This is a genomic window from Pseudomonas sp. B21-035, assembly GCF_024748945.1.
Classification (GTDB): domain Bacteria; phylum Pseudomonadota; class Gammaproteobacteria; order Pseudomonadales; family Pseudomonadaceae; genus Aquipseudomonas.
In genome coordinates, this window is the sequence record NZ_CP087179.1 from 972,327 (window position 1) to 1,029,056 (window position 56,730).

General features: G+C 61.8%; 54 protein-coding genes and 1 tRNA gene (1 of these 55 cut by a window edge). 37 read left to right on the forward strand and 18 right to left on the reverse strand.

All coding sequences use genetic code 11. The features are described 5' to 3' along the window. Window positions 1-33 precede the first annotated feature (33 nt). Window positions 34-279 carry an RHS repeat domain-containing protein gene (locus LOY22_RS04390; RefSeq protein ID WP_258596499.1) on the forward strand — a complete coding sequence of 82 codons (246 nt, stop codon included), beginning with the start codon at window positions 34-36 and terminating at the stop codon, window positions 277-279. Window positions 280-400: 121 nt separating this feature from the next. Here the strand turns inward: LOY22_RS04390 and LOY22_RS04395 are convergent, their stop codons facing one another. The 3 genes from LOY22_RS04395 to LOY22_RS04405 form a co-directional block, all read right to left on the reverse strand. Further along, on the reverse strand, window positions 401-898 hold the full coding sequence (locus LOY22_RS04395) for a GNAT family N-acetyltransferase (protein ID WP_258596501.1): 498 nt from the start codon (window positions 896-898) through the stop codon (window positions 401-403). 368 nt (window positions 899-1,266) lie between these two features. Continuing rightward, window positions 1,267-2,508 (reverse strand): tyrosine-type recombinase/integrase, encoded by a 1,242-nt coding sequence (locus LOY22_RS04400; RefSeq protein ID WP_258596503.1) that lies wholly within the window; start codon window positions 2,506-2,508, stop codon window positions 1,267-1,269. A 164-nt stretch (window positions 2,509-2,672) separates the two neighbouring features. Beyond that, window positions 2,673-2,757 (reverse strand) — tRNA-Leu (locus LOY22_RS04405). A 108-nt stretch (window positions 2,758-2,865) separates the two neighbouring features. Between LOY22_RS04405 and queA the strand changes: the two genes are divergently transcribed. The 6 genes from queA (at window position 2,866) to LOY22_RS04435 (ending at window position 8,947) form a co-directional block, all read left to right on the forward strand. Beyond that, window positions 2,866-3,915, forward strand: a complete 1,050-nt coding sequence (gene queA, locus LOY22_RS04410) for a tRNA preQ1(34) S-adenosylmethionine ribosyltransferase-isomerase QueA (RefSeq protein ID WP_123564392.1) — start codon at window positions 2,866-2,868, stop codon at window positions 3,913-3,915. Window positions 3,916-3,929: 14 nt separating this feature from the next. Continuing rightward, complete coding sequence (gene tgt / locus LOY22_RS04415) at window positions 3,930-5,045, forward strand: tRNA guanosine(34) transglycosylase Tgt (RefSeq protein ID WP_162195925.1); 1,116 nt, start codon at window positions 3,930-3,932, stop codon at window positions 5,043-5,045. Between the two features lie 47 nt (window positions 5,046-5,092). Continuing rightward, window positions 5,093-5,428: a preprotein translocase subunit YajC gene (yajC, locus tag LOY22_RS04420; protein WP_010223473.1), complete on the forward strand. Its 336-nt coding sequence runs from the start codon at window positions 5,093-5,095 to the stop codon at window positions 5,426-5,428. A gap of 63 nt (window positions 5,429-5,491) precedes the next feature. After that, window positions 5,492-7,357, forward strand: coding sequence for a protein translocase subunit SecD (gene secD / locus LOY22_RS04425; RefSeq protein ID WP_045196186.1), 1,866 nt, complete (start codon window positions 5,492-5,494; stop codon window positions 7,355-7,357). A gap of 9 nt (window positions 7,358-7,366) precedes the next feature. Next, window positions 7,367-8,278, forward strand: a complete 912-nt coding sequence (gene secF, locus LOY22_RS04430) for a protein translocase subunit SecF (protein WP_045196188.1) — start codon at window positions 7,367-7,369, stop codon at window positions 8,276-8,278. A gap of 120 nt (window positions 8,279-8,398) precedes the next feature. Further along, entirely contained in the window at window positions 8,399-8,947 is a 549-nt protein-coding gene (locus LOY22_RS04435) for a glycine zipper 2TM domain-containing protein (protein WP_045196190.1), read from the forward strand. Between the two features lie 125 nt (window positions 8,948-9,072). Here the strand turns inward: LOY22_RS04435 and suhB are convergent, their stop codons facing one another. Next, entirely contained in the window at window positions 9,073-9,891 is an 819-nt protein-coding gene (gene suhB, locus LOY22_RS04440) for an inositol-phosphate phosphatase (RefSeq protein WP_010223469.1), read from the reverse strand. Between the two features lie 145 nt (window positions 9,892-10,036). On the opposite strand from suhB, the gene trmJ reads away from it, so the two are divergent. The 21 genes from trmJ (at window position 10,037) to LOY22_RS04545 (ending at window position 28,659) form a co-directional block, all read left to right on the forward strand. Next, the gene (gene trmJ, locus LOY22_RS04445) at window positions 10,037-10,795 is read left to right on the forward strand and encodes a tRNA (cytosine(32)/uridine(32)-2'-O)-methyltransferase TrmJ (RefSeq protein ID WP_093388088.1); all 759 of its coding nucleotides are present in this window, start codon (window positions 10,037-10,039) and stop codon (window positions 10,793-10,795) included. Beyond that, window positions 10,796-11,578: a serine O-acetyltransferase gene (cysE, locus tag LOY22_RS04450; protein ID WP_045196194.1), complete on the forward strand. Its 783-nt coding sequence runs from the start codon at window positions 10,796-10,798 to the stop codon at window positions 11,576-11,578. A gap of 153 nt (window positions 11,579-11,731) precedes the next feature. Then, window positions 11,732-12,223, forward strand: a complete 492-nt coding sequence (iscR, locus tag LOY22_RS04455) for a Fe-S cluster assembly transcriptional regulator IscR (RefSeq protein WP_036993915.1) — start codon at window positions 11,732-11,734, stop codon at window positions 12,221-12,223. A 42-nt stretch (window positions 12,224-12,265) separates the two neighbouring features. After that, window positions 12,266-13,480, forward strand: coding sequence for an IscS subfamily cysteine desulfurase (locus tag LOY22_RS04460; RefSeq protein ID WP_045196198.1), 1,215 nt, complete (start codon window positions 12,266-12,268; stop codon window positions 13,478-13,480). Window positions 13,481-13,526: 46 nt separating this feature from the next. Further along, window positions 13,527-13,913, forward strand: coding sequence for a Fe-S cluster assembly scaffold IscU (gene iscU / locus LOY22_RS04465; RefSeq protein ID WP_002552476.1), 387 nt, complete (start codon window positions 13,527-13,529; stop codon window positions 13,911-13,913). Between the two features lie 28 nt (window positions 13,914-13,941). After that, window positions 13,942-14,265, forward strand: a complete 324-nt coding sequence (iscA, locus tag LOY22_RS04470) for an iron-sulfur cluster assembly protein IscA (protein WP_045196204.1) — start codon at window positions 13,942-13,944, stop codon at window positions 14,263-14,265. Between the two features lie 8 nt (window positions 14,266-14,273). Continuing rightward, entirely contained in the window at window positions 14,274-14,795 is a 522-nt protein-coding gene (gene hscB, locus LOY22_RS04475) for a co-chaperone HscB (RefSeq protein WP_045196206.1), read from the forward strand. 42 nt (window positions 14,796-14,837) lie between these two features. Continuing rightward, the gene (gene hscA, locus LOY22_RS04480) at window positions 14,838-16,700 is read left to right on the forward strand and encodes a Fe-S protein assembly chaperone HscA (RefSeq protein WP_195885705.1); all 1,863 of its coding nucleotides are present in this window, start codon (window positions 14,838-14,840) and stop codon (window positions 16,698-16,700) included. Window positions 16,701-16,703: 3 nt separating this feature from the next. Continuing rightward, window positions 16,704-17,045: an ISC system 2Fe-2S type ferredoxin gene (gene fdx / locus LOY22_RS04485; RefSeq protein WP_045196210.1), complete on the forward strand. Its 342-nt coding sequence runs from the start codon at window positions 16,704-16,706 to the stop codon at window positions 17,043-17,045. 13 nt (window positions 17,046-17,058) lie between these two features. Then, window positions 17,059-17,259, forward strand: a complete 201-nt coding sequence (gene iscX, locus LOY22_RS04490) for a Fe-S cluster assembly protein IscX (protein WP_045196212.1) — start codon at window positions 17,059-17,061, stop codon at window positions 17,257-17,259. 91 nt (window positions 17,260-17,350) lie between these two features. Beyond that, complete coding sequence (gene ndk, locus LOY22_RS04495; RefSeq protein ID WP_007964426.1) at window positions 17,351-17,776, forward strand: nucleoside-diphosphate kinase; 426 nt, start codon at window positions 17,351-17,353, stop codon at window positions 17,774-17,776. 28 nt (window positions 17,777-17,804) lie between these two features. Beyond that, the gene (rlmN, locus tag LOY22_RS04500; RefSeq protein ID WP_045196215.1) at window positions 17,805-18,950 is read left to right on the forward strand and encodes a 23S rRNA (adenine(2503)-C(2))-methyltransferase RlmN; all 1,146 of its coding nucleotides are present in this window, start codon (window positions 17,805-17,807) and stop codon (window positions 18,948-18,950) included. A 13-nt stretch (window positions 18,951-18,963) separates the two neighbouring features. Continuing rightward, on the forward strand, window positions 18,964-19,722 hold the full coding sequence (gene pilW / locus LOY22_RS04505; RefSeq protein ID WP_045196217.1) for a type IV pilus biogenesis/stability protein PilW: 759 nt from the start codon (window positions 18,964-18,966) through the stop codon (window positions 19,720-19,722). Continuing rightward, window positions 19,722-20,741, forward strand: coding sequence for a RodZ family helix-turn-helix domain-containing protein (locus LOY22_RS04510; RefSeq protein ID WP_258596521.1), 1,020 nt, complete (start codon window positions 19,722-19,724; stop codon window positions 20,739-20,741). The genes pilW and LOY22_RS04510 overlap by 1 nt, the downstream gene beginning before the upstream one ends. A 3-nt stretch (window positions 20,742-20,744) precedes the next feature. Further along, window positions 20,745-21,854 carry a flavodoxin-dependent (E)-4-hydroxy-3-methylbut-2-enyl-diphosphate synthase gene (gene ispG, locus LOY22_RS04515; protein WP_038997015.1) on the forward strand — a complete coding sequence of 370 codons (1,110 nt, stop codon included), beginning with the start codon at window positions 20,745-20,747 and terminating at the stop codon, window positions 21,852-21,854. 28 nt (window positions 21,855-21,882) lie between these two features. Continuing rightward, window positions 21,883-23,172, forward strand: a complete 1,290-nt coding sequence (gene hisS, locus LOY22_RS04520; RefSeq protein WP_258596523.1) for a histidine--tRNA ligase — start codon at window positions 21,883-21,885, stop codon at window positions 23,170-23,172. A gap of 72 nt (window positions 23,173-23,244) precedes the next feature. Further along, on the forward strand, window positions 23,245-23,853 hold the full coding sequence (locus tag LOY22_RS04525) for a tetratricopeptide repeat protein (protein WP_176470444.1): 609 nt from the start codon (window positions 23,245-23,247) through the stop codon (window positions 23,851-23,853). Then, complete coding sequence (gene bamB / locus LOY22_RS04530) at window positions 23,846-24,997, forward strand: outer membrane protein assembly factor BamB (RefSeq protein WP_045196225.1); 1,152 nt, start codon at window positions 23,846-23,848, stop codon at window positions 24,995-24,997. The genes LOY22_RS04525 and bamB overlap by 8 nt, the downstream gene beginning before the upstream one ends. Window positions 24,998-25,113: 116 nt before the next feature. Next, window positions 25,114-26,577 (forward strand): ribosome biogenesis GTPase Der, encoded by a 1,464-nt coding sequence (gene der, locus LOY22_RS04535; RefSeq protein WP_045196227.1) that lies wholly within the window; start codon window positions 25,114-25,116, stop codon window positions 26,575-26,577. 154 nt (window positions 26,578-26,731) lie between these two features. Further along, window positions 26,732-27,880, forward strand: coding sequence for a pyridoxal phosphate-dependent aminotransferase (locus tag LOY22_RS04540; RefSeq protein ID WP_258596526.1), 1,149 nt, complete (start codon window positions 26,732-26,734; stop codon window positions 27,878-27,880). Next, complete coding sequence (locus tag LOY22_RS04545; protein ID WP_213602364.1) at window positions 27,868-28,659, forward strand: amidohydrolase; 792 nt, start codon at window positions 27,868-27,870, stop codon at window positions 28,657-28,659. The genes LOY22_RS04540 and LOY22_RS04545 overlap by 13 nt, the downstream gene beginning before the upstream one ends. A 75-nt stretch (window positions 28,660-28,734) precedes the next feature. Here the strand turns inward: LOY22_RS04545 and LOY22_RS04550 are convergent, their stop codons facing one another. Together LOY22_RS04550 and LOY22_RS04555 are read right to left on the reverse strand one after the other, a co-directional pair. Continuing rightward, entirely contained in the window at window positions 28,735-31,290 is a 2,556-nt protein-coding gene (locus tag LOY22_RS04550) for a sulfite reductase flavoprotein subunit alpha (RefSeq protein ID WP_258596529.1), read from the reverse strand. 104 nt (window positions 31,291-31,394) lie between these two features. Further along, window positions 31,395-33,686: a TonB-dependent siderophore receptor gene (locus LOY22_RS04555; protein ID WP_045196234.1), complete on the reverse strand. Its 2,292-nt coding sequence runs from the start codon at window positions 33,684-33,686 to the stop codon at window positions 31,395-31,397. A 216-nt stretch (window positions 33,687-33,902) separates the two neighbouring features. Here LOY22_RS04555 and LOY22_RS04560 point away from each other — a divergent pair, with 216 nt between their 5' ends. Genes LOY22_RS04560 through LOY22_RS04570 form a run of 3 tightly spaced genes read left to right on the forward strand, consistent with a single transcriptional unit; the run spans window position 33,903 to window position 35,936 of the window. Then, window positions 33,903-34,583: a Fe2+-dependent dioxygenase gene (locus LOY22_RS04560; RefSeq protein WP_195885710.1), complete on the forward strand. Its 681-nt coding sequence runs from the start codon at window positions 33,903-33,905 to the stop codon at window positions 34,581-34,583. A gap of 3 nt (window positions 34,584-34,586) precedes the next feature. Then, a complete protein-coding gene (locus tag LOY22_RS04565; RefSeq protein WP_258596532.1) occupies window positions 34,587-35,345 on the forward strand; it encodes a tetratricopeptide repeat protein in 759 nt (252 codons plus the stop codon). A gap of 30 nt (window positions 35,346-35,375) precedes the next feature. Then, complete coding sequence (locus LOY22_RS04570; protein ID WP_258596534.1) at window positions 35,376-35,936, forward strand: hypothetical protein; 561 nt, start codon at window positions 35,376-35,378, stop codon at window positions 35,934-35,936. Window positions 35,937-36,019: 83 nt separating this feature from the next. Here LOY22_RS04570 and LOY22_RS04575 read toward each other — a convergent pair whose 3' ends face one another. Beyond that, window positions 36,020-37,183 carry a type III PLP-dependent enzyme gene (locus LOY22_RS04575; RefSeq protein WP_036993923.1) on the reverse strand — a complete coding sequence of 388 codons (1,164 nt, stop codon included), beginning with the start codon at window positions 37,181-37,183 and terminating at the stop codon, window positions 36,020-36,022. Between the two features lie 648 nt (window positions 37,184-37,831). Here LOY22_RS04575 and LOY22_RS04580 point away from each other — a divergent pair. From LOY22_RS04580 to LOY22_RS04590, 3 genes are all read left to right on the forward strand, one after another. After that, the gene (locus LOY22_RS04580; protein ID WP_258596536.1) at window positions 37,832-38,320 is read left to right on the forward strand and encodes an RNA polymerase sigma factor; all 489 of its coding nucleotides are present in this window, start codon (window positions 37,832-37,834) and stop codon (window positions 38,318-38,320) included. A gap of 17 nt (window positions 38,321-38,337) precedes the next feature. Beyond that, window positions 38,338-39,312 carry a FecR family protein gene (locus LOY22_RS04585; RefSeq protein ID WP_258596538.1) on the forward strand — a complete coding sequence of 325 codons (975 nt, stop codon included), beginning with the start codon at window positions 38,338-38,340 and terminating at the stop codon, window positions 39,310-39,312. 108 nt (window positions 39,313-39,420) lie between these two features. After that, on the forward strand, window positions 39,421-41,859 hold the full coding sequence (locus LOY22_RS04590; protein WP_045196248.1) for a TonB-dependent receptor: 2,439 nt from the start codon (window positions 39,421-39,423) through the stop codon (window positions 41,857-41,859). 44 nt (window positions 41,860-41,903) lie between these two features. Here the strand turns inward: LOY22_RS04590 and LOY22_RS04595 are convergent, their stop codons facing one another. Genes LOY22_RS04595 through LOY22_RS04610 form a run of 4 tightly spaced genes read right to left on the reverse strand, consistent with a single transcriptional unit; the run spans window position 41,904 to window position 45,340 of the window. Further along, window positions 41,904-43,058 (reverse strand): betaine/proline/choline family ABC transporter ATP-binding protein, encoded by a 1,155-nt coding sequence (locus LOY22_RS04595; RefSeq protein WP_195885715.1) that lies wholly within the window; start codon window positions 43,056-43,058, stop codon window positions 41,904-41,906. Next, on the reverse strand, window positions 43,055-43,702 hold the full coding sequence (locus LOY22_RS04600) for an ABC transporter permease (protein WP_045196252.1): 648 nt from the start codon (window positions 43,700-43,702) through the stop codon (window positions 43,055-43,057). Before LOY22_RS04600 ends, LOY22_RS04595 begins: the two co-directional genes overlap by 4 nt. A 1-nt stretch (window position 43,703) precedes the next feature. Continuing rightward, the gene (locus LOY22_RS04605; RefSeq protein WP_045196254.1) at window positions 43,704-44,612 is read right to left on the reverse strand and encodes a glycine betaine ABC transporter substrate-binding protein; all 909 of its coding nucleotides are present in this window, start codon (window positions 44,610-44,612) and stop codon (window positions 43,704-43,706) included. A gap of 14 nt (window positions 44,613-44,626) precedes the next feature. Further along, window positions 44,627-45,340: an ABC transporter permease gene (locus LOY22_RS04610; protein WP_045196256.1), complete on the reverse strand. Its 714-nt coding sequence runs from the start codon at window positions 45,338-45,340 to the stop codon at window positions 44,627-44,629. A gap of 380 nt (window positions 45,341-45,720) precedes the next feature. Here LOY22_RS04610 and LOY22_RS04615 point away from each other — a divergent pair, with 380 nt between their 5' ends. The 3 genes from LOY22_RS04615 to LOY22_RS04625 all read left to right on the forward strand — a co-directional run bounded on the left by LOY22_RS04615 (window position 45,721) and on the right by LOY22_RS04625 (window position 48,121). Next, window positions 45,721-46,119 (forward strand): type II toxin-antitoxin system RelE/ParE family toxin, encoded by a 399-nt coding sequence (locus LOY22_RS04615; RefSeq protein WP_256326784.1) that lies wholly within the window; start codon window positions 45,721-45,723, stop codon window positions 46,117-46,119. Then, window positions 46,103-46,432, forward strand: coding sequence for an XRE family transcriptional regulator (locus LOY22_RS04620; protein WP_093388115.1), 330 nt, complete (start codon window positions 46,103-46,105; stop codon window positions 46,430-46,432). Before LOY22_RS04615 ends, LOY22_RS04620 begins: the two co-directional genes overlap by 17 nt. A 105-nt stretch (window positions 46,433-46,537) precedes the next feature. After that, the gene (locus LOY22_RS04625; RefSeq protein WP_093388118.1) at window positions 46,538-48,121 is read left to right on the forward strand and encodes a peptide chain release factor 3; all 1,584 of its coding nucleotides are present in this window, start codon (window positions 46,538-46,540) and stop codon (window positions 48,119-48,121) included. A gap of 42 nt (window positions 48,122-48,163) precedes the next feature. Here LOY22_RS04625 and LOY22_RS04630 read toward each other — a convergent pair whose 3' ends face one another. From LOY22_RS04630 to LOY22_RS04660, 7 genes are all read right to left on the reverse strand, one after another. Next, complete coding sequence (locus tag LOY22_RS04630; RefSeq protein WP_258596543.1) at window positions 48,164-51,601, reverse strand: M35 family metallopeptidase; 3,438 nt, start codon at window positions 51,599-51,601, stop codon at window positions 48,164-48,166. 95 nt (window positions 51,602-51,696) lie between these two features. Beyond that, window positions 51,697-52,776 carry a polyamine ABC transporter substrate-binding protein gene (locus LOY22_RS04635; protein ID WP_258596545.1) on the reverse strand — a complete coding sequence of 360 codons (1,080 nt, stop codon included), beginning with the start codon at window positions 52,774-52,776 and terminating at the stop codon, window positions 51,697-51,699. Between the two features lie 55 nt (window positions 52,777-52,831). Then, window positions 52,832-53,173, reverse strand: a complete 342-nt coding sequence (locus tag LOY22_RS04640; RefSeq protein ID WP_045196265.1) for a cupin domain-containing protein — start codon at window positions 53,171-53,173, stop codon at window positions 52,832-52,834. A gap of 32 nt (window positions 53,174-53,205) precedes the next feature. Further along, window positions 53,206-54,612: an FAD-binding oxidoreductase gene (locus tag LOY22_RS04645; protein WP_258596547.1), complete on the reverse strand. Its 1,407-nt coding sequence runs from the start codon at window positions 54,610-54,612 to the stop codon at window positions 53,206-53,208. 61 nt (window positions 54,613-54,673) lie between these two features. Next, on the reverse strand, window positions 54,674-55,483 hold the full coding sequence (locus LOY22_RS04650; protein WP_093388127.1) for a nuclear transport factor 2 family protein: 810 nt from the start codon (window positions 55,481-55,483) through the stop codon (window positions 54,674-54,676). A 144-nt stretch (window positions 55,484-55,627) separates the two neighbouring features. Beyond that, complete coding sequence (locus tag LOY22_RS04655) at window positions 55,628-56,596, reverse strand: peptide ABC transporter ATP-binding protein (protein ID WP_045196272.1); 969 nt, start codon at window positions 56,594-56,596, stop codon at window positions 55,628-55,630. Next, window positions 56,596-56,730, reverse strand: the end of a protein-coding gene (locus LOY22_RS04660) for an ABC transporter ATP-binding protein (protein WP_045196592.1). It continues 834 nt past the right edge of the window; the window shows 135 of its 969 coding nt (coding positions 835-969); the start codon falls outside the window, past its right edge; the stop codon is at window positions 56,596-56,598. Before LOY22_RS04660 ends, LOY22_RS04655 begins: the two co-directional genes overlap by 1 nt.

Sequence of the window (56,730 nt, forward strand, 5' to 3'; positions counted from 1 at the left end):
ATCTCACTGGCTTTTTGCGTCGGCAATCGCCTCGTGGCCTTCAAGGACTTGCGCTTCAGCTACGACACCTGGGGCAACCTCAGCGAGAAAAGCAGTGCGGCCGGAGGCATGCAACGCTTTCACTACGACAGCGAAAACCGTCTGATCCGCGCGCAAACCTGGCAGGGTACAACCTTGAGCAGCGAGGCTCGTTACCACTACGACGCCCTGGGCCGGCGCATAGGTAAATCCCCATGCATGACGTTGAAATCGCTCCCTTGGGCCTGGAAACCTTCCTGATGACGGGGTTGACCGTGCTGTTCGTCTCGGTGCTGACCTTGCGCACCCTGGAGTTGCTGCAGCGTAAGCGTCCTGGGAAGTCACATTGCGATGGCCTAGCTGCAACCCTTTTAGGGTGAGGTCACTGCTTCGTCCACACCATAGTCTGAACAGTAATATGCGGATGACTTTCCAATGGCTCCCATTCATCCAGGAAGACAAACCCCTGTTTCAAATAGAAGCTTGAGGCTCTAACGTTTTCAGGAGAGACATCCAGAAAAACGCCGTCAAAACCTCTCTCAGTGGATCGAGCCTTTACGATATCCACCAGTTCTTTTGCGATGCCAGCCCCCCGAGCTGCGGGCTCAATCCACATCCCAATCAAATTGAAGCGCTCTGACTCACTGACTGCGGCACCGACCATCCCGACGGGCCTGCCTTCTTCGAACGCCAGCCAGAACTCGGTTCCCGTAGATGAGGCTCTTTGTTTCCACTGGTCGCAGTCATAGTCAGCAGCAGTCTTGTAACTGACGCCAAACACCTCCGAACGCCATGCCTCCGGCAACACGTAGTAGGTGATGGTTGTGTGCAGGGTGTCGCCCATGCTGGATGAGCCCAAAGCCTTCTTTGAAGTGCTCATAGAACTGACCGTAAAGCGTTAACTCACTGACAGCGAGTTCAATCTCGTCTAGATCTCGCATTAGGGAGTGCACGTCCACACCCGCTATTTCGAGTCCCAAAGCTTCAATGTTCAAGTCGTCCATTAGGCTGCCCCACGCCCCGATAGCGGAGCATCAATCCAGCGTGGTGCGCAATCTGGGGACCGGGCCAGCAGGGAGGGGGTGGTCCAATGGCCGTTACACGCCGAGGCCGCGTTACACGAGGTGTACGGACATAGGGTAGAACGTGTGACGTAAAAAAATACCAATGATTTCAAGTGGTTGAGTGTTGTCGTTACACGAGTAACACGCGTAACACGGTTTTTGAGTGGGGGTAGGGTAGTCACCTTCATTGGGCTTTGTCGAACTGACCCTGGACAACGTTCCCTCGCTCTAGGGCGTCTAGGTAGTCGGCGTACCACTGCATCATTGTTATGCGGTGCTCAAGATATTGAGCCTTGTTGTACACCCCTGAAATTCCTTCCTCTTTATGGGCTAGTTGGGCTTCAACATGTTCTTTGGGCCAGCCATGCTCTCGAAGTAATGTGCTTGCAGTATGTCGAGTACCGTGGCCTACAAGCCGGCCTTTGTATCCAATGGTGGCGAAGACTTTGTTTATCGTATTTTCACTGATGGTTGGGTTTTTGGCGCCGACTCCGGGAAACAGCCAACGACTACGGCCAGTCAGGCAATGAAGTTCTTTTAAGGCTGAAACTGCTTGATGTGGTAGTGGGCACACAAAGTCTCTGCGCATCTTCATCTTTGCGGCTGGTGTCGTCCAAGTTGCTTTGTCGAGGTCGAACTCTTTCCATTCGGCTAGGCGAACCATGCCTGGTCGTGAGGCAGTCCAGATGCAAAGCCAAGCAGCGGTTCGGGCCGTCAGCCTACTTGGGGTGTTCTTCAGTGCAGTAAGAAAGTAACCTAACTCTGGTTCTAGTAAATGCGGGTGTTGTTGAGTCTTAGGGGCCTGTGCTGCGATATCCCTAAGACGGCTTCCCGGGTCGTTTTCCGTAAGGCCTAAACCGATGGCTCTCCCGAAAATCTGATTGATCCAGGTGCGGCATTTTTCCGCTACGTTGTGTGCGTCTCGGGCTTCGATAGAGGCTTGGAGTTCGGCGCAATCGGTGCGAGTGATCTCATCGAGAGGTTTGTCTCCCAAGGCAGGGAGAATGTCTTTGTCGAGATAGGTACGGATTTTATTGAGGGTGGAAGGGGCAAGACCCTTCTCTTCTTTTGCCTTGAGCCAGGCATCAGCAGCAGCTCTGAAGGTGCGTGTCTTGGCTGCATCAATGGCTGCTTTGGCGGATCGCTTCTGTTCGAGAGGATCGGCGCCGCTACTCACTACCTTGCGCAGTTCGGCAGCTTTGTCTCGTGCCAACGCACCACTTACCTCCGGATAGCCTCCAAGTCCCATCCAGGCCCAGTTGCCCGTCGGACGTTTATAGCGAAGCTGCCAGGACTTACCGCCATCAGGTTTAACCCTGAAGTAGAGGCCGCTGCCGTCCAGCTCGCGGTACTCCTTTGATTCCGGCTCCAATCCCGCAAGTGTCGTGTCAGCGAGAGGGCGGCGCTTGATGTCTGCGCGCTTCATCCTTGTATCCCAAAGTTCGGTATTTTTCTCAGGATACAAGCAGGGATACAGGGATACAACGGATAGGGGGAGACAGGGGTAGATAGATAGGCACAAAAAAACCGGCCAAGTGGCCGGTTTCTTTGGGTCTGAGAGGCTGTTAGAGACTCTCAGATACTGCTGTTTGGTGCCCCGAGGGAGACTCGAACTCCCACTCCTTTCGAAAACGGATTTTGAATCCGCCGCGTCTACCAATTCCGCCATCAGGGCTTGTGGCGGCGAAGTATAGAGAGGCGCCTACCGTTGGTCAATCAGCTTTCATGGTCAATTTTCACGGTTTCGGCTAAACTTTCCGGCCCTGTCGAACCGAACACCATCATGCGCGTCGCCGATTTCTCCTTTGAGCTCCCTGATTCCCTGATCGCTCGCCATCCGCTGGCGCAGCGCCATAGCAGCCGGCTGTTGACCCTGGACGGGCCGAGCGGGGCACTGGCGCATCGCCAGTTCACCGACCTGCTCGAGCATCTGCGCCCGGGCGATCTGATGGTGTTCAACAATACCCGGGTGATTCCGGCGCGTCTGTTCGGCCAGAAGGCCAGCGGCGGCAAGCTGGAAATCCTCGTCGAGCGCGTGCTCGACAGCCACCGGGTACTGGCCCACGTGCGTTCAAGCAAGGCGCCCAAGCCTGGCACGCAGATTCTCATCGATGGCGGTGGCGAGGCCGAGATGTTCGCCCGTCACGATGCGCTGTTCGAGCTGCGTTTTGCCGAAGAGGTACTGCCGCTGCTTGATCGCGTTGGCCACATGCCGCTGCCGCCGTATATCGACCGTCCGGATGAAGGCGCCGACCGCGAGCGCTACCAGACGGTGTACGCCGAGCGCGCTGGCGCCGTGGCCGCGCCAACTGCCGGCCTGCACTTCGACGAAGAACTGCTGGCCAAAATCGCCGCCAAGGGTGTGGAAACCGCCTTTGTCACTTTGCATGTAGGTGCTGGTACCTTCCAGCCGGTGCGGGTCGAGCGCATCGAAGACCACCACATGCATAAAGAGTGGCTGGAGGTCGGCCAGGATGTGGTTGACGCCGTGGCTGCCTGCCGGGCCCGTGGCGGGCGCGTGGTTGCCGTGGGCACCACCAGCGTGCGTTCGCTGGAAAGCGCCGCCCGTGATGGCGAGCTCAAGGCCTTCAGTGGCGATACCGATATCTTCATCTTCCCCGGCCGGCCGTTCCATGTGGTCGATGCCCTGGTGACCAACTTCCATTTGCCTGAATCCACGCTGCTGATGCTGGTTTCGGCCTTCGCCGGTTACCCCGAGACCATGGCTGCCTATGCGGCGGCGGTCGAACACGGGTACCGCTTCTTCAGTTACGGTGATGCCATGTTCATCACCCGCAATCCGGCGCCACGCGGCCCCGAGGATCAAGCATGAGTCGCACCTGTCGTATGTCCTTCGAATTGCTCGCCACTGACGGCAAGGCCCGTCGCGGCCGCCTGACTTTCCCGCGTGGCGTGGTCGAGACCCCGGCGTTCATGCCGGTGGGCACCTATGGCACGGTCAAGGGCATGCTGCCGCGCGACATCGAGGCGATCGGCGCGCACATGATCCTCGGCAACACCTTCCACCTGTGGCTGCGCCCGGGCACCGAGGTGATCAAGGCCCACGGCGACCTGCACGACTTCATGAAGTGGCAGGGCCCGATCCTCACCGACTCCGGCGGTTTCCAGGTGTTCAGCCTGGGCGCCATGCGCAAGATCCGCGAAGAGGGCGTGACCTTCGCCTCGCCGGTCGACGGCTCCAAGGTGTTCATGGGCCCGGAAGAGTCGATGCAGGTCCAGCGTGACCTGGGCTCGGACGTGGTGATGATCTTCGACGAATGCACCCCGTACCCGGCCGATGAAGACGTCGCCCGGGTGTCCATGGAGTTGTCCCTGCGCTGGGCCCAGCGCTCGAAGAACGCCCACGGCGACAGCACTGCGGCGCTGTTCGGCATTGTTCAGGGTGGCATGCACGAGAACCTGCGCATGCGCTCGCTCGAAGGCCTGGAAAAGATCGGCTTCGACGGCCTGGCCATCGGCGGCCTGTCGGTGGGCGAGCCCAAGCACGAAATGATCAAGGTCCTGGACTACCTGCCAGGGCGGATGCCGGCTGACAAACCTCGTTACCTTATGGGGGTAGGCAAGCCGGAAGATCTCGTTGAGGGTGTGCGCCGCGGCGTCGACATGTTCGATTGCGTGATGCCCACGCGCAACGCGCGCAACGGCCATCTGTTTGTCGATACCGGCGTGCTGAAAATCCGTAACGCGTTCCATCGCCACGATGATTCGCCCCTGGACGCGACCTGCGATTGCTATACCTGCCAGAACTTCTCCCGCGCGTATCTGCATCATCTGGATAAATGCGGCGAAATGTTGGGCAGTATGTTGAATACGATCCATAACTTGCGTCATTACCAGCGCTTGATGGCTGGTTTACGCGAGGCTATTCAACAAGGTACATTGGCCGCCTTTGTCGATGCCTTTTACGCCAAGCGCGGGCTGCCTGTGCCGCCCTTGGACTGATGTTCTGTCGATCCCTAACAAGTACTGATTTGCAACTGGAGTGCTAAATGAGCTTTCTGATCCCTGCCGCATACGCGGACGCAGCTGCCCCAGCCGCCGGCCCAGCCGGTACTGGCTTCGAGTGGATTTTCCTGGTCGGTTTCCTGGTCATCTTCTACCTGATGATCTGGCGCCCGCAGGCCAAACGTGCCAAAGAGCAGAAAAACCTGCTGAGCAACCTGCAAAAAGGTGACGAAGTTGTCACCAACGGCGGTATCGCCGGCAAGATCGTCAAAGTTGCCGACGACTTCGTGGTTCTGGAAGTGTCCGACAACGTCGAGCTGAAGTTCCAGAAGGGCGCCGTAGCCGCGACCCTGCCTAAAGGCACGCTCAAAGCGATCTAAGTTTCAGTTTTTTACCAATCGACGGGGCGCGCAAGGCGCCCCGCGTCTTGAACGGGCGGCGTGATGCTGAACAAATACCCTCTGTGGAAATACGCACTGATCCTGGTGGTACTGGCGATCGGTTTTATTTATTCCGCTCCCAACCTCTACCCTGATGATCCGGCCGTTCAGGTCAGCGGTGCCAGTACTGCACTGCAGGTCACTCAGGCCGATCTGGACCGCGTGAGCAAGGCGCTCAACGAGTCCGGTATCCAGGTCAAGGCCGCGAGCCTGGGCGAGAAGGGCAAGGTTGGCCTGGTGCGCCTGAGCAAACAGGAAGACCAACTGCCAGCCAAGGATGTAGTGCGCAAGGCACTGGGCGACGACTATGTAGTAGCGCTCAACCTGGCCCCGACTACCCCGCAATGGCTGCGCAACCTGGGCGCAAGCCCGATGAAGCTGGGCCTGGACCTTTCCGGTGGTGTGCACTTCCTGCTTGAAGTGGACATGGACAAAGCCATGTCGGCGCGCCTGAAAGTCTACGAAGGCGAAGTCAAGAGCCTGCTGCGCAAAGAGCGCGTGCGCTATCGCAGCCTGCCGCAACAAGATGGCGGCATCCAGCTGGGCTTCTCCGATGACGAATCCCGCGAACAGGCCCGCAGCCTGATCCGCAAGAATTTCAACGATTTCGAGCTGACCACCACCGAGCGCAACGGTCTGTCGGTGCTGCGCCTGGCGATTACCCCGGCCAAGGTCGCGGAAATCCGTGAATACTCGATCAAGCAGAACCTGACCACGGTACGTAACCGCGTCAACGAGCTGGGTGTAGCCGAGCCACTGGTTCAGCGCCAGGGTGCCAACCGCATCGTGGTCGAGCTGCCAGGCGTGCAGGACACCGCCGAAGCCAAGCGTATTCTCGGCAAGACCGCCAACCTCGAATTCCGCCTGGGTGCTGAGCCTGGTGCCTCGAAAGCCACCACCGAAACCTTCGAGTTCCGTGAAGGCGGTCGTTCGGCTGCGGTCGAGCGTGGCCTGATCATCACCGGTGACCAGGTGACCGACGCCCAGGCCAGCTTCGACGAGCAGGGCCGTCCGCAGGTGAACATCCGTCTGGATGGTCATGGTGGCGAGCTGATGAGCCGTGCTACCCGTAGCAACGTCGGCCGCAGCATGGCGGTGATCTTCATCGAGCAGCGTCCAACCACGCGCTACGTCAAGCAGATGGTCGACGGCGTCGAGAAAGACGTTGCCGTGCAGACTTTCACCGAAGAGAAGAAGATCATCAGCCTGGCGACCATCCAGTCGCCACTGGGCAGCCAGTTCCGCATCACTGGCCTGAACGGTCAGGGCGAGTCGTCGGAACTGGCCCTGCTGCTGCGCGCTGGTGGCCTGGCGGCGCCGATGTACTTTGCTGAAGAGCGCACCATTGGCCCGAGCCTGGGTGCCGACAACATCACCAAGGGTATCGACGCATCCCTGTGGGGCATGCTGTTCGTCTCGCTGTTCATCATGGCCATCTACCGCTTCTTCGGCCTGATCGCGACCATCGCCCTGGCCGGTAACATGGTCATGCTGCTGGCGCTGATGTCGCTGCTGGGGGCAACGCTGACCCTACCGGGTATCGCCGGTATCGTCCTGACCATGGGTATGGCGGTTGACGCCAACGTGCTGATCTTCTCGCGGATCCGCGAAGAGCTGGCCAATGGCATGTCGGTGCAACGCGCCATCCACGAAGGTTTCAACCGTGCCTACACGGCGATTGTCGACGCCAACCTGACCACCTTGCTGGTCGGCGGCATCCTCTTCGCCATGGGTACCGGCCCGGTCAAGGGCTTCGCGGTTACCATGTCCCTCGGGATTTTCACCTCGATGTTCACGGCCGTCATGGTCACCCGTGCAATGGTCAACCTGACCTGCGGCGGGCGTGATATCAAGAAGCTGTGGGTATAAGGGGCTGCCATGTTACGTACAATCAACTTCATGGGTGTGCGCAACCTTGCGTTCGGCATCACCCTGCTTCTGACCGTGCTGGCGCTGTTCAGCTGGTTCTACAAAGGCCTCAACTTTGGTCTGGACTTCACCGGCGGTACGCTCATCGAGCTGACCTACGAGCGTCCAGCCAACCTTGGCGAGGTCCGTGAAGAGCTGGTCAAGGCCGGCTTCCAGGACGCCGTGGTGCAGAGTTTCGGTGCTACCACCGACCTGCTGGTGCGTATGCCGGGCGATGATCCGCAACTGGGTAACCGAGTGTCCGAGGCGCTGCAAAAGGTCAGCACCGACAACCCGGCGGTGGTCAAGCGTGTCGAGTTCGTTGGCCCGCAGGTCGGTGAAGAGCTGCGCGACCAGGGTGGCCTGGGCATGCTTCTGGCCCTGGGCGGCATCATGATCTACCTGGCCTTCCGCTTTCAGTGGAAGTTCGCCCTGGGTGCGATCCTGTCGCTGATCCACGACGTGGTCGTGACCATGGGTATCCTCTCGTTCTTCCAGATCACCTTCGACCTGACGGTGCTGGCGGCGGTGCTGGCGATCATTGGCTACTCGCTCAACGACACCATCGTCGTATTCGACCGGGTACGTGAGAACTTCCGGGTTCTGCGCAAGGCTTCGCTGATCGAGAACATCAACATTTCGACCACCCAGACCCTGCTGCGGACCGTGGCGACCTCGGTGTCGACCTTGCTGGCGATTGCCGCGCTGCTGTTCTTCGGTGGCGACAACCTGTGGGGCTTCTCCCTGGCGCTGTTCATCGGTGTCATGGCCGGTACCTACTCGTCGATCTACATCGCCAACGTGGTGCTGATCTGGCTGAACCTGAACAGTGAAGACCTGATCCCGACGGTGAAAGCCGAAGGTGTGGACGACCGTCCATAAGGGAATTTCCCGCACTGTTGGTCGTACAAAAGGGCGCGAGTGTTGAACTCGCGCCTTTTTTTATGCTCCAAGGCAGGGAGAAGGCGGGCAATGTTCCGCAGGTACGATCAGGAGGTTCAGGTGAACAAATCGATGCTGGTGGGTGCGGTTCTGGGTGCTGTCGGTGTAACAGCCGGAGGTGCTGTTGCCACCTACAGCCTGGTCAAGGGCGGGCCGGAATACGCCGAAGTTTTGGCGGTGCAGCCGGTCAAGCAGACGGTCAAGACACCCCGTGAAGTGTGCAAGGACGTCACTGTGACGCGTCAGGCGCCGGTCAAGGATCAACACCAGATTGCCGGTACCGTGGTCGGTGCGCTGGCAGGTGGCCTGCTGGGTAACCAGATCGGTGGCGGTACCGGCAAGAAGATCGCGACCGTGGCCGGTGCGGTCGGTGGCGGCTATGCCGGCAACAAGGTGCAGGAAGGCATGCAGGAGCGTGATACCTACACCACCACGCAAACCCGCTGCAACACGGTCAACGACCTGAGCGAGAAGGTGGTCGGCTATGACGTGAAATACTCGATCGGCGACAAGGTCGGTCAAGTGCGCATGGACCGTGACCCGGGTTCGCAAATTCCGCTGGACAAAGAAGGCAAGCTGGTACTGAGCCAGGCCCAGGCTGGCCAGTAATCTACTGTAGGAGCGGGCTTGCCCCGCGATGCGGTGTAACGGTTAGATCGCTATCGCGGGGCAAGCCCGCTCCTACAGGCCAAAAAAAGCACCCCGAAGGGTGCTTTTTTTGTGCTCGATCGTACTTAGCGTTTGATCGAAGCAGGCAGGTGCGGCTGGATGGCAGTCAGAACGGCCTTGAAGCACTTGGTGTTACCGGCAACGATGTGACCCTTCTCGAGGAAGTCGTGGCCACCGGTGAAGTCGCTCACCAGGCCGCCCGCTTCCTGGATCAGCAGGGCGCCTGCAGCCATGTCCCACTCCGACAGGCCCGATTCCCAGAAGGCATCGAAACGACCGGCGGCAACGTAGGCCAGGTCCAGGCTGGCAGCACCGGCGCGGCGGATGCCGGCGGTCTGGCCAACCAGGGCGCGGAACATGCCCAGGTAGTTGTCCAGGTCAGCCATCTGGTTGTCGCGGAACGGGAAGCCGGTACCCAGCAGGGCGCCTTCCAGGCTGGTGCGAGGGCTGACGCGCAGGCGGCGGCCGTTCAGCTGGGCGCCACGGCCACGGCTGGCGGTGAATTCTTCCTGGCGGACAGGGTCCAGCACCACGGCGTGCTCAAGGCGGCCACGGTATTTGCAGGCAATGCTGACAGCAAAGTGCGGAACGCCACGCAGGAAGTTGGTGGTGCCATCCAGTGGGTCGATGATCCACAGGTAGTCTTTGCCTTCTTCACCGCTACCGGCATGCAGGCCGGTCTCTTCGCCGTAGATGGAGTGGTTCGGGTAGGCCTTGCGCAGGGCATCGATGATTTTCTGCTCTGCGGCGCGATCGACTTCGGAGACGTAATCCTTGGCGTCTTTTTCATCAACCTTGATGCTATCCAGGCGCTCGATGGAGCGGAAAATCAATTCACTGGCGCTGCGGGCGGCGCGCAGCGCGATATTCAGCATGGGCTGCATGGACGTTTCACCTGGGTCGTTAAAGAAAGCCGAACATTCTAGCAGAAAACTTTGCGCGAAGAAGGGTGACATTTGCTTTCGTAGCGTAAAGTCGGTCGCTTCTGTAAGATTTGCTCCCCCTTCGCAACGTCTGTGAGCGCTCGCCTTGCTGCAAAATATTCGTGTTGTTCTGGTCAATACCAGCCACCCCGGCAATATCGGCGGCGCTGCGCGTGCCATGAAAAACATGGGCTTGTCGCGCTTGGTGCTGGTCGATCCGCAGCATTTTCCCTCGCCCGAGGCGGATGCCCGTGCGTCGGGTGCCGATGATGTGCTGGGCGGCGCACAAGTGGTCGCCACCCTTGAAGAGGCGCTGGTCGGCTGCAACCTGGTGTTCGGTACCAGTGCCCGCGAGCGCCGCATCCCCTGGCCGCTGGTCGACCCGCGCGAGTGCGCCAGCAAGGTCATCGAGCATGCCGTTCAGGGCGAAGAGATTGCCCTGGTGTTCGGCCGTGAGCACGCCGGCCTGACCAACGAAGAGCTGCAGCGTTGCCATTTCCATGTGCACATCCCCTCGAACCCGGACTTCAGCTCGCTGAACCTCGGCGCCGCAGTGCAGGTGCTGGCCTATGAGGTGCGCATGGCCTGGCTGGCGCAGGAAGGGCAGGCGTCGCCGGTGGAAGTAGTCGACAGCAGCGAGCTGGCGACCATGGATGAAATGGAGCTGTTCTACCAGCACCTGGAAAAGACCCTGGTCGATATCGGCTTTCTCGACCCGCTCAAACCCAGGCACCTGATGCCGCGCCTGCGTCGCCTGTACGGGCGCAGCTCGGTGGATCGTTCGGAAATGAGTATTTTGCGCGGCATTCTCACCGAAACCCAGAAAGCGGCCCGTGGCGAGCCGCATAAGCGCAAGGATCAATAGATGTTCGAGCGTCTGCGTGAAGATATCCAGAGCGTTTTCCACCGCGACCCGGCGGCGCGCAATGCCTTTGAAGTGCTGACCTGCTACCCCGGCATGCACGCGATCTGGCTGCATCGCGCGGCGCACGCGCTGTGGCGACGGGACTGCAAGTGGCTGGCGCGGCTGGTGTCGAACTTCGGCCGCTGGCTGACCGGGATCGAGATTCACCCTGGTGCCAAGGTGGGGCGGCGCTTCTTCATTGACCACGGCATGGGCATCGTCATCGGCGAAACCGCCGAGATCGGCGACGACGTCACTCTGTACCAGGGCGTGACCTTGGGCGGCACCACCTGGAACAAGGGCAAGCGTCACCCGACCCTGGAAGACGGCGTGGTCGTTGGTGCCGGGGCCAAGGTGCTGGGGCCGTTCACCGTCGGCGCCGGAGCCAAGATCGGTTCCAACGCGGTGGTCACCAAGGCGGTACCGGCCGGCGCGACTGCGGTGGGTATCCCCGGGCGGATCATCGTCAAGACCGATGCCGAGGTCGAGGCCCGGCGCAAGGCCATGGCCGAGAAGATCGGCTTCGATGCCTATGGCGTCAGCGAAGACATGCCCGACCCGGTGGCCCGCGCCATTGGTCAGTTGCTTGACCACCTGCAGGCGGTCGACGGGCGCCTGGAAGACATGTGCGGCGCGCTTAAGAATCTTGGCAGCGACTACTGCGCCAAGGAGCTGCCGGCACTGCGTGAAGAGGACTTCGCCGAGATCAAGGATGAGGCCCGCAGCGACGCGTCGACGCATTGACAGAAGGGGCGTGCGCAAGCGCCCCTTAGTTTGCTATCATTCCGCCGCCCTCTTGCGGTAAACCCGACTAAAGCACTAGGTCTTATAGTTGACTTAAATGCTCGGGAATAGCATACTCGCTCCCATCCCGTAACCCCGTGGTACCTACTAGCCATGCGACTGACTACAAAAGGCCGATACGCCGTGACCGCCATGCTCGACCTGGCGTTGCACGCGCAGAATGGGCCGGTGTCTCTGGCCGACATTTCCGAGCGCCAAGGCATTTCCCTCTCTTATCTGGAGCAGCTGTTTGCAAAGCTGCGCCGCAGCAGCCTGGTTTCCAGTGTGCGCGGCCCTGGCGGCGGCTACCAGCTGTCGCGAAGCATGGAGAGCATTCAGGTCGCCCAGGTCATCGACGCGGTCAACGAATCGGTCGATGCCACGCGCTGCCAGGGGCTGGGTGATTGCCACGCCGGCGACACCTGCCTGACCCACCACCTGTGGTGCGACCTCAGCCAGCAGATTCACGAATTCCTCAGCGGCATCAGCCTGGCTGACCTTGTCACTCGCCGTGAGGTACAAGAAGTCGCCCAGCGCCAGGACCTGCGTCGTATCGCAGGCCGGGCACCGCAGCTGGACAAGATTGAGACGTCCGCCGTCGAATGACCGTTTCGACGCGCGGCGCGACCGCCTGATAGGAGATATTCAATGAAGTTGCCGATCTACCTCGATTACTCCGCGACCACCCCGGTCGATCCACGCGTTGCCCAGAAGATGAGCGACTGCCTGCTGGTCGACGGGAACTTCGGTAACCCGGCGTCGCGCTCCCACGTCTTTGGCTGGAAAGCCGAAGAAGCGGTCGAGAACGCCCGTCGCCAGGTCGCCGACCTGGTCAATGCCGACCCGCGTGAAATTGTCTGGACCAGCGGTGCCACCGAGTCCGACAACCTGGCAATCAAGGGCGTCGCGCACTTCTACAGCACCAAGGGCAAGCACCTGATCACCTCCAAGATCGAGCACAAGGCTGTCCTGGACAGCACTCGTCAGCTGGAGCGTGAAGGCTTTGAAGTGACCTACATCGAGCCAGGCGCCGATGGCCTGATCACTCCGGCCATGGTTGAAGCTGCCCTGCGTGAAGACACCATTCTGGTGTCGATCATGCACGTGAACAACGAAATCGGCACCATCAACGACATCGCCGCCATTGGCGAGCTGACCCGCGCCCGCGGCGTCATGTTCCACGTCGATGCCGCGCAGTCCACCGGCAAGGTCGAGATCGACCTGCAAAAGCTCAAGGTCGACCTGATGTCGTTCTCGGCGCACAAGACCTATGGCCCTAAAGGCATTGGCGCGCTGTACGTCAGCCGTAAGCCTCGCGTGCGCCTGGAAGCCACCATGCACGGCGGCGGTCACGAGCGCGGCATGCGTTCGGGCACCCTGGCCACCCACCAGATCGTCGGCATGGGCGAAGCCTTCGCCATCGCCAAAGAGCTGATGGCCAGCGAGAACCTGCGCATCAAGGCCCTGAGCGACCGCTTCTACAAGCAGGTTGAAGGCCTCGAAGAGCTGTACATCAACGGCAGCATGACCGCGCGCATTCCGCACAACCTGAACCTGAGCTTCAACTACGTCGAAGGCGAGTCGCTGATCATGGCGCTCAAGGACCTGGCCGTTTCGTCCGGCTCGGCCTGTACTTCGGCTTCGCTCGAGCCGTCCTACGTGCTGCGCGCCCTGGGCCGCAACGACGAACTGGCACACAGCTCGATCCGCTTTACCTTCGGTCGCTTCACCACCGAAGAAGAAATCGACTACGCCGCGCAGAAGGTTTGCGAGGCCGTAACCAAGCTGCGCGAGTTGTCGCCGCTGTGGGATATGTACAAAGACGGCGTCGACATCTCCAAGATCGAGTGGGCTGCGCACTAAGTAGTCGCCGGCAAGAGCGGCTCTCTGATGAGGAAGGAATTGCACCATGGCATACAGTGAAAAGGTCATCGACCACTACGAAAACCCGCGTAACGTCGGCAAGATGAATGCCGAGGACCCGGATGTCGGCACCGGCATGGTCGGCGCTCCGGCGTGCGGCGACGTCATGCGCCTGCAGATCAAGGTCAACGAGCAGGGCGTTATCGAAGACGCCAAGTTCAAGACCTACGGCTGCGGTTCGGCCATCGCTTCCAGCTCCCTCGCTACCGAGTGGATGAAGGGCAAGACCCTGGACGAAGCGGAAACCATCAAGAACACCCAGCTGGCCGAAGAACTGGCGCTGCCGCCGGTTAAAATCCACTGCTCGGTACTCGCCGAGGACGCCATCAAGGCGGCCGTGCGCGATTACAAGCAGAAGAAAGGTTTGCTCTAAGGTCGCCTGTTGCAGGTAAGGAGTCTCGATGGCTATCAGCATGACAGAAGCCGCCGCCAAACATGTGCGGCGCTCCCTCGACGGACGCGGCAAGGGTGAAGGTATTCGCCTTGGCGTGCGCACCACTGGCTGCTCGGGCCTGGCCTATGTGCTGGAGTTCGTCGATGAAGTAACCTCCGATGACCAGGTCTTCGAAAGCCATGGCGAAAAGGTCATCATCGATCCGAAAAGCCTGACGTACCTCGACGGTACCGAGCTGGATTTCGTCAAGGAAGGGTTGAACGAAGGCTTCAAGTTCAACAACCCCAACGTGCGCGGTGAGTGTGGCTGCGGCGAAAGCTTCAACGTCTGAGGCTGCGCGTGGGTACTCCTTGTCATTTCGCCCTGTTTGACCTGCAACCTGGCTTCCGTCTGGACCTCGACAAGCTGGCTGTTCGCTATCGCGAGCTGGCCCGCGAGGTCCATCCGGATCGCTTCGCCGATGCCTCCGAACGTGAACAGCGCATTGCGCTGGAGCGTTCGGCTGCGCTGAACGAGGCCTACCAGACTCTCAAGAGCGCGCCCCGGCGTGCCCGCTACCTGTTGGCGATCGGCGGCCATGAAGTGCCGCAGGAAGTCACCGTCCATGATCCCGAGTTCCTGCTGCAGCAGATGCAGCTGCGTGAAGAGCTCGAAGACCTCCAGGACAGTGCCGACCTCGATGGCGTGGCCGTCTTCAAGCGTCGCTTGAAAGCCGCCCAGGAAGCACTCAACGAGGACTTCGCCGCCTGCTGGGATGATCCTGCGCAGCGTGAACAGGCCGAGCGCCTGATGCGCCGCATGCAGTTTCTCGACAAGCTCGCCTACGAAGTGCGCCAGCTGGAAGAGCGCCTCGACGATTAACCCGGCGCTGCTTCTGGCGGCGCCCCTGGTATTCAGATAAGCATGGCCCTACTGCAGATCGCCGAACCCGGTCAGAGCCCCCAGCCGCACCAGCGTCGTCTGGCGGTGGGTATTGACCTTGGTACCACCAATTCCCTGGTTGCTGCCCTGCGCAGCGGCCGCAGCGAGCCCCTGCCCGATGCCCAAGGCCGGGTGATCCTGCCGTCCGCAGTGCGCTATCACGCTGACCACATCGATGTCGGCCAGAGCGCCCGCGACGCCGCCTCCAGCGACCCGCTCAACACTGTGCTGTCGGTCAAGCGCCTGATGGGCCGTGGCCTGGCAGACGTCAAGCAATTGGGTGAGCAACTGCCGTACCGCTTTGTCGGTGGCGAGTCGCACATGCCGTTCATCGACACCGTCCAGGGCCCGAAAAGCCCGGTGGAAGTCTCGGCCGACATCCTCAAGGTGCTGCGCCAGCGCGCCGAAGAGACCCTCGGCGGCGAACTGGTTGGCGCGGTAATCACCGTGCCGGCGTATTTCGACGACGCCCAGCGCCAGGCCACCAAGGACGCCGCGCGTCTGGCCGGCCTGAACGTGTTGCGCCTGCTCAACGAGCCGACCGCGGCGGCCGTGGCCTATGGCCTGGACCAGAATGCCGAAGGCCTGGTGGCCATCTATGACCTGGGTGGCGGTACTTTCGATATCTCGATCCTGCGCCTGACCGGCGGTGTCTTTGAAGTGCTGGCCACCGGTGGCGACAGCGCCCTGGGCGGCGACGACTTCGACCATGCCATCGCCAGCTGGATTGTCGAGCAGGCCGGCCTGTCCTCGGACCTCGATCCGGGTGCCCAGCGCCAGCTGCTGCAGACCGCCTGCGCAGCCAAAGAGGCCCTGACCAATGCTGATGTGGTCACGGTCGCCTATGGCAACTGGCAGGCCGAGCTGACCCGCAGTGCCTTCGATGCCCTGATCGAGCCCATGGTCGCCCGCAGCCTCAAGGCCTGCCGCCGCGCCGTGCGTGACAGCGGCGTCGAGCTCGAAGAAGTTGCCGCAGTGGTCATGGTCGGTGGTTCGACCCGCGTGCCGCGTGTGCGCGAGGCCGTCGGCACGTTGTTTGGGCGTACCCCGCTGACCGAAATCGACCCGGACCAGGTAGTCGCTATCGGCGCCGCCATCCAGGCCGATACCCTGGCTGGCAACCGCCGTGATGGTGGCGAATTGCTGCTGCTGGACGTGATTCCGTTGTCCCTGGGTCTGGAAACCATGGGTGGGCTGATGGAGAAGGTGATTCCGCGCAACACCACCATCCCGGTTGCCCGCGCCCAGGAGTTCACCACCTACAAAGATGGCCAGTCGGCCATGATGATTCATGTGCTGCAGGGCGAGCGCGAACTGATCAGTGACTGCCGCTCCCTGGCGCGCTTCGAACTGCGTGGCATCCCGGCGATGGTTGCCGGTGCGGCGAAGATCCGCGTGACCTTCCAGGTCGATGCCGACGGCCTGCTCAGCGTTTCGGCGCGCGAGCTGGGCTCGGGCGTCGAATCGAGCATTCAGGTCAAGCCGTCCTACGGCCTGACCGACGGCGAAATCGCCCGTATGCTCAAGGACTCCTTCGAGCATGCCGGTTTCGACAAGGTGGCGCGCCAGCTGCGCGAGCACCAGGTCGACGCCGAGCGCCTGCTCGAAGCGGTACAGGGCGCCCTGGACGCCGATGGCGAACGCCTGCTGGACGCCGAAGAGCGCCTGGCAATCGAGCAACAGATGCAAGACTTGCGTGATTTGATCAACGGCACCGATGGCGCGGCCATCGAGCAACAGACCAAGCGTCTGTCGCAGGTGACCGATGCCTTTGCCGCCCGTCGCCTTGATTCGACGGTAAAAGCCGCTTTGGCCGGGCGCAACCTGAATGAGATCGAGGAATAACTGATGCCGCAGGTGATTTTTCTGCCCCACGAGAGATTCTGCCCGGATGGCATGGTCGTGGAGGCCGAGACCGGGAAATCCATTCTCGAGGTGGCCCATGACAACCACATTGAGATCGAAAGCGCTTGTGGTGGCGTCTGCGCCTGTACCACGTGCCACTGCGTCATTCGCGAAGGTTTCAATTCGCTCAATGAGGCTGACGAGCTGGAAGAGGACTTCCTGGATCGCGCATGGGGCCTTGAGCCTACGTCGCGCCTGACCTGTCAGGCCGTGGTCGGTACCGAGGATGTAACTGTCGAGATTCCGAAATACTCGCTCAACCACGCTGCCGAAGCGCCGCATTGATCCTGGAGCCGACATGAGCCTGAAATGGGTTGATGTACTTGAAATTGCAATCCAGCTTGCCGAAAGCAAGCCGGAAGTCGATCCTCGTTATGTGAACTTCGTCGATCTGCACCGTTGGGTGCTGGCATTGCCGGAATTCAGTGACGATCCGACCCGTGGCGGCGAGAAGGTTCTCGAAGCCATCCAGGCGGCCTGGATCGAAGAAGCCGACTGAGCGCGCTCGGCAGGTTAGGCAATCCCCCGGAACCCGCGTATAATTCGCGGGTTTAATTTTTCGCTTCACTCAACGTTTCTGGAGTTTCACCATGGCTGTTCAACGTACTTTCTCGATCATCAAGCCTGACGCCGTTGCTAAAAACGTGATCGGCGAGATCACCACCCGTTTCGAAAAAGCCGGCCTGCGCGTCGTTGCCTCGAAACTCAAGCAACTGTCCAAAGCCGAAGCCGAAGGCTTCTACGCTGAGCACAAAGAGCGCGGCTTCTTCGGCGACCTGGTTGCCTTCATGATCTCCGGTCCTGTTGTTGTCCAGGTTCTGGAAGGCGAAAACGCCATCGCTCTGAACCGTGAGCTGATGGGCGCTACCAACCCTAAAGAAGCTGCTGCCGGCACCATCCGTGCTGACTTCGCCGAGTCCATCGACGCCAACGCCGTTCACGGTTCGGACTCCGAAGCCGCCGCTGCTCGCGAAATCTCGTACTTCTTCGCAGCTACCGAGGTAACCACTCGCTAAGCGAAAGCTTACGGGTGAGGGTGAATCCATGACGACATCGACTGGCAAAACTAACCTGTTGGGGCTTACCCAGCCGGAAATGGAAAAATTCTTCGACTCTATCGGGGAGAAGCGTTTCCGTGCCGGTCAGGTAATGAAATGGATTCACCACTTTGGCGTCGATGATTTCGACGCCATGACGAATGTCGGCAAGGCCTTGCGCGAAAAGCTCAAGGCTGTTGCCGAGATTCGCGGTCCGGAAGTGGTCAGCGAGGACATCTCCAGCGACGGCACCCGTAAATGGGTGGTGCGCGTGGCGTCCGGCAGCTGCGTCGAGACCGTGTACATCCCCCAGGGCAAGCGTGGCACCCTGTGTGTCTCGTCCCAGGCCGGTTGCGCCCTGGACTGCAGTTTCTGCTCCACCGGCAAGCAAGGATTCAACAGCAACCTCACCGCCGCCGAAGTGATCGGCCAGGTGTGGATTGCCAACAAGTCGTTCGGCAGCGTGCCGGCCACCATCGACCGTGCCATCACCAACGTGGTGATGATGGGCATGGGTGAGCCACTGCTGAACTTCGACAACGTGGTCGCCGCCATGCACCTGATGATGGACGACCTCGGCTATGGCATTTCCAAGCGCCGGGTGACCCTGTCCACTTCCGGCGTGGTACCGATGATCGAAGAGCTGGCCAAGCACATCGACGTGTCTCTGGCCCTCTCGCTGCACGCGCCGAACGATGCCCTGCGCAACGAGCTGGTACCGCTCAACAAGAAGTACCCGCTCAAGGTCCTGCTCGAAGCCTGCATGAACTACATGTCGCAGCTGGGCGAAAAGCGCGTGCTGACCATTGAGTACACCCTGCTCAAGGACGTCAACGACAAGCTCGAACACGCCGTGGAAATGGCCGAGTTGCTCAAGAACGTGCCGTGCAAGATCAACCTGATTCCGTTCAACCCGTTCCCGCATTCCGGTTACGAGCGGCCGAGCAACAACGCCATCCGTCGTTTCCAGGACCACCTGCATCACGCCGGCTACAACGTTACCGTGCGCACCACCCGTGGTGAAGACATCGACGCGGCGTGCGGCCAGCTGGTCGGCCAGGTGATGGACCGCACCCGCCGCAGCGAGCGCTATATCGCCGTACGTCAGTTGAATGCCGACGGTGACGTGCAAGAAAGCGCTGCGCGCAACTGAAGAGAGGACCTCCATGACCCTGCGCTTCGCGCTGTCGATCCTGGCGCTCGCCCTGCTTGCAGGTTGCGTGTCCGGCGGGAGTTCGGACGCGCTGGGCAGTCGTGAAGGTCGCGAGCAGGCACGCCAAGCCTATGTGCAGTTGGGCCTGGGTTATTTGCAACAAGGTTTGACCGAGCAGGCCAAGGCGCCGCTGAAAAAAGCCCTCGACCTCGATAGCCAGGATGCCGCAGCCCATGCGGCCCTGGCTTTGGTGTTTCAGGCCGAAGACGAGCCGGAACTGGCCGAGGCGCACTTTCGCAAGGCCCTGGCCCGGCGCCCGGACGACACCCGAATTCGCAACAATTACGGCAGTTTCCTTTATGCTCGTGGGCAATACGCCCAGGCGCAGCAGATGTTTGCCCAAGCGGCGGCCGATACCCTGTATCCTGAACGCTCCCGGGTGTTCGAGAACCTTGGCCTGACCGCGCTCAGGCTGGGGCAGCGCGCCGAAGCGCAGGAATACCTGGTAAAAGCTTTGCGACTCAACCAGCAGCAGCCGCGCGCGTTGCTGGAAATGGCTGAGTTGTCTTACGAAGACAGGCATTATGTGCCGGCCCGTGACTACTACGATCGTTTCAGCCAGCTGAGCGACCACAGTGCCCGCAGCCTGCTGCTGGGCAGCCGCCTGGCCAGCGTCTTCGAAGAACGGAACAAGGCCAGCGAACTGGGCCTGCAATTACAACGACTTTATCCCGGTACGCCGGAATATCAGCAATACCTGTCGGAGCAATGATGAAAGCGGCGCATCCCGAAGCAGCAGCAGCGACTCGCGAAAATCCCGGTGAAATCCTGCGTCAGGCCCGCGAGAGCAGGGACTGGTCCCAGGCCGAAGTGGCCCGCAAGCTCAACCTCACCGTGAGTTCCCTGAACAATCTAGAAGCCGGCGCCTTCGACAAGCTGCCGGGGCATACCTTTGCCCGTGGCTACATACGCGCCTATGCCAAGCTGCTGGACATGGACCAGGCTGCCCTGGTGCAGGCTTTCGACCAGTGCACCGGCACTCACGCCCAGGGCAGCGACGTTCACGCCCTTGGCCGCATCGAAGAGCCGGTGCGCCTGTCCCACAACATCCTGCGTATCGTCAGCCTGGTGCTGCTGGTGGTGGTGATCGGTGGTGGCTTCTTCTGGTGGCAGGACCAGACCAGCCTGCGTGGCAAGGACCTGGCCAACATGGCCCTGGAGCACGTCGAAGTCGAAAGCGCCGACGGCACCACCCAGATTCACCCGCTGGACGAGCCTGAAGACCAGGCTGTGAGCGCTGGCCAGCAACCGCAAAGCACTGCCTTGAGCCTTGAGCAGGCCCCGACAGAACCGGCTGGCGTCGCACCTGCCGAACAAGCACCGGCCAGCCCTGCTGCCACGCCTGCTGCGCCTGCCGCCAGCACCGCGACCACGCCGGTGGCGCCGGTTGTACCGGCTCCAGCGCCAGCCCCGGTGGCGCCCGTGGTCAACAGTGCAGTGGTTGCCGCAGCGCCAGCAGCACCTGCTGTCGCCGCTCCAGCCCCGGCCGGTAGCGGCCAGCTGCACATGCAATTCAACGCCGATTGCTGGACCTCGGTCACCGACGGCAACGGCAAGCTGCTGTTCAGCGCCATCAAGCGCAAGGGCGACAGCCTGGACCTGACCGGCAAGCCGCCGTTTTCGGTACGCCTGGGCTTTGCCCGCGGCGTGCAGGTCAGCTACAACGGCCAGCCTGTCGACGTTGCGCCGTTCACCAGTGGCGAGACCGCTCGCCTGAAGTTGGGACAATAAGTCATGCACGGCGAATCTCCGATCAAACGTCGCGAATCCCGGAAAATCTGGGTAGGTAATGTGCCTGTTGGCGGCGATGCTCCCATCGCGGTCCAGAGCATGACCAACACCGACACCAATGACGTGGCCGCGACCGTGGCGCAGATCAACCGCCTGATCGATGCCGGCGTCGACATCGTGCGCGTCTCGGTACCGGACATGGACGCTGCCGAGGCCTTCGGCAAGATCAAGCAGCAGGTCAGCGTACCGCTGGTTGCCGACATCCATTTCGACTATCGCATCGCCTTGCGCGTGGCCGAACTGGGCGTTGACTGCCTGCGCATCAACCCGGGCAACATCGGTCGTGAAGACCGCGTTCGGGCGGTGGTCGATGCCGCCCGCGATCGCGGTATTCCGATCCGTATCGGCGTCAACGCCGGTTCCCTGGAAAAAGACCTGCAGAAAAAGTACGGCGAGCCGACCCCGGCGGCGCTGGTCGAGTCCGCCATGCGTCATGTCGAGCACCTCGACCGCCTGGATTTCCAGGACTTCAAGGTCAGCGTTAAAGCCTCTGACGTGTTCATGGCCGTCGAAGCCTACCGCCTGCTGGCCAAGCAGATCATCCAGCCGCTGCACCTGGGCATCACCGAAGCCGGCGGCCTGCGCTCGGGCACGGTGAAATCCGCGGTGGGCCTCGGTATGCTGCTTGCCGACGGGATTGGCGATACTATTCGCATTTCGCTGGCCGCCGACCCGGTCGAAGAGGTAAAGGTCGGCTACGACATCCTCAAGTCCCTGCACCTGCGTTCGCGTGGCATCAACTTCATCGCCTGCCCGAGCTGCTCGCGGCAGAACTTCGATGTGGTCAAGACCATGAACGAGCTGGAAGGGCGCCTGGAAGACCTGCTGGTACCGCTGGACGTCGCCGTGATCGGTTGCGTGGTCAACGGCCCGGGCGAGGCCAAGGAAGCCCACGTGGGGCTCACCGGTGGCACGCCGAACCTGATCTACATCGACGGCAAGCCTGCGCAGAAGCTGACCAATGACAACCTGGTCGATGAGCTGGAAAAGCTCATCCGCCAGAAAGCGGCTGAAAAAGCCGAGGCCGACGCGGCGCTGATCGCCCGTGGCTGACTGACACAGAATTGTTAAGGGATTTTCCGTGAGCAAATCGCTGCAAGCCATTCGTGGCATGAACGACATCCTGCCCGAGCAGACGCCGCTGTGGCGTTATTTCGAGAACACCGTGGCCGGCCTGCTGGATACCTATGGCTATCGCCAGATCCGCACGCCGATCGTCGAGTTCACCGAGCTGTTCAAGCGCTCGATCGGCGAAGTCACCGACATCGTCGAAAAAGAGATGTACACCTTCGACGATCGTAACGGCGACTCTCTGACCTTGCGCCCGGAAGGCACCGCCGCCTGCGTGCGCGCCGTGCTCGAGCACGGCATCACCGGTAGCGGCCAGGTGCAGAAACTCTGGTACATCGGCCAGATGTTCCGTCACGAACGCCCGCAGAAAGGCCGTTATCGCCAGTTCAACCAGATTGGCGTTGAAGTCTTCAACCTCGACGGCCCGGATATCGACGCCGAGCTGATCATGCTCACCTGGCGCCTCTGGGGCCAGTTGGGCATTCGCGACGCGGTCAAGCTCGAACTCAACAGCCTGGGTACCAGCGAAGCCCGGGCCCGCTACCGTGACGCGCTGGTCGAGTTCCTCTCGGCGCGCCTGGAGCACCTGGACGAAGACAGTCAGCGCCGCCTGAAAAGCAACCCGCTGCGCATCCTCGACAGCAAGGACGCCAATACCCAGGCGGTGCTGGTCGGTGCGCCGAAGCTCGAAGACTACCTGGACGAAGAGTCCCGCGTGCACTTCGAGGGCCTCAAGGCACGCCTGGATGCCGCCGGCATTCCGTTCGTGATCAACACCAAACTGGTGCGCGGCCTGGACTACTACAGCAAGACCGTTTTCGAATGGGTCACTGACAAGCTCGGCTCCCAGGGCACCGTATGTGCCGGTGGTCGCTACGACGGCCTGGTCGAGCAGATGGGCGGCAAGCCGACCCCGGGCGTTGGTTTCGCCATGGGTATCGAGCGCCTGATCCTGCTGCTGGAAACCCTCGAGCAGGTACCCGAGTCGATCAACCGTCAGGTCGACGTTTACCTGTGCGCCTTCGGCGAGCAGGCCGAGCTTGCCGGCCTGGCCCTGAGCGAGCGCCTGCGTGACCGTCTGCCGAACCTGCGCCTGCAGGTCAACGCCGGTGCTGGCAGCTTCAAGAGCCAGTTCAAGAAGGCCGACAAGAGCAACGCGCTGTTCGCCTTGATCCTGGGGGACGACGAGCTGGCGCAACAAGTGGTAGGTTTCAAACCCCTGCGCGGTCAGGGCGAACAACAAAACATTGCCTGGGATGCTCTGGCAGAGCACCTGGAAGCCTCGCTCGCGCAGGCGTGAGGCGAGTCAACAGCCGATTTGGTGAAAAGGAGTATTGGGGTGTCGAGTACCGATGATGAACAACTGGTCGCGATGAAGGACTGGTGGGACCGCAATGGCAAGCCGCTGGTAACCGGTGGCCTGCTGGCGCTGGTCGTGGTGTTCGGCTGGCAAGCCTGGCAGAAATACCAGACCAACCAGTCGCAAGGCGCCTCGAACCTTTACCAGGCCCTGCTGGAGACTACCCTGACGCCAAGCGGCGAGCCCGACGCGGCCAAGGTTGCCGAGCTGTCCGGCAAACTCAAGAACGAATTCGGCGGCTCGGCCTATGCCCAGTACGCCAGCCTGTTCGTCGCCAAGGTAGCCGTCGAGAGCGGCAAGCTCGATGACGCCGCGGCCGAGCTCAAGCTGGTGATGGACAAGCCGGCCGACGCGACCCTGGGTGAGATCGCCCGTCAGCGCCTGGCCCGTGTGCTGGCCGCGCAGAAAAAGGTCGACGAAGCGCTGAAGCTGCTCGAAGGCGATGCCGACAAGGCGTTCCTGGCCAGCCGCGAAGAGCTCAAGGGCGACCTGCTGGTGCAACTGGGCCGCGCTGGCGACGCCCATGCCGCTTACGAAAAAGCCAAGGCTGCGCTGTCTGACGACGCCGCGATCGGTGGCCTGCAACTCAAGCTCGACGACCTGGCCAAAGGGGATGCGTGACGTGATCGGTTGGAAACATGCAGCAGTGCTGACCCTGGCCCTTCTGGCCGTGGGTTGCAGCAGCAACAGCAAAAAGGAATTGCCACCGGCCGAACTCACCAAGTTCACCGAAGAAGTGGTCCTGAAGAAGCAGTGGAGCCGTTCGATCGGTGACGGTCAGGGCGAAACCTTCAACATGCTGGTGCCGGCGATCGAAAACGACCGCATCTACGCCGCCGATGTTACCGGCGTGGTGATGGCGCTGGATCGCAGCAACGGCGACGTGGCCTGGAAGAAGGACCTCGAACTGCCAGTGTCCGGTGCCGTTGGCGTCGGTTACGGCATGGTCATGCTCGGCACCCTCAAGGGCGAAGTGATTGCCCTGGATGCCAGCACCGGTGAGGAGCGCTGGCGCTCGCGCGTTACCAGTGAAGTGCTGGCGCCACCAGCGACCAACGGTGACGTGGTGGTAGTACAGACCCAGGACGACCGCGTCATTGGCCTGGACGCCAGCACCGGCGACCGTCGCTGGATCTACGAAAGCACTCCGGCGGTACTGACCCTGCGCGGTACTGGCGCTCCAATCGTGACCAACCGTCTGGCCGTTGCTGGCCTTTCGACCGGTAAAGTGGTTGCCCTCGACACCCAGAACGGTGCACCGGTCTGGGAGCAGCGTGTGGCCATCCCGCAAGGTCGCTCGGAGCTCGACCGGGTTGTGGATATCGACGGCGGCCTGCTGCTGTCCGGCGGTACCCTGTACGTTTCCAGCTACCAGGGCCGCGTTGCCGGCCTGGACCTGGAGAGCGGCCGGTTGCTGTGGCAGCGTGATGCTTCCAGCTACACCGGTGTGGCCCAGGGCTTCGGTAACGTCTACGTGAGCCTGGCTTCGGGCACTGTGGAAGGCATCGACGAGCGCTCGTCCAGCGCCCTGTGGAGCAACGATTCGCTGGCACGCCGCCAGCTGTCGGCGCCGGAAGTGTTCTCCAGCTACGTAGCGGTGGGTGACCTGGAAGGCTACCTGCACCTGCTCAGCCAGGTCGATGGTCGTTTCGTCGGTCGTGAGCGTATCGACAGCGATGGCCTGCGCGCCCGTCCGCTGGTGGTGGGTGACACCATCTATGTGTACGGCAACAGCGGCAAGCTCGAGGCGCTGACCATCCGCTGAGGCTATGCTTGAGGCCATGCCGGCCTCGGGCTGCGGCACTTCGGGTGCCGCTCGAACTCCGGCCGCTGCAGTGCAGCGGCCTTTGTATTTTTCGAATTTATGAAGTGGAGAGCCGAATGGTTCCCGTAATCGCCCTGGTGGGCCGACCGAACGTCGGTAAATCCACCATGTTCAACCGCCTGACCAGGACCCGCGACGCTATCGTCGGCGACCTGTCCGGGCTGACCCGAGACCGCCAGTACGGTGAAGCGCGCTGGCAAGGCCGTTCGTACATCCTGGTCGACACCGGTGGTATTTCCGGTGACGAAGAAGGCATGGACGAGAAAATGGCCGAGCAGTCGCTGCTGGCCATTGAAGAAGCCGATGTGGTCTTGTTCCTGGTCGATGCCCGCGCCGGTCTGACCGCCGCCGACCAGATGATTTCCGAGCACCTGCGCAAGCGCAACAAACGCTCGTTCCTGGTTGCCAACAAGATCGACAACATCGACCCGCTGGCCGCCATCGCCGAATTTTCGCCACTGGGCATGGGTAACGCCATTGGTGTTGCCGGCGCCCAGGGCCGTGGCGTCAACAACCTGCTGGAAGCGGTGCTGAGCGACTTCCCGCGGGACAAGGACGAGGAAGAGATCGACACCGACGTCGCTGAAGGCGAGGAAGCGGTGCGTATCCCTGGCCCGAGCGAAAAAGACGGGATCAAGATCGCCATCATCGGCCGGCCTAACGTCGGCAAGTCGACCCTGGTCAACCGCATGCTCGGTGAAGAACGGGTCATCGTCTATGACCAGCCCGGCACCACCCGCGACAGTATCTACATTCCCTTCGAGCGTAACGAAGAGAAATACACCCTGATCGACACCGCCGGGGTGCGCAAGCGCGGCAAGATCCACGAAGAAGTCGAGAAGTTCTCCGTGGTCAAGACCCTGCAGGCGATCAAGGACGCCAACGTGGTGATCTTCGTCATGGACGCCCGCGAAGGCGTGGTCGACCATGACCTGAACCTGCTGGGCTTTGCCCTGGAAGCCGGACGCGCCATCGTTATCGCCCTGAACAAGTGGGACGGCATGCAGCCGAGCGAGCGCGACTACGTGAAGACCGAGCTGGAACGCCGGCTGTTCTTCGTCGACTTCGCCGACATCCACTTCATCTCGGCGCTGCACGGCACTGGCGTGGGTAACCTGTACCAGTCGGTGCAGAACTCGTTCAAGTCGGCGGTGACCCGCTGGCCGACCAGCCGCCTGACCCAGATCCTCGAAGATGCGGTCAGCGAGCACCAGCCGCCGATGGTCAACAGCCGCCGGATCAAGCTGCGCTATGCCCACCTCGGTGGCGCCAACCCGCCGATCATCGTGATCCACGGCAACCAGGTCGAGAAGGTACCCAAGTCCTACTCGCGCTACCTGGAAAACACCTACCGCCGCGTGCTCAAGCTGGTCGGTACGCCGATCCGCATCGAGTACAAGGGCAGTGACAACCCGTACGAAGGCAACAAGAACACGCTGACCGACCGCCAGGTCAACAAGAAGCGTCGCTTGATGTCGCACCACAAGAAAGCCGAGAAGAAGCGTAAAGACAAGCGCTAGAAGCATCGCGGGGCAAGCCCGCTCCTACGGGAGCGGGTTTGACCGGCGATTGGCCTGCGACCGTAACAACCTTTTTCCTGACTGATCAATCCGCTATGCTCGGTCCCAGACCGCGCCGCCTCGAGCCGGATAGTGCTGCAGGAAAGAGGGCTCCATGATCAGTAGCAAGTTGCCGAACGTCGGCACTACCATCTTTACCACCATGTCCCAGCTCGCCGCGCAAACCGGCGCCTTGAACCTGTCCCAGGGTTTCCCCGATTTCAACGGCCCGCAAGCATTGCTCGATGCGGTCGGCCGGCATGTCAGTGCCGGGCACAACCAGTACAGCCCCATGACCGGCTTGCCGGCCTTGCGCCAGCAGGTGGCGAACAAGATCGCCCGCAGCTATGGCGTCAGCGTCGATGCCGAGCATGAAGTGACCATCACCCCGGGTGCCACCGAAGCGATCTTCTGCGCCATCCATGCAGTGATCCGCGCAGGCGACGAGGTCATCGTCTTCGATCCCAGTTACGACAGCTATGAGCCCTCGGTAGAGCTGGCCGGCGGGCGTTGCGTGCATGTGCAACTGAGCGATGGCGAGTTTGCCATCGACTGGCAGAAGCTCACCGACGCCCTCAGCCCGCGTACGCGGATGATCATCCTCAACTCGCCGCACAATCCTAGCGGCGCCTTGATCAGCCGAGATGATCTGGACAAGCTGGCGCTGTTGATCGCCGACCGCGATATCTACCTGATCAGCGACGAAGTCTACGAGCACCTGGTTTTCGACGGTGTACAGCACGCCAGCGTATTGGCCCACGAGGCGCTGTATCAGCGTGCATTCGTGGTCAGCTCGTTCGGCAAGACCTACCACGTCACTGGCTGGAAAACCGGTTATGTGGTGGCGCCAGCGGCGCTCAGCGCCGAGCTGCGCAAGGTCCACCAGTACGTCAACTTTTGTGGCGTGACCCCGTTGCAATGGGCGCTGGCCGATTTCATGGCAGCGCACCCCGAGCATGTCGAAGAGCTGCCGGCCTTTTACCAGGCCAAGCGCGACCTGTTCTGCGAATTGCTCACGCCTTCGCGATTTCAGTTCAAGCCCACCCCGGGTACGTACTTCCAGTTGGTGGATTATTCGCACATTCGCCCGGATTTGAACGACGTCGAGATGTCGCTGTGGCTGACCCGCGAGCATGGCGTGGCGACCATTCCGGTGTCGGTGTTCTACCAGCAACCCATCCCCGCGCAGCGCCTGGTGCGCCTGTGCTTTGCCAAACGCGAGGAGACGCTGCGTCAGGCAGCGGAAAAACTATGCGCGATCTGAGTAGCCTGCCCAACCTGAACATTGCGTTGGTGCAGACCAGCCTGGCCTGGCACGACCGCCTGGCCAACTACGAGCATTTCGAAGGCCTGCTGGAACAGGCTCGTGGCGCCGACCTGATCATCCTCCCGGAGATGTTCACCACTGGTTTTTCCATGGACTCCGAAAGCCTCGCCGAGCCCGAGAACGGCCCGACCTACAAGTGGCTCAAGAGCCAGGCCAAGAAGCTTGATGCAGTGGTTACCGGCAGCGTGATCATCCAGGCTGCCGACGGCAGCCACCGCAACCGCTTGCTGTGGGCGCGGCCCGATGGCGAGATCCTGTACTACGACAAGCGCCACCTGTTTCGCATGGCCGGCGAGCACAAGCACTACACCCCGGGCGAACGCCAGGTGCAGTTCGAGCTCAAGGGCTGGCGGGTACGGCCGCTGATCTGCTACGACCTGCGCTTCCCGGTGTGGAGCCGCGATGCCCAGGACACTGACCTGCTGCTGTACACCGCCAACTGGCCGGCCGCCCGCCGCCAGCACTGGAACCGCTTGTTGCCGGCACGGGGCATCGAGAACCTGTGTTATGTCGCCGCGGTGAACCGCGTGGGCACCGACGGCAAGGGCTTTGCCTATACCGGCGACAGCCAGGTGCTGGATTTTCAGGGCGAGAGCCTGCTCAGTGCAGGCGAGGCGGACGGGGTGTTTACCGTGGTGCTCAGTGCGGCAGACCTGGCGGCCTATCGCACGCGGTTCCCGGCCAACTTGGATGCCGATACCTTCGAGTTGCATTGACCCTCATCGCAGGTCAAGCCGCTCCCACACCAAACCTGTAGGAGCGGGCTTGACCCGCGATGAGGCCCTCAAGGCTTAGTACACATCCCGCCGATACCGCCCCAGCTCGATCAACCGCTCAACCTCGACAGCCCCGAGCACCTCGTTAAGTACCTCATCAACGCCACTGGCCATGCCCTGCAAACTGCCGCAGATATAGATCGATGCACCCTGGTCGAGCCAGCGTCGCAGTTCTGTCGCCTGCTCGCGCAAGCGGTCCTGCACGTAGACCTTGTGGCTCTGATCGCGGGAAAAGGCCAGCTCCAGCCGGGCCAGATCGCCGCTGCGCTGCCAGCCTTGCAGTTCATCCCCACAGAGGAAGTCATAGGCCTGGTTGCGTTCACCGAACAGCAGCCAGTTGCTGCGCTCGCCGGCCACAATGCGGCCCTTGAGCAGGCTGCGCAGCCCGGCTAGCCCGGTTCCGTTGCCGATCAGGATCATCGGCGTGGCCGGCGCCGGCAGGTGGAAACCACTGTTGCGGCGCAGGCGCAGGCTGACACTGTTATCCACAGACAGATGCTCGGTCAGCCAGCCTGAACCCAGGCCGAGGCTGCCGTCAGGGTGGCGTTCCTGGCGTACGATCAGCTCCAGCACGCCGTCACTGGCGATCGAGGCAATCGAGTATTCCCGTGCTGCCAGCGGGATCAATGCATCGACCAATGCTTGCGCATGCAGGCCGACCAGGTGCTCACGACTCTTGGGCAACTGCCGGCTGGCCAGGGCTTGCAACAGGCTCTCTTGCAGGCCATCGACCTGCACGGGTGTTTCGCCATCAAGCCCCAGGCCCTTGAGAAACTGCTCAAGACTGTGGGCACTGTTACGCGGCAGGATCTCCACCAGGTCTCCAGCTTCCCACTGCGCAGGTTGCTCAGGCCTGAGGCCGAGCAGATACACCGCCGAACCCTGACTGCCCGGGTTCATCAGTTCGCGACTGATCAAGGTCCAGTTGGCAAATTCGGGTGCCTGCCAGGCCGCTGGTGGCGTGCTGCCAGTCAGTTGTGCGAGCTGTTGTTGCCAGTGTTGCAGGGCCGCAGGGTCAGCGCTGTCGACTTCAACCGGGGCGAAGGCGCTGGTGGCGCCGCGTTCGCCGAGCCAGGCCTGCAAGCGCCGGGCAAAGCCGCAGAAGTGCGGGTACTGGCGGTCGCCCAGGGCCAGCAGGGCATAGTTGAGGTTGCCCAGCGCCCAAGGCTGTCCAAGCACCTTGCGCTCGAAAGCGCGAGCGCTGTCGGGGGCTTCGCCGTCGCCGAAGGTACTGACGACGAACAGCGCTTGCCGAGCCTGGTTGAGGTCCCGTTCGGTCAGCTCAGCCAGGGGGCGGACCTGTACCGCGACGCCGGCAGCCTGCAGTTGCCCGGCGCTTTGCCAAGCCAGTTGCTCGGCAAAGCCGCTCTGGCTGGCAAAGCCCACCAGCCAGCCGTGGTCCTGCCCGTTCAACGGCGCGAAGTTACCTCGCGCGGCACGCACCTGGCGCTTTTTACGGCGGCGATCGAGGTACAACAGCCAGCCGGTGACGAAGAACAGCGGCATGGTCAGACTGGCGATGGTCACCACAATGCGCCCGGTCAGGCCAAAGTAGCTGCCCACGTGCAGGGCGTAGACGCTGGCCAGCAGTTGCGCCTTGAACGACTTGTCGGCATAGCGCTCGTTGCTCTTCACCTGGCCTGTGGCCGGGTCCAGGTTGAGGGTGTTGAGGGCGCGCTCGTGTTCGGCGCCTTCAAGCAGATAAAAGATCATCGCCGGTTGCCCGCCAGCTGGCGGCAGGCGCAGGTTGTAGCTGCTCATACCGGGGCCGGCGGCAGCTTGCAGGCTGGCCCAGACGGCGTCGTAGTCGACCACCAGCGGCTTGGCGTCTTTACCTGCGCCACCACCAGGACGTCCGCCGCGGCCTTCGCCGCGCTTGTGTTGCTGGCCAGCGGCCGGGCTGTCGGCGAGCAGCTTGTTCAGGCCTTCGCGGTACCACTCGTAGCTCCAGAACAGACCGGTGAGGGCAAACAGCAGGTAGAACAGCAGGCACCAGGTACCGGCCACGGCGTGCAGGTCCCAGTTGAAGGCGCGGCCTTTCTTGGCCCAGTCCAGGGTCAGCCAGGTCCGCCAATTCAGCGCCTTGCGCGGCCAGCGCAGATACAGGCCGGACAGGCAGAAGAAAATCAGCATCAAGGTACAGGCGCCGGTGATCTGCCGGCCGGTGTCGCCCATGGCCAGAAAACGGTGCAGTTGCAGCATCAGGTCGAAAAAGCCCTGGCCGGCGACGTCGCCCTGCAGCTTGCCGGTGTAAGGGTCGGCATAGCGCATCAAGCCCCGGCGTTCGCCCGGGGGAGGGGTGAAGAAGACCCGCGCCGCCTTGTCGTTGTCGGCCTGGACCCAGAGCATGGCGACCTTGTCACCCTGTTCGGCCTCGATCCTGCGCACCAGCTCGGGCATTGGCAGCACGCCTTCCTGGCGTACTTCGACGGTGAGCACATCAGGGTTGAACAGCTCCAGCAGCTCATCCTGGAACGACCAGATGGCACCGGTAATGCCCATCAGTGCCAGCACCAGGCCTGCGGTAATACCGAAGAACCAGTGCAGTTGAAACAGGGATTTCTTCACCACATCAATCACCTTGTCGTGTCGCAAATGCGAATGCGACGCACATTATGCCTTGATACACAAAAGCCCCGTTCACCTAAATGAACGGGGCTTGCCAGTCAGCTCACTCAGAAGTGGAAGCTGGTGGTCAGCAGGGCAGTTCGCCCGGCGGCCTGGTTGGCGTAGTGGGCAGCGTAGGCTTTGTCGTAGTACACCTCGTTGGTGAGGTTTTGTACGTTCAACTGCAGGTCGACGTTCTTGGTCAGCTTGTAGCTGGCCATAGCGTCGTAACGCCAGTAGGAATCGACCATCACGGTGTTGTTGACGTTGCCGAACACGTCATCGACGTAGAAGGCACCGCCGCCGACGGTCAGTTTCGGCGTGACGTTGTAGGTAGTCCACAAGGTCAGGCTGTTGTTCGGCGTGTTGGGCATCTGGTTGTCGTTGTTCGGGCTGTCGACAAACACGCCGCCGACGTTCTGCTTGCCCCCATCGATCAGCTTGGCATCCATGTAGGTGTAGCCGGCGAAGACCTGCCAGTCGTTGGTCAGCTTGCCGGTGGCGGTCAGTTCCAGACCGTCAACCCGGCTCTTGCCGACGTTCTCGTAAGTGTTGGTGCTGACCAGAACACGAGCGTTCTCTTTTTCGGTACGGAAGATTGCTGCGGTGAGGGCCAGGCGTTCGTCCAGCAGGTTCCACTTGGTGCCGATTTCGTAGTTGGTGGTTTCTTCCGGCTTCAGGTCACTGGTGGTGGTGGCGGTCAGCAATGGATTGCCGTCGCTGCCTTCACCGAGCGATGCACCGGCGGGGGTCGCCGAAGTCGCGTAGGAAATGTACACGCTACCATTCTCGGCCGGCTTCCAGGTCAGGCCCAGCTGGCCGGTGACGAACTCGCTGGTGTCTTCGGTCTTGAAGCTGGTTGCGCCGCTGGCGATTTTGGTTTTGGCCTTGGTATCGAAGTGGTCGTAACGCAGGCCCATGGTCAGCAACCAGGCCGGGTCCAGTTCCAGGGTGTCGGTCAGGTAGATGGCGCGGGTGTTGCTGGTGGTATCGGCGCCAGCCAGAGTGCGGCTAACGGTGCCATCCCAGGCTTCGTTCGGGTTCGGATCGGTGAACGAGGTGCAGACTCCGGAGATCTGTCCGGTGGCGCTGCTGCAGTTGCCCGAGGCAAAGCCGGTGACGTTGTAGCCGGTCTTGACCGAGGCTTCGCGGCTCAGTTCGATACCGGTCGAGAAGTTGTTCTTGAAGCCGCCGATGTAGACCTCGCCGAACAGGTCGGTCTGGTTGGTGGTGGTGCGGGTGTTGGCCACGCGGTTGTTCGGACGGCGCCAGACTTCACCGTTGAGGATGTTGCCCTTGCTGTCGTCCGGCTGGCTAAAGATGTAGTCCTGCAGGGTGTTGCCATGGCGCAGGGTGTTCTTGATCGTCAGCGCATCGCTCAGGTCGTGCTCGAGGGCGATGGTGGTGATGTCGGCGCGGCTCTTGTAGAAGTCGCGGCCGACCAGGCCATAGAAGTTGTCGCTGTCACCGCCATCGGTCGGTTTGTCCGGGTTGGCCGAAGTGCGGTTGGCGGAGCTGCCGGATTTCAGGCTGTAGGGGATGCCCGAGTCAGGCAGGTCATCGCTCTCCATGTGGTAGTAGTCCAGGCTCAGGCGGGTGTCGGTACCCAGGCCGAAGACCAGCGACGGTGCCACGCCCCAACGGTCGTAGTTGACCTCGTCGCGGCCGGCGACGTTGCTTTCGTGGCTCATCAGGTTAAGGCGGAACGCGGCGGTGTCGAGGAACTGATAGTTGCCATCGAAGGTGTAGCGTTTGGTCTGGTCCGATCCCCAGGTGAAGGCACCATCGGTGGAGTTGCCCAAGTGCGCGCGCTTGCTCACCAGGTTGATGGTGCCGCCTGCTGCGCCGCGGCCACCGATGGCCGAGTTGGGGCCCTTGGCCACTTCGACCGATTCGATGGCGAAGATTTCCCGGGTTTGCGAGCCGGTGTCGCGAACGCCATCCAGGTACATCGAGCTCTGCGAGTCGAAACCGCGAATGAACGGACGGTCGCCGGACGGGTTGCCACCTTCGCCGGCACCCATGGTGATGCCCGGCACGGTACGCAGGGCGTCCTGCAGGTTAAGGGCGTTGGTGTCCTTGATCACTTGCTGGGGGACCACCGTCACTGTGCGCGGAATATCTACCAGCGGCGCGGTGTACTTCTGCGAAGACGCGCGTTCGACCTTGTAGTCAGTGCTGGCGGTTTCGGCCTGGCCGGTGACGCTGGTGGCATCCAGGGCGATGGCACCGTCCTTGGCAGGCTCGGCATCGGCGGCAAATGCCAGGTGCCCGGCGGAGGTCGCGGTGAGCGCTACACCAATGGCGCAGGTGAGCAAGCGTGGTGAACTGACAGCGGTTGGCACGTAGTGACGCGGCATGGTGGTCCCCTTCCCCAGGTTTTTAGGCCGCGAAATATAATGTAAACAAATATGAGTAACAATTGAGAAGAATTGCTATTTGTGTGGAATTTACAATCTTTACAATTGGTGACTGGCGGTTTTTCCGTGCTGAAACGTCCCACCTGCCGAAAGGGCTTGTAGAGAGTCAATGGGAATCAATACCATTGACGTCTTTCACCTTCAGGTGCCCGCGCCATGCTGCTACATATTTCCGGCCTGTTTTCCACCGAGGAGGTCCAGCGTATTCGCCAGGCGCTGGAGCAGACTGAATGGGCCGATGGCAAGATTACCGCGGGCTACCAGTCGGCCAAGGCCAAGCACAACCTGCAGCTGCCCGAAGGCCATCCACTGGCCAAGGAAATCGGTACGGCGCTGATCGAACGCCTGTGGCAGCACCCGCAATTCATGTCGGCGGCTTTGCCGCACAAGGTGTTCCCGCCGCTGATCAACTGCTATCGCGAAGGCGGCAATTTTGGCTTTCATATCGACAACGCCCTGCGCCAGCCCCGTGGAAGCCACGAGCGGGTGCGCACCGATCTGTCCTCGACACTGTTTTTGAGCAATCCCGAGGACTACGACGGTGGTGAGCTGGTGATTCAGGATACTTTTGGCGTACAGCAGGTGAAGCTGGCGGCAGGGGACCTGGTGCTGTATCCGGGCACCAGCCTGCACAAGGTCAACCCGGTGACCCGCGGCGCGCGTTACGCGGCGTTCTTCTGGACCCAGAGCCTGGTGCGCGAAGACAGCCAGCGCGCGCTGCTGTACGAGATGGATAACGCCATCCAGCAACTGGGCGCCGACGTGCCGGATCACCCGGCGCTGATCCAGTTGACCGGCACCTACCACAACCTGTTGCGCCGCTGGGTCGAGGTCTGAGCCATGACCTTCGCCTTGCGCAATCGCCAGGAGCTGGACAGCGAACAGTTCGCCCAGATGCTCGAACACAGCCCGGCCAAGGCGGCCCAGGCACTGCTGGCTGCAGCCGGGCAGGACATTGTCGAGGCGCAGGTGCTGCTTGGGCAGATCCTTCTTGACGGTCGCGGCATCGAGCAAGACCCGGTTCTGGCCCGGCGCTGGTTCGCGATTGCCGCCAGCCGTGGCAGCGCTATGGCGCACAACATGCTCGGGCGCTGCCAGGAGCATGGCTGGGGAGGGCAGGCTGATGTGTCGGCTGCGGCCAGGGCCTATTGTCAGGCTGCTGAAATGGGGCTGGACTGGGGCCTGTACAACTACGCCAACTTGCTGGCTACTGGCCGTGGGGTGGCTCAGAACCATCCCTTGGCATTGCTCTGCTATCGACAGGCCGCACACCTGGGCCATGCCAAGTCGATGAACCTTTATGGGCGTTATCTGGAGCAGGGGCTGGCCTGTGAGCGGGACGTTGGCCAGGCGCAAGAATGGTATCGCCGCTCTGCCGAGGCAGGTGATTTTCGCGGGCAATTCAGCTATGCCACGGTGTTGGTCGAGAGCAATCAGCTTGATGCAGCATTAGCCTGGTTCGACACCGCGCTGCGAGGCGGCAATCTGAATTTCCTGCGCAGTAGCGTCTGCACCCTGCGGCAGGTTCAGGATGAGCGCTTGCTGCCTGTCCTGCAAGCCTATGAGCAACGGCTGACGTTCATGCAACTTCACCCTTAGCAAAGCCTTCGACGACTTTCCAGGGAATCAATGCAGCCTGCCCTGCTCACGACGGAACGCCCAAGCTCAATGTGCCTGCCCGATATTTTAAAGGACTTGAGAATGGTGGATCTTGTTGATAAATCGTTTATCGCTACCCTGTATTCAACCAAAGCCGGCCGTTCAGGACAGGTTGGCATCAGTGCACAACGTAGCGAGTTTGATTTTGCAGAAAGTGGCTGGCTACAGATAGTGGGGCATGGGCTGCGGGTACGGCCGATCGATTTTCGTTTTCAGTTCGTTGAAGATCAAGGTGACCGGATTCATTACGACATTACCTGCGCATCCAGGGTCGATGGTTACCTGGGGAAGAAGCTGGGCAGAAGTAGTGGGGGCTATCTCGGCTTGTACGGTAAAAACGAAATTACCTTCTTCTGGAAAGTTCAGCCGCACGCAGAGTGGTACGGTCAGCAAGAACGCCACTTCATCCTGCGTGACTATGAGGGTCACGAGATAAAGAGCTACGACAGGAATCGGGATGGCGACAGGTATTTGAATGCATATGAAGGTGCGCCATTGAGCTTCGCGGTCAGGATTAAGGAAGTCCTGTAGACCGTGCTCACGCATTGATAACCCCGATCACGCAGATGATGACCAGGGGAGCCCGGGGGCAATGATGCCCCCGGTTTTTTGTGTTACAGGTAGTAGGCTTTCAGCGGCGGGAAGCCGTTGAACTCCACCGCGCTGTAGCTGGTGGTGTAGGCGCCGGTCGACAGCCAGTACAGGCGGTCGCCGATGGCCAGGTTCAGCGGCAGGCCGTATTTGTAGTGCTCGTACATGATGTCGGCGCTGTCGCAGGTGGGGCCGGCGATCACTACTTCTTCCATCTCGCCTTTCTTCTCGGTCCAGATCGGGAACTTGATCGACTCGTCCATGGTTTCGATCAGGCCGGAGAACTTGCCGACATCGGTGTACACCCAGCGCTCGACGGCGGTACGCGATTTACGCGCCACCAGCACTACTTCACTGACCAGGATGCCGGCGTTGGCGATCAGCGAACGGCCTGGCTCGAGGATGATTTCTGGCAGGTCGTCACCGAAGTCTTCCTTGAGGAAGCGGATGATTTCCTCGGCGTAGGTTTCCAGGCTGTTGGTGCGGGTGATGTAGTTGGCCGGGAAGCCGCCACCCATGTTGATCAGCTTGAGCTCGATGCCGTCTTCTTCTTTCAGGCGCTCGAAGATCACCTTCACTTTGGCGATGGCTGCATCCCAGACGCTGATGTCGCGCTGTTGCGAGCCCACATGGAACGACACGCCGTAAGGCACCAGGCCCAGGTCGCGGGCGAGGATCAACAGGTCCATGGCCATGTCGGTCTGGCAGCCGAACTTGCGCGACAGTGGCCAGTCGGCGGTGGTCGAGCCTTCGGTGAGGATGCGTACGTAGACTTTCGAGCCCGGGGCGGCCTTGGCGATGTTGCGCAGGTCGGCTTCGGAGTCGGTGGCGTACAGGCGCACGCCCTTCTCGTAGAAGTAGCGGATGTCCTTGGACTTCTTGATGGTGTTGCCGTAGCTGATGCGATCGGCGCTGACACCGCGGCCCATCACTTTGTCCAGCTCGTAGATCGAGGCGATGTCGAAGCTCGAGCCTTTTTCCTTGAGCAGGTCGATGATCTCAACGGCCGGGTTGGCCTTGACCGCGTAGTAGACCTTGGCGAATTCGAAACCGGCGCGCAGGTCGTCGTAGGCCTGGCTGATCATCTGCGTGTCGATGAGCACGAACGGGGTTTCTTGCTTGTCGGCGAAGGCCTTCATTTTCTGGAAGGTATCGCGCGCGAAGTAGTCTTCGACCTGAATCGACATGCTTAGGGACTCCATGGGCAAACTGAAAAAATAAGTGGCTGCAACTGAACGTCCTCCGTATCCCCACTTTGGTTCGCCTACTTCCCAAGGCATGTCGCCGAAAGCAAAAAGGTCAACCGTGCGTGATGAAGCGAGCTACGGGTGACCTTGCTGTCTCGTCGTCAGTACTTGAGCCGGATGGATCGTTTCCAGCATGGACGTTCGGCGCGAACTTTAGGACCTGAGGGGCTCAAGATCAACAAAAAATGTCGCGTTTTTGCACACGTCCGTCGCCCCGGGTTGGCCAGCCACTTTCTAACCGACCCAGGTAAACAGTAGATGTTCAATTTGATGACAAAAGCGTTAAAAATACCGGTATACGCCGGGATCTATCGTAGAACACGCAAATGGATGCAATAGTCAAAGTTGGTGGCGAAAGTACGGGAAAAGGCGGTAAGTTTGGCGGGCAATGAGGTGACGGCGTAACCATGAATCGAAGGCTGGCCGTTCATATTTTTTTCCGCTCTGGCAGCCGATTATCTACACACATTTTCGTGATTTTTTTTCCGCTCGAACGCTTCGTCGGCAGTGGTGATCTTCGATTGCCGGCCTTAATAAGAAACATTACTATTCGCGCCATTCCTCATCGCCTGCGAAGAGCTGTGCATCGTGTCGCGACACAAAGGCTTTCTCGACCACTACCATGAGCTGATCGGCACCTGGACGCGCAAATTGCGCAGTCGTCAGCAGGCCGAGGACCTGGCGCATGATGCGTTTGTGCGGGTACTGGAAAATGACCAGGCGGGGGTCGAACAACCGCGCGCCTATTTGCACCAGACCGCACGCAACATTGCCGTGGACGGTTACCGCCGTGAAGACCGCCGCCAGGCCCTGGAGCAGGACGCGTTCGAGCCGGGCATCGACTCCAGCGGCGATCCTGAGGCCTACATGAATGCCGTGGAGCTGGCCGACAGCGTCGAACGGGCCTTGGCCGAACTGCCGCTCAACTGCCGGCGGGTGTTCATCTGGCAGAAGCTCGAAGGCCTGACCCAGGCCGAGATCGCCGAGCGCATGGGCTTGACCAAGAACATGGTCGAAAAGTATATGATCCGCACGCTCCGGCATCTGCGTGAGCACCTGGATGTGTCGACGAGATGAGTCAGGCGAATGTTTTCATGAATCAGCAGGCGTGCCCGTGCGGCAACGAGACCGTGCGCGAGCAGGCAGCCCAGTGGTTTGCCCGCAGCCGCGATGGCGCGCTGGCGCCGGCGCAACAGGGCGAGTTGCAGCGCTGGCTGGCCGAGCACTCGCAGCATCAAGCTGAATTCGATCTGCTGGGCACGCTCTGGGGCGCAGCCGGGCAGGTGCCGCGTGCGCGTCTCGAAGCGCTGTGCCAGGCCGATCCGGTCAGCCAGTTGCCGCGTCGACGCTTTATTCGCCAGGCGCTGGCGGCCGGCATCGCGACCCTGGCGCTGGGGTTGGGCTGGTTTGGCTGGCAGCAGCATCAACTTAATTACCAGGGCCAGCTGCAAACCGCCCTGGGCGAGCGGCGCCAACTCGACCTGCCGGATGGCTCACAGCTGGAGGTCAACGGTCGTACGCAACTGGTCGTGCAATTCAGCGCCGGTCAGCGGCATATCCAGTTGCGCCAGGGCGAGGTGATGTTCAGCGTCGCCCACGACAGCGCGCGGCCCTTTGTGGTCAGCACCGACAACGGCACGGTAACCGTGACCGGCACTCGTTTCGATGTGCGCCAGGACCCGGAGCAAACCCGTGTGGCGGTCGAAAACGGCTCGGTGCGGGTTGAAGGTCGCGATGCTTCCAAGGCTTTGCTGAGCGCAGGCCTGGGGGCGCATATCGATGCTCGCGGCCAGGTGGCGGCACCCTATGCGGTAGATACCGCAGCTGTGACCGCCTGGCGCAAGGGCAAGCTGGTGTTCAACGACGCGCCGCTCAGCGAGGTGGTCAAGGAAGTCTCGCGCTACCGCGAGCAGCCCCTGCGTGTCGCCCCCGGCAAAATTGCCGCGCTGCGCCTGAGCAGTACCTTCAACGCCGACGACACCGACGCCTTGCTGCGGGCGCTGCCGAGCATCCTGCCGGTGGCGATCAAGGCCCATGCCGACGGCTCCCGCGAAATAATCGCAAAATAAATTCAGGTTTTTTTCCAGTTGTTCGTCTTCCTGGCCAACTGCAACTGCCAAGCATTTCCATTTGCATGGCATTGACATTTATATGGACCCTCAGGACCTCTCGACGACGTGAACAACAACAACGTTTCCCCGCGTTCTTCCCGCTGGTTGCCCCTGGCCCTGGCACTGGCTGTCAGTGGCGGTATCGCCAGCACTTATGCCGCCCCGGCACCAGCCAGCATCCAGATCCAGGCCCAACCGCTGGCTTCGGCCTTGAGCCAACTGGGCCAGCAGACGTCGCTGCAACTGTTCTTCAGCCCCGAGCTGGTGGCCGGCAAGCAGGCACCAGCGGTCTCCGGCAACCTGCAACCGGAAGAGGCGCTGCGGGCGTTGCTTGAGGGCAGCGGCCTGACTTATGAAATTTCTCAGGGCACCGTGGTCCTGCACCCGGCGCAAAGCGCCGGCACCCTGACCACCGGCAGCCTCGAGCTGGCACCCACCGACGTCAAAGTCGTCGGTGACTGGCTGGGCAGCGCCGAAGAAACCGTGGTCCACAACCATCCCGGTGCGCGTACCGTGGTGCGCCGCGAGGCGATGATCGAGCAGGGCGCCTTGAACGTACGCGATGTGCTGCGCGGCGTGCCGGGTGTGCAGGTGCAGGACTCCAACGGTACCGGCGGCAGCGACATCGCCCTGAACGTTGGTGTGCGCGGCCTGACCTCACGACTGTCGCCACGCTCCACGGTATTGATCGATGGCATCCCGGCAGCCTTTGCGCCTTACGGCCAGCCACAACTGTCAATGGCGCCGATCTCGTCCGGCAACCTCGACAGCATCGACGTGGTGCGCGGTGCTGGGTCCGTGCGCTACGGCCCGCAGAACGTCGGCGGGGTGATCAACTTCGTCACCCGGGCCATTCCCGAGAAAGCCACCGGCGAGCTGTCGACGACGATGGAAACCTCCCGCCATGGCGGCTGGAAGCACATCGAATCGGCCTTCCTCGGCGGCACTGCCGACAATGGCCTGGGTGCGGCGCTGCTGTACTCCGGGGTCAACGGCAACGGTTATCGCAGCAGCAACAACGACAACGATATCGATGACGTGTTGCTCAAGACCCATTGGGCGGTGACCGACAGTGACGAATTCTGGCTCAACTTTCATTACTACGACGCCAAGGCCGACATGCCCGGCGGCCTGACCCAGGCCCAGTTCGACGATGATCCGTACCAGTCCGACCGCGACTACGACACCTTCAGCGGCCGGCGCAAGGACGTGTCGTTCAAGTACCTGCGCCAGATCGACGACGTCACCCAGTTCGAAGTGCAGACCTACTACACCGACAGCTTCCGCGGCAGCAGCATCGCTGCCCGTGACCAGAAGACCCTGTCGTCGTACCCGCGCAGCTACCACACCTTCGCCATCGAGCCGCGGCTGTCGCGGATCTTCTTCGCAGGCCCGACCACTCAGGAAGTCAGCGTTGGTTACCGCTACCTGAAAGAAGCGATGCACGAACAGTCGACCCGCCTGGCGCTGATCAACAATGTCCCGACCGTGACCCCGGGCTCCGACGGCCATGTCTTCCAGGACCGCACCGGTGGCACTGAAGCCAGCGCCTACTACATCGATGACAAGATCGATGTCGGCAACTGGACCATCACCCCGGGGATCCGTTTCGAGCACATCAACACCGACTGGCATGAGCGCCCGGTGCGTGGTACCAACGGCGTGCCGGTGCAGGAAAAGAACCGCAGCGTGACCAGCAACGAGCCGCTACCGGCGCTGAGCGTGATGTATCACCTGTCGGATGAATGGAAGCTGTTCGCCAACTACGAGACCTCGTTCGGCAGCCTGCAGTACTTCCAGCTCGGCCAGGGTGGCAGTGGCGACCAGACCGCCAACGGCCTGCAGGCCGAGAAAGCCAAGACCTATGAAGTCGGCACCCGCTACAACAACGGTACCTGGGGTGGTGAGCTGACCGCGTTCTACATCGACTTCGATGACGAGTTGCAGTACATCAGCAACGACATCGGCTGGACCAACCTAGGCGCCACCAAGCACCAGGGTATCGAAGCCTCCATGCACTACGACCTGTCGGGGCTCGACCCGCGTCTGCAGGGCCTGAGTGCCAATGCCGGGTTCACCTATACCCGGGCCACCTATGAAGGCGAGATCCCTGGCTTCAAGGGCCGTGACCTGCCGTTTTATTCGCGGCAAATCGTCAATGCCGGGCTGCGCTATGAGATCAATCGCTGGACCTGGAACCTCGATGCCTACGCTCAATCGAAACAACGCGCACCGGGCACCGGCATGAATGCCGACGGCAGCTTCAACGGCAACTACATCACCGAACCGAGTGCCGATGGCCAGTACGGCGACATTCCTGGTTACGTGACCTGGGCGGCGCGCGGTGGTTATGATTTCGGCAAGGAGCTGTCGAACCTCAAGCTCGCGGCCGGGGTGAAGAACATCTTCGACAAGCAGTACTACACCCGCTCCAGCGACAACAACTCGGGGATCTACCTGGGCGAGCCGCGCACCTTCTATGTGCAGGCCAGTGTAGGTTTCTGAGTCCTGATCCCGGGGCAAGTCGGGTCGCGCGATGCTTTTCAGCGTTACGCGACCGCTTCAGCCGGCGACACAATGCTGGTCTTGCCCCCCCGCGACCGCCCCGAACTCAGGTAAGCGGCGATCGATTCCTGGGTCACTTCGCCGAGGAACACCTGCTCGGCGTCCAGCACCGGCAACCATGAGCGATTGAACTCGTACATCCGTGACAGCAGGATGCGCAGGTGCTCATCGTGCGAGGCGGTGGCGTTGAAGGTGCGCAGAAAATCAACGCAGCTGCCTTGCTGGCGATGCAGGTCGCGACGACGCACGTAACCCATGGCCTTGTTCTGCCCATCGGTGACCACCACGTAGCGGCGATCATGTTCGTCCATCAGCTCCAGGGCGTCGGCCACTGGCGTTTCCGGGCTGACCGACGGCGCGTTGTCGGCGGCGTCTTCGGCACGCACCAGCAACAGGCGCTTGAGGGTGCTGTCCTGGCCAACGAAGTTGCTGACGAAGTCGTCGGCAGGGTGCGCCAGCAGGGTGTCCGGGTGGTCGATCTGGATCAGCTTGCCGGCGCGGAAGATCGCAATCTTGTCACCCAGCTTGATCGCCTCGTCGATGTCGTGGCTGACCATGATCACGGTCTTGTTCAGCGCCCGCTGCATCTCGAAGAACTCGTTCTGGATCATCTCGCGGTTGATCGGGTCGACCGCACCGAACGGCTCGTCCATCAGCAGCAAGGGCGCTTCGGCGGCCAGGGCGCGGATCACGCCGATACGCTGTTGCTGGCCACCGGACAACTCACGCGGGTAGCGTTGCAGGTATTGCTTGGGCTCGAGCTTGATCATGCTCATCAACTCGCGGGCGCGCTCGTGGCATTTTTGCTTGTCCCAGCCGAGCAGGCGCGGGACCACGGTGATGTTCTCCTCGATGGTCATGTTGGGGAACAGACCGATCTGCTGGATCACGTAGCCGATGCGCCGGCGCAGGGTCACTTCATCAAGGCCGGTGGTGTCTTCGCCGTTGATCAGCACCTTGCCCGAGGTCGGCGCAATCAAGCGGTTGATCATTTTCAGCGTGGTGCTCTTGCCGCAACCGGAGGGGCCGAGGAACACGCAGATCTCGCCTTCGTTGACGGTCAGGCTGACCGAGTCGACGGCTTTGACGTCTTTGCCGTTGGCGTGGAAGGTCTTGCTGAGGTTCTGAAGTTCGATCATGGGCGCAGTCCTTTTGGAGTCAGGGAGCGTTGCAGGGCTTGCAGCAGCAGGTCGGCGAAGATGGCCAGGAGGCTCACCAGCACGGCGCCGACCAGCAGCATCGACATGTCGCTGCGGCTGATGGAGGTGAGGATGAGCACGCCCAGGCCACCGGCGCCGATGGTCGCGGCGATGGTCATGACGCCGATGTTCATCACCACGGCGGTGCGCACGCCGGCAAGGATTACCGGTACGGCGATGGGCAGCTCGACCATGCGCAGGCGCTGGCCGAAGGTCATGCCGATGCCGCGGGCGGCTTCACGAATACCCGGTTCGACATTGGTCAGGGCCAGGTAGGTGTTGCGCAGGATCGGCAACAGCGAATAGAGGAACACCGCGGTGATCGCCGGCAGCGGCCCCAGGCCCTGGCCGAACTTGGAATAGAACGGCAGCAACAGGCCGAACAGGGCGATCGATGGGATGGTCAGCAGCACCGTGGCGCTGGCCTGCAGGGGGCCGGCGAGGGCCGGGAAGCGGGTCATGAGGATGCCCAGCGGTACGCCGAAGACAATCGCCAGGCTGACGGCGATGCCGACCAGGGTGATGTGCTGCCAGGTCAGGTGCAGTACCTGGGCCCAGTCGAGGTGGGTAAAGGTATCGAGCATGTTATGGCTGCTCCTGTGCAGGTGGATGCTGGCGCAGGTACTCGGCGGCGACTTTGCCCGGGCTCTGGTGTTCGACATCGACCTTGGCGTTGAGCTGGCGCATGGTCTCGTCGTCGAGCTGCTCGGCCAGCGGTTTGAGCAGGCTGGCCAGTTGCGGGTTGGCGTCGAGCACGGCCTTGCGCACTACCGGGGCTGCGGTGTAGTCGGGGAAGTAGTGCTTGTCGTCTTCCAGCAGCTTGAGGTCGAAGGCGCTCAGGCGCCCGTCGGTGGTGTACACCAGGCCACTGAACACCTGGCCGTTGCGCAGCGCGGTGTAGACCAGGCCGGCGTCCATCTGGCGGATGTCGCGGCGGGTCAGTTGCAGGTCGTAGGTTTCGGTCAGGCCCACCAGGCCGTCGGGGCGGTTGGCGAACTCGGTGTCCAGGGCCACCACGTGGGTGCGGTCCTTCTCGTCGCGCAGCACCTGGTTCAGCTCACTGATGCTGTTGACCTGCGGGTACTGGTCGGCAACCTTGCGCGGCAGCGCCAGGGCGTAGGTGTTGCTGAACTTCGACGGTGTCAGCCAGATCAGGTCTTTTTGCGCATCCAGCTCCTTGACCCTGGCGTAGGTGGCCGCTGCGCTGGGCATGCGTTCGTCGATATGGTTGTAGGACACCAGCGAGACGCCGGTGTATTCCCAGACCATGTCCAGCTGCCCGGTTTCGTGGGCGCTGCGGGCCAGGTTGCTGCCCAGGCCGCCGGTGATGCGCACGTCAAAACCATGCTGGTTGAGGTACTGGGCGGTGATTTCAGCCAGTACCGTCTGCTCGGTGAAGACCCGCGCACCGAGGCGGATCACAGGTTTGTTCGCGGCCTGGGCAAATCCTGCGAACAGCAGGGCCGCGCCCAACAACAAGGCGATTCTTTTCATGACAGTTCCTTCGCTTAGTGGGCCAGGCCGCGTTCAAGCCAACGGCGGCTGGACTGCGCCACCAGGGCGTCGAGCAGCAGGGCGAGCAGGGCGGTGCAGGCAGCGCCAAGCAGCAGTTGCGGCTGATTGTTCAGGGCAATGCCGGGAAAAATCAGGCTGCCCAGGCTGTTGGCGCCGATCAGGAACGACAGCGGTGCGGTACCGACGTTGATCGCCAGGGCCACCCGCACACCGCCGACGATGATCGGCACGGCGTTGGGCAACTCGACACGCCAGAGGGTCTGGCCCGGGGTCATGCCGATGCCGGTGGCGGCTTCCTTGAGCGAGGCGGGTACGTTTTTCAGGCCTTCGTAAGTGTTGCGCACGATTGGCAGGAGGGAAGCGAGGAACAGCGCGAAGATCGCGGGACCGGCGCCAATGCCCAGGAAACTCAGGGCAATGGCCAGAACGGCCAGAGGGGGAATGGTGTTACCAATGTTGAAAAACTGCATGAAGCGTTCGGCGCGGTCGACCCGGTGCGGTCGACTCAAGGCAATCCCGGCGGGTATGCCCACGGCTAACGCCGCCACCATCGACAGCAACACCAGCATCAGGTGCGCTTGCAGGTAGAACCACAGATCGGCGCGGTAGTGCGCGATCGTATCGATGCCGATCCAGTGGATCAGCAGGGCCAGGATGACGAGCACGAAGGCACATCCCATCAGCCCCTTGCCATAGCTTTTAGCCACAGGCGGACTCCTTTTGTTGTCGGCGAACACACTCCCGTGGCGGCCACCATTCCAGGCGGCAGGCAGTGTGATCGCGATAAGCAGCGCGTTGTCCGGAAACGGAGCGGAACACGCCATAAGCGAAGCCTCGTCAGGCTCGTAGTGCCGGTGAAACCAACCCTGACGAACGGTCATGACCGATTGCGTATCAGGGCAGTGGACGCCTCCACAGCCGTAAAGGTTCCCATCTGAAGCGGCATTTGGCCAGCGTTAATCCCTGAGACGCGAGGCGCTTCGCACCAGAAAACCGGTCATTTCCTCCCTGGCACCAGTGATACGTCTGCTATCCAGCCGTCTGTCATGAAGCTCAGCATTGCAGTGGAAAAGTTCATGATAGTCGCTTGAGGGAATATTCCTCTGGAGGTATTTTATTGCCATGGTCAATTGGGTTCTGTGCTGAGTTTCTTGCTGATTTCGAGGGTCTGCATGAAAAGGTTCAGGACGAATTGCTCGGCCAGCTTAGGTTGCTGGAAAGCTGTGGACCAGCCCTTGGGCGTCCGCGAGTGGATACATTGAACGGATCTCGACACCCCAATATGAAGGAGTTGCGGTTTGAAGCTATGAATGGCGTCTGGCGGGTGGCTTTTGCATTCGATCCCAAGCGTCGCGCCGTTATCCTGGTTGCGGGTGACAAGGCTGGAGTCAGCCAGAAACGGTTTTATCGAAATTTGATTCGGCGCGCCGATGAGCGCTTCGACAGGTATCTGTCAGGAGGTGAGGAGCATGTCCAAAACACTTGATGATGTCATCAACAGCCTTGCGCCCGAACGAAGGGCGCGTGTCGAACAACGCGGGCGTGAGTTGATCCGCGAGGAAATGACCCTGCAGGCGTTGCGCAAACAGCTGGAGTTGACTCAGGAAGGAATGTCCAAGCGGCTGGAGGTAGGTCAGGCGAATATTTCCAAGATTGAAAAACGTAGCGATATGTTGATCTCGACTCTGCGTAGCTATGTCGAGGCAATGGGTGGAACACTCGAGCTGGTTGCACACATGCCAGACCGCGGGCCTGTCACTCTTGAGGGCTTCACTGAAAATTTGCCTGGACACAAGTAGCCTACACTTCGTTTCGCGCGACAGGCGGAGGCCTCAGGCTTTGGTCCCCGTTCGACTTCGGGTATGATACTGGCCCTTTTTGAATCACCTGCCAGGCGATTTCCCATGACCAACCAGGCCGCCGAAGTCGCGAAACGCCGCACCTTCGCCATTATTTCCCACCCCGATGCGGGTAAGACCACCATCACCGAGAAGCTGTTGCTGATGGGCAAGGCGATTGCCGTTGCCGGTACGGTGAAATCGCGAAAGTCCGACCGCCATGCCACCTCCGACTGGATGGAAATGGAGAAGCAGCGTGGTATCTCCATCACCACCTCGGTGATGCAGTTCCCCTATCGCGAGCACATGATCAACCTGCTCGACACCCCGGGCCACGAAGACTTCTCGGAAGATACCTACCGCACCCTGACCGCCGTCGACTCGGCGCTGATGGTGCTCGACGGCGGTAAGGGCGTCGAGCCGCGGACCATCGCCCTGATGGACGTCTGCCGGCTGCGCGACACGCCGATCGTCAGCTTCATCAACAAACTCGACCGTGACATCCGCGACCCGATCGAACTGCTCGACGAAATCGAAGCGGTATTGAAGATCAAGGCGGCGCCGATCACCTGGCCGATCGGTTGCTACCGCGACTTCAAGGGCGTGTATCACCTGGCCGGCGACTACATCATTGTCTACACCCCGGGCCATGGCCACGAGCGCACCGAGGTGAAGATCATCGAGAAGCTCGACTCCGATGAAGCCCGTACCCACCTGGGCGACGAATACGAGCGCTTCCTCGAGCAGCTGGAGCTGGTACAGGGCGCCTGCCACGAATTCGACCAGGACGAGTTCATGCGCGGCGAGCTGACCCCTGTGTTCTTCGGTACCGCGCTGGGCAACTTCGGTGTCGACCATGTGCTCGATGCCGTCGTCGACTGGGCGCCACGCCCGCTGCCGCGCGAGGCCAACGAGCGCGCTGTCGAGCCGACCGAAGAGAAGTTCAGCGGTTTCGTGTTCAAGATCCAGGCGAACATGGACCCCAAGCACCGCGACCGTATCGCCTTCATGCGTATCTGCTCCGGCCGTTACGAAAAAGGCATGAAGATGCGCCATGTGCGCACCGGCAAGGACCTGCGTATCGGCGATGCGCTGACCTTCTTCTCCTCCGAGCGTGAGCAACTGGAAGAGGCCTGGGCCGGCGACATCATTGGCTTGCACAACCACGGCACGATCCAGATCGGTGACACCTTCACCGAAGGCGAGGCCCTGGGCTTCACCGGTATTCCGCACTTCGCCCCGGAGCTGTTCCGCCGCGTGCGCCTGAAAGACCCGCTCAAGTCCAAGCAACTGCGCCAGGGCCTGCAGCAGCTGGCCGAAGAAGGCGCGACCCAGGTGTTCTTCCCCGAGCGCAGCAACGACATCATCCTCGGCGCCGTCGGTGTGCTGCAGTTCGATGTGGTCGCCAGCCGCCTGAAGGAAGAGTACAAGGTCGAGTGTGCCTACGAGCCGATCACCGTCTGGTCGGCGCGCTGGATCAGCTGCGAGGACAAGAAGAAGCTTGAGGAATTCAAGAACAAGGCCGTGGAGAACCTGGCCATCGACGGCGGTGGTCACCTGACCTACCTGGCCCCGACCCGGGTCAACCTGGCGCTGATGGAAGAGCGCTGGCCGGATGTGAAGTTCCGCGCTACCCGCGAGCATCATTGATTGCCCGACCCCGCCGCTTCTGGGTGGCGGGGTCGCCTCCTTTCAAGGGTGCATTTCTGCGCCCAACCGGTAGATCAGCAATGCCAGGCTGTCGGCATTGAACAGCATGATCTGCGCGCGTTTTTCGCTGTCACTCAGGAACACCTGACGAGCTTGCTGCAGATCCTGCGCGCCGGTGATCTTCAGGATCAGTTTCTTGCCTTTGCGATCGCTGCGACGCAAGTCGCGCAGCCTGCCAGTGTCTTCATCGTACAACGTGAACAACTTGTTCATCGGCGTCATGGCGCTGAAGCCGCTTTCGTGGGCGCGTTCCAGCCAGGCGCGCTCGGGGCCGGGGATCAGCCAGTCGGCGTACGGGGCAACACCCAGGGTGTAGGTGATGTCGCGGGTCTGGCAGGCCAGGTGAGACAGTTCATGCAGCAAGGTAAAGGCGCGGGTGAGGTTGGCGGCTGCCGGCTGGGCGTATCGGCGTTGTAGCGGCAACTGGTTGATGGTCGGGTTGTCGAAGAAGGCGTCGAGCAGAAAGATCTGCCGGCTGCGGTCGGCCGGGTTGACGAAGGCGCTGGCATCGATAGGCGCACCGACTCTGCTGCCCATGACATAGCGAGTCGAATGGGCGGGTGAGTAATTACGCGACAACAGCAGCGTCAGCAGTTTTTCTATCGGCCTGCTGACTTGCAGCAGAAGTGTGTCGGATACATCCGCGACGTTGAAGAAGTCCCTGAGGACCCTGGCCGTTTGCAGGGGTAGCTGGCGGGCTGTGGTGCGGCTGATGTTGAAGTGGCAGTTCACCAGGTAGGTTACTGCAGTATCGTGCGCTTCGCGGATCAGGTTGCCGCGATAAGGGTTTACGCGCTGGATCTGTGGCATGCCAACTGCGAGTATCGCGATCTGTTCCCGGGAGACGACCCGACGGGTATGGCGGCCGCTGAGGTCGCTCAGCACACCGCCGGCTTCGACCGGTTGCGGGCGTTCGGGCGCCGGGCTGCTCTCCTGATTTTTCCAGAACTTCTCCAGCGATTCGACCCCGACGGCGTCTTTGCCAACCAGCAGGCCCTGCACCAGCGCCGCGCAGAGTTCGGCCAGTGACTGGCTCCAGTTGCTGCGGTCGGCTTTTTCCAGGGTTTGCAGCACACTGGTTTCGGTCTGGAAAATACCCAGCAGCGTGCCCAGCCTGCCCGGCAGAAACAGGCTGGCTTGCAACCACAGCTGGCCGAGCAGGTTCTTCAAGGTTTGCCAGCGCGCCTCTTCGAGGGTCACCAATTGGGCGTGGGCCATGTCCTGGAGCATCTGGGCGTTATCCACGAACAGTTGCTTGAACAGGTTGCCCGCGATCGGACGCCAGGCCAGGGTGATGGGGCCGGGGCGGGAAAACGGCAGGTCGAAATCCGATTCCACACTAAATGGCAGGTGTGGCTCTTCAAAGCCGCCGCGCCCATAGCGTTTGCGCATCTGCGCTGGCATACGCACGAGCAGCAAGGCCTGCAACGCTGGCGTGGTCCTGATCTTTTTCAGCAGGTCGCGGCTATCGGCAAATTGCCGATAGGCCTGGCGGCTGTCGTAAGGGCTGTACAGCACCAGCGGGCCCGCCTGCTGATTGCCGATCAGGTACAGGCCAGGCACCTGGTCCGGTTCAAGCCCGCTATCGGCCACCAACAGCAGTGGTGTCATGTGCTGTGTGCGGTTTTCTGGCAGTTCCAGTACCTGGGTAACCGTCTGTAGCGCTGCGCCATCGAGTTCGCCCTTGAGGCGGGCACGCCAGGCCGCTTCGAGCATTTGCCCGGGCAGTTGCCGGCAGAAGGTTGCCAGGCGCCGGGCATAGTCGGGGTCGTGTTCGGCGAATTTCTGCTGCAGCAGGCGCTGGTAGTGGCCGCCAATATCCAGCGCCTTGGCCACCTTGCGAACATACTGGCTGCGCAAGGTGGGTGGCAGCAGCTCACCCTTCTGGTCGGTCACCAGGGTGATTGCGTTGTCCCAGTCGCGGTAATGATCGAGCGCATAGTCAACCAGGGACTGGCGATGGCGCACGTAGCTGGCCGGCAGTGACAAGGGGATTTCCCCGGGCAGTGGCGGCGCAGTGATCCAGCGGTTGGTGGTGACCTGGATATCTTCAGGCCGGTAGTGGCCGGGGCCGAAATCCTGGTCCAGGCGCTGCTGCAGTTGTTCGCGGGCATAGGTGTCGATTTCGGGGATATCGAACAGGTAATCATCGTTTGCGCCCAGCAGGTTGCTGGCCAACACGCGCAAGTAGGCATGTTGATCTTCTACCGAGGCCTGGCGCAGCCACTCGGGTGCATGGGCTGCAACAGCCTCTGCCCTGGCGCGATCCTGCAGGTCGCGCAGGGCTGCGCCAATGGCATCGGTTTCGCTGATATAGCGGTTGAAGGCCTTGACCACGTTGCCCGGCAGGCGTGCAGCGATGGCCCGGTCGTACAGGGCCAGAATCCGCGACCGCCGAGAGGGCAGCGCAGCAGGCGCAAAGGCAACGCCCAGGCGTTCGGCCAGCGTGCTGAGCAGGGCCAGCAGTTGCTTCTGGTAGTCTTGGCTCAGTTGCCCGTCGCGCATCAATACTGCTTGCAGTTGCCCGCGAAGGTGCTGGCGCAAGCGTCTGGCGCTATGGCCGAGCAAGGCCGGCGGGAGCAACGGCAAGGGGGTCGGCAGTTCAGTCGCGGTGGTGGCGCTGGCACGCCATTGGCTGTTATCGGTGGGGTGCCAGATCAGTTCGAGCAGCGACAGGACCGGAGTACTGCGGCCCTCCGGTTGCACGCTGATGGCGTGCAGGGGAGGGGCTTTGTGCAGAAAGCTGGACAGTTCGTGCTTGAGCAGTGCCCGGGTGACTGAGCTGAGGCTCGGGCGCTGGGCAAGCATGGCCTGGTACTCCTGGGCCAATTGTCCGACCTGGGTTTGCATCGATTGCGCATCCAGGCTGGCGTTGCCGAGGGTGCGGGCAAGTTGCTGCAATGTGGCGGTCGAGGGCGCTGCTTGCTGGGTGTGCAGGGGGGCGGCCTGGTCGGCAAGGCGATCATTGATCGTCAACATCAGGCTGTCGAACAGCGGCGCAGCCAGCAGATTGACCTGAAAATCCACAGCAGGTTGGCGCTGCAGTAACTGCTGTTGCGCCTGTGGTGCGTAACGCAGCACTGTTGCCATCAGCGCAGAATTATCCTGCAGGCCCAGCAGCGTCTGCTTGGCCTGGCGCCGATCGGCAAAGCGTTGCAGGCCGATGTCGGGGTTGTAGATGAACACTTCGGGCCAGTCGGCGCGGCTGAGCAGAAAGGTGGTGTCCAGGGCTATGGCCTGGCCATCGCCAGTCACCGCATCCAGGCGGTCGACGCGCAGCGCCGGGTCGTCGCCCAGTCGTTGCAGGGATTGTCGTTGCGCGGCGCTCAGCGGTTGCCTGGCGTCGAGGTGCTCGAGGTGACGCAGATAACCTGCGCGCAGGGCATCAGGATGAAAGTAGGGCAGGTTGGCCAACGGCATGAAAGTGTCCCGGCGGTACAAGGCAGCCGGGGGCCGATCCCCGCGGCAATCACTGGAGATTGCCGCGGGTAAGCAGGGCCGGGGCGTTACTTATATCAATTGCCGGCCTTGATGCTGGTCCAGATGCGCGTGCGGATGCGGTCGATCTTGGCTGGCATCGCCTCCAGGGCGTAGAGCTTGCCAAGCATCTCGTCGCTCGGGTAAATCATGGTATTGGCCTTGAGCGCCGGGTCGACCAGGGTGTCGGCCTTGAGGTTGCCGTTGGCGTACTGCACATGGTTGCTGATGTTGGCCATCACCTCGGGCTGCAACAGGTAGTTCATGTAGGCGTAACCGGCTTTTTCGTCCGGGGCATCAGCCGGCATGGCGACCATGTCGAACCACATCGGCGCGCCTTCCTTGGGAATCGAGTAGCCGACCTTCACGCCGTTGTTGGCTTCTTCGGCGCGGTTCCTGGCTTGCAGCACGTCGCCGGAGAAGCCCACCACCACGCAGATATCGCCATTGGCCAGGTCGCCGGTGTACTTGGAGGAGTGGAAGTAGCTGATGAACGGGCGCACCTTCATCAGCAGCTCCTTGGCCTTGTCGTAATCCTCGGGCTTCTGGCTGTGGTGTGGCAGGCCCAGGTAATTGAGGGCGATAGGTAACAGTTCCGGGCCGTTGTCGAGCACCGCCACGCCGCAGCCTTTCAGCTTGCTGAAGTACTCGGGCTTGAAGATCAGGTCCCAGGAGTCCAGCGGGGCATTGTCGCCGAGCACCGCCTTGACCTTGTCGATGTTGTAGCCGATCCCGGTGCTGCCCCACAGGTAAGGGAAGCCGTACTGGTTGCCCGGGTCGTTGACCTCCAGGGCCTTGAGCAGCACCGGGTTGAGGTTCTTCCAGTTGGGCAGCTGGGTCTTGTCCAGTTGCTTGAGCGCCTTGCCCTGGATCTGCCGGGCCATGAAGTGGTTGGAGGGGAACACCACGTCGTAGCCGGAGTTGCCGGTCATCAGCTTGCCGTCGAGGGTTTCGTTGCTGTCGAACACGTCGTAGGTCGGCACGATGCCGCTGGCCTGCTGGAAGTTCTTCAGGGTGTCGGGGGCGATGTAGCTGGACCAGTTGTAGATCTTTACCGAGTCGGCCGCCTGGGCGACGGAGGCGGCCAGCAACACAGGTGCGAAGAGCAATGGGCGCATGTCTGGATTCCTTGCTTGGTCTGTTTTTTATCGAAGGAGGCAGGCGATCAAATGATCAGAAAATCAGCACATAGGTTTTGCGCACGGTCTCCTGGATGTCCCAGGTGCCGGTGCTGTTGGCCGGCAGCATGATCGCGTCGCCGGCTTCGATGGTCAGCGGCTCGCCGCCATCCGGGGTGAAGGTGCAACGGCCCTTGATGAAGTGGCAGAACTCCTGCTGGACGATTTGCCGGCGCCAGCGCCCCGGGGTGCATTCCCAGATGCCGGTTTCGACGCCGTCGCTGCGCTCGACGCTGGTGACCGAGGCGATCGAGACCGGCTCGCCGAGTGGCACCGCCACCGGGTTGGATTCGGCCAGGGTGACACTGTCGGTGTTCTTGAACTGGGTAATGCTCATAGCGGTGGATCCTGTGCAGGGGGTTCAAAAAGTCAGCGCATGAAACCTTCCATGAAGTCCGCTACGCCGCTGGCCAGGCGTCGGCGCCAGGGGGCGCTGGCCGGGTTGGCGAGGGTCTGGTCTTCATGGACGAAACTCTTGATGATCGCGTTGTAGCCCAGCCAGCGGCAGGGTTCCGGCTCCCAGCCGGGCAGGCTGTGCAGGGCGCGGTCGTGGCTGGCCCAGGGCTGCTCGGTGAGCAGGCTGCGCCGCTCGAGGATCAGCTCGGCCAGGGTCCGCCCGCCGAGGTTGCTGGCGCCAACGCCTTCGCCGCCATAGCCGCCGGCCAGGGCGATGCCCTGTTTGCGGTCGCAGAACATGTGCGGCTGAAAGCGCCGGGCCATGCCCAGGTTGCCGCCCCAGGCGTGGGTGATCCTGACCTTCTGCAACTGCGGGAACAGCTCGCCGAACAGGTAGCGGCGCAGTTCGATTTCGCTGTCGGTGAGGTCGAAGTTGTCGCGCAGGCGGCCGGCAAAGCGATAGCCGCCGCGGGCGCCGAACACCAGGCGGTTGTCCAGGCTGCGCTGGCCATAGGTGACCTGGCGGCTGTTCTCGCTGAAAGCCTGGCCATGGTTGAGGCCGATCTGCTCCCAGACCTGTTCGGGCAGTGGCTCGGTGGCCACCAGCAGGCTTTGCACCGGCATCTGGTAGCGCCCCAGCGGCGGCAGGTTGACCGAGTAGCCTTCGACTGCTGGCACCAGCCACTGGCATTTGATCCGTGCCTGCAAGGTGCGTGCTTCACCGGCGCGCCACTGGGTTACGGGGCTGTTCTCATAGAGCTTCACACCCATGGCCTCTACCGTGCGGGCCAGGCCGCGCACCAGTTTGGCCGGCTGGATTGTGGCGACATTGGGGTTGAAGATCGCGCCATAGGGGCGGCTGATACGCAACTGCGATGCCAGCTCATCGGGGCTTAGCCAGCGGTAGTCGGCTTCGTTCAGGCCCTGCTTGTAGAGCTTGTTCAGATACGCGCGCAGGCTGGTTTCCTGCTCGGGGTAGCGCGCGGCGCAGTACAGCACGCCGCCCTTGCGGTAGTCGCAGTCGATGCCTTCGCGTTCGAGCACCTGGGCCACTTCATCGGGAATGCCGTGCAACAGGTCATAGGCGGCGCGCCGCTGCTCGGGCGTGCTGCCGGCGAGCAGGCGGTCTTCACCGAGCAGGTTGCCCATCAGCCAGCCGCCATTGCGTCCGGAGGCGCCGAAGCCTGCAATCTGCGCTTCGACGATGGCGATGTTCAGCTGTGGTGCCAGGCGCTTGAGGTAGTAGGCGGTCCACAGCCCGGTGTAGCCGGCGCCGATGATGCAGACGTCGACGTCCAGGTCCTGTTGCAGCGCCGGGCGTGCGCTCAACGGCTCATCGAGTTGGTCCATCCACAGGCTGATACTGCGCCATGCCAGCATTGTTCGGCTCCACATCGGTAACGGTCTGTGGCGATCCTAGAAGCTTGCGGGGCGCTGTGTCTTACGTGCGTGCACGCAGAGAATTCTGCTTCACGTAGGCCTTGGGCGACAGGCCGGTGTGCTGGCGGAAACTTTTGTAGAACGCCGACAGCGAATTGAAACCGGCAGCAAAGGCCAGCTCGTCGATGCGTGCAACCGTGGCGGTGGCGCCGAGGCTGGTGAGCAGGTGCTGCAGGCGTGCCTGGTTGACGTAGCGGTAGAAGCTCTGGCCGAGCACCTGGTTGAGCAGGTAGGAGATCTGGTTGCGGCTGTAGCCGCTTTCGCGGGCCACCCGTTGCAGGTCGAGCTCCGGGTCGAGGTAGGGCTGCTGGCGCTGGAAGTACTGCTCCAGGTCCTGGGCCATGAAGCTCAGTTGGCGTGGTGACAGGCCCAGGCGGCTGGCGGCCGGGCGCAGGTCATTGTGGCCAGTGTCCTGGCTGGGCGCGCGGACCAGCGAGGCGTACTCGTTGACCCGCCAGATCAGGCCGTCGCGCACGGTGATCGCTTCGCTGGCCTGGAACGCCACCAGGCCTTCGCCACCGCGCAGGGTGACCTGGTACTGGATGAAGGCGGTGCAGCCATCGACGCGGATGCGGTCGCTGTGGACGATGTCTTCACCGGCTTCGCGGGGCATGCTCACTCGCACGTATTCGCGCAGCTCATCGAGGTGCAGGACGCGGTTCTGGAAATAGTCGTTGTACTGGATATCGGGGTGATACAAGGCCATGACCCCGTCGAGGTCGCGATGCTTCCAGCACAGGTGGTAGCGCAGGACGGTGGCGGCGGTTTCCGGGGTTTGCTCCGGGCCGTCGGGGATAGGGTCTGGGGTCATTGCTGGATAGTGATGGAGGGGCCAATCGCGGGTCAAGTCGAGGCGTCGCACCGCCGCTCCCACACAGTGCGCTGTGGGAGCGGCGGTGCGACGCCTCGACTTGACCCGCGTGCGCTGTGGGAGCGGGCTCGACCCGCGATGCGGTTACAGGAACTGCTCGGCGTAATGGCACGCCACCTGCCGCGTCCCCACCTGCCTGAACGCCGGTTCCTCGGCAGCACAGCGCTCGGTGGCATACGGGCAGCGTTTGTGGAAGGCACAGCCAGGCGGCGGGTTCAGCGGGTTGGGCAGCTCGCCGGAAATCTTGATCTTCGGCTTCAGCGGGTCCGGATGAATGGTCGGCGTGGCCGACAGCAAAGCCTGGGTGTAAGGGTGCAGCGGCTTGCTGTAGATGTCCTCCTTGGGGCCCATTTCCGCCGGCCGGCCCAGGTACATCACCAGCACCTGGTCTGCCACGTGGCGCACTACCGCGAGGTTGTGGGAGATGAACACGTAGGCAGTGTTGAACTCCTTCTGCAGGTCCATGAACAGGTTCAGCACCTGGGCCTGGATCGATACGTCGAGGGCCGACGTCGGCTCATCGGCCACCAGTACTTTCGGTTGCAGCATCATCGCCCGGGCCAGGGCGATTCGCTGGCGCTGGCCACCGGAAAACATGTGCGGGTAGCGCTGGTAATGCTCGGGGCGCAGGCCGACCTGTTGCATCATCGCCTGGACCTTCTCGCGCCGCTCGGCGCGGGTCAGGTTGGTGTTGATCAGCAGCGGCTCACCCAGCTGGTCGCCGATCTTCTGTCGCGGGTTGAGCGAGGCGTACGGGCTCTGGAAGACCATCTGCACGTCCTTGCGCAATTGCTTGCGCTCGGCCTTGTTGGCCCCGGCGACTTCCTGGCCGGCGATCTTCAGCGAGCCGGACGAGGGCTCTTCGATCAGGGTCAGGGCCCGGGCCAGGGTCGACTTGCCACAGCCGGACTCGCCGACCACGGCCAGGGTCTTGCCGGCTTCCAGTTCGAACGACACGCCGTTGAGTGCGCGCACCAGGGCATGGCCCTTGAACAGGCCGCGGGAAACTTCATAGTGACGGGTCAGTTCACGGGCGGTAAGGACGACGGTCATTACGCCACCTCCTGGTTCAGCGGGTAGAAACAACGCACCTGGCTATGGGCCTGGGGATCGAGGGTCGGTCGTTGCCGGCGGCAGTTTTCCTGCACGTAAGGGCAGCGCGGCGACAGCAGGCAACCTTGAGGACG

Coding starts and splice junctions, on each gene's coding strand:
- LOY22_RS04595 (WP_195885715.1), bottom strand. CDS start 43,058: ATGATCGAACTTCAGAACCTCAGCAAGACCTTCCACGCCAACGGCAAA.
- LOY22_RS04625 (WP_093388118.1), top strand. CDS start 46,538: ATGACCAACCAGGCCGCCGAAGTCGCGAAACGCCGCACCTTCGCCATT.
- bamB (WP_045196225.1), top strand. CDS start 23,846: ATGCGTGACGTGATCGGTTGGAAACATGCAGCAGTGCTGACCCTGGCC.
- fdx (WP_045196210.1), top strand. CDS start 16,704: ATGCCGCAGGTGATTTTTCTGCCCCACGAGAGATTCTGCCCGGATGGC.
- iscX (WP_045196212.1), top strand. CDS start 17,059: ATGAGCCTGAAATGGGTTGATGTACTTGAAATTGCAATCCAGCTTGCC.
- LOY22_RS04565 (WP_258596532.1), top strand. CDS start 34,587: ATGACCTTCGCCTTGCGCAATCGCCAGGAGCTGGACAGCGAACAGTTC.
- LOY22_RS04460 (WP_045196198.1), top strand. CDS start 12,266: ATGAAGTTGCCGATCTACCTCGATTACTCCGCGACCACCCCGGTCGAT.
- LOY22_RS04575 (WP_036993923.1), bottom strand. CDS start 37,183: ATGTCGATTCAGGTCGAAGACTACTTCGCGCGCGATACCTTCCAGAAA.
- LOY22_RS04525 (WP_176470444.1), top strand. CDS start 23,245: ATGAAGGACTGGTGGGACCGCAATGGCAAGCCGCTGGTAACCGGTGGC.
- LOY22_RS04510 (WP_258596521.1), top strand. CDS start 19,722: ATGAAAGCGGCGCATCCCGAAGCAGCAGCAGCGACTCGCGAAAATCCC.
- ispG (WP_038997015.1), top strand. CDS start 20,745: ATGCACGGCGAATCTCCGATCAAACGTCGCGAATCCCGGAAAATCTGG.
- rlmN (WP_045196215.1), top strand. CDS start 17,805: ATGACGACATCGACTGGCAAAACTAACCTGTTGGGGCTTACCCAGCCG.
- secD (WP_045196186.1), top strand. CDS start 5,492: ATGCTGAACAAATACCCTCTGTGGAAATACGCACTGATCCTGGTGGTA.
- LOY22_RS04640 (WP_045196265.1), bottom strand. CDS start 53,173: ATGAGCATTACCCAGTTCAAGAACACCGACAGTGTCACCCTGGCCGAA.
- LOY22_RS04540 (WP_258596526.1), top strand. CDS start 26,732: ATGATCAGTAGCAAGTTGCCGAACGTCGGCACTACCATCTTTACCACC.
- iscU (WP_002552476.1), top strand. CDS start 13,527: ATGGCATACAGTGAAAAGGTCATCGACCACTACGAAAACCCGCGTAAC.
- queA (WP_123564392.1), top strand. CDS start 2,866: ATGCGCGTCGCCGATTTCTCCTTTGAGCTCCCTGATTCCCTGATCGCT.
- LOY22_RS04395 (WP_258596501.1), bottom strand. CDS start 898: ATGAGCACTTCAAAGAAGGCTTTGGGCTCATCCAGCATGGGCGACACC.
- cysE (WP_045196194.1), top strand. CDS start 10,796: ATGTTCGAGCGTCTGCGTGAAGATATCCAGAGCGTTTTCCACCGCGAC.
- LOY22_RS04620 (WP_093388115.1), top strand. CDS start 46,103: ATGTCCAAAACACTTGATGATGTCATCAACAGCCTTGCGCCCGAACGA.
- LOY22_RS04600 (WP_045196252.1), bottom strand. CDS start 43,702: ATGCTCGATACCTTTACCCACCTCGACTGGGCCCAGGTACTGCACCTG.
- LOY22_RS04635 (WP_258596545.1), bottom strand. CDS start 52,776: ATGCGCCCATTGCTCTTCGCACCTGTGTTGCTGGCCGCCTCCGTCGCC.
- LOY22_RS04555 (WP_045196234.1), bottom strand. CDS start 33,686: ATGCCGCGTCACTACGTGCCAACCGCTGTCAGTTCACCACGCTTGCTC.
- secF (WP_045196188.1), top strand. CDS start 7,367: ATGTTACGTACAATCAACTTCATGGGTGTGCGCAACCTTGCGTTCGGC.
- iscR (WP_036993915.1), top strand. CDS start 11,732: ATGCGACTGACTACAAAAGGCCGATACGCCGTGACCGCCATGCTCGAC.
- LOY22_RS04585 (WP_258596538.1), top strand. CDS start 38,338: ATGAATCAGCAGGCGTGCCCGTGCGGCAACGAGACCGTGCGCGAGCAG.
- LOY22_RS04400 (WP_258596503.1), bottom strand. CDS start 2,508: ATGAAGCGCGCAGACATCAAGCGCCGCCCTCTCGCTGACACGACACTT.
- iscA (WP_045196204.1), top strand. CDS start 13,942: ATGGCTATCAGCATGACAGAAGCCGCCGCCAAACATGTGCGGCGCTCC.
- suhB (WP_010223469.1), bottom strand. CDS start 9,891: ATGCAGCCCATGCTGAATATCGCGCTGCGCGCCGCCCGCAGCGCCAGT.
- pilW (WP_045196217.1), top strand. CDS start 18,964: ATGACCCTGCGCTTCGCGCTGTCGATCCTGGCGCTCGCCCTGCTTGCA.
- LOY22_RS04645 (WP_258596547.1), bottom strand. CDS start 54,612: ATGCTGGCATGGCGCAGTATCAGCCTGTGGATGGACCAACTCGATGAG.
- ndk (WP_007964426.1), top strand. CDS start 17,351: ATGGCTGTTCAACGTACTTTCTCGATCATCAAGCCTGACGCCGTTGCT.
- LOY22_RS04605 (WP_045196254.1), bottom strand. CDS start 44,612: ATGAAAAGAATCGCCTTGTTGTTGGGCGCGGCCCTGCTGTTCGCAGGA.
- der (WP_045196227.1), top strand. CDS start 25,114: ATGGTTCCCGTAATCGCCCTGGTGGGCCGACCGAACGTCGGTAAATCC.
- LOY22_RS04545 (WP_213602364.1), top strand. CDS start 27,868: ATGCGCGATCTGAGTAGCCTGCCCAACCTGAACATTGCGTTGGTGCAG.
- yajC (WP_010223473.1), top strand. CDS start 5,093: ATGAGCTTTCTGATCCCTGCCGCATACGCGGACGCAGCTGCCCCAGCC.
- LOY22_RS04655 (WP_045196272.1), bottom strand. CDS start 56,596: ATGACCGTCGTCCTTACCGCCCGTGAACTGACCCGTCACTATGAAGTT.
- LOY22_RS04560 (WP_195885710.1), top strand. CDS start 33,903: ATGCTGCTACATATTTCCGGCCTGTTTTCCACCGAGGAGGTCCAGCGT.
- hscA (WP_195885705.1), top strand. CDS start 14,838: ATGGCCCTACTGCAGATCGCCGAACCCGGTCAGAGCCCCCAGCCGCAC.
- LOY22_RS04650 (WP_093388127.1), bottom strand. CDS start 55,483: ATGACCCCAGACCCTATCCCCGACGGCCCGGAGCAAACCCCGGAAACC.
- tgt (WP_162195925.1), top strand. CDS start 3,930: ATGTCCTTCGAATTGCTCGCCACTGACGGCAAGGCCCGTCGCGGCCGC.
- LOY22_RS04570 (WP_258596534.1), top strand. CDS start 35,376: ATGCAGCCTGCCCTGCTCACGACGGAACGCCCAAGCTCAATGTGCCTG.
- LOY22_RS04630 (WP_258596543.1), bottom strand. CDS start 51,601: ATGCCGTTGGCCAACCTGCCCTACTTTCATCCTGATGCCCTGCGCGCA.